This is a genomic window from Rhizorhabdus sp. P4_G5, from assembly GCF_056401065.1.
The window spans coordinates 1-57,671 of the sequence record NZ_JBFUKB010000011.1 but is presented as its reverse complement, the minus strand read 5'-3'; the positions used below and the strand labels follow the sequence as shown (position 1 = coordinate 57,671).

Genomic DNA, 57,671 nt, shown 5'->3' with positions numbered 1-57,671 from the left:
CTGGACCATGGCGATCTCCGACAGCCTGATCGCGCTCTCCTATTTCTCCATTCCGATCGCACTGGTCACCTTCCTGCGCCGGCGCCCGGACGTCGAGTTCAGTGGCATCTTCTGGCTTTTCGCGCTCTTCATAATGGCTTGCGGCCTGACTCACGTCGTCGCGTTGTGGAATCTGTGGAACGGCGCCTATCAGGTCGAGGCGATCGTCAAGCTGATCACCGCGACCTCGTCGGTACTGACCGCCGTCCTGCTATGGCCGTTGCTGCCCAAGGCGATCGCGCTGCCGTCGCCAACCCATCTGCGATTGGCCAACGAAAGGCTGCGCGCGGAGATCATCGAGCGGGAGAAGGCCGAAGCGGCGCTGCTCCAGGCCCGCAAGATGGAAGCGATAGGCCAGCTGACGGGCGGCATCGCGCATGATTTCAACAACCTGCTCCAGGCGGTGAGCAGCAGCCTCGACCTGATCGCGTCCCGCACCGCGAACGACGAGCGCGCCCGGCATCTGGTGGACATGGCCTTGTCCGCGGTCGATCGCGGACGACGGCTAACCAGCCAGCTGATGGCTTTCTCGCGCGTCCAGCGGATCGCGCTCAGGCCGGTCCGCGTCGCCGACCTGCTCGTCGACATCAAAGAGCTGCTTGCGCGCACGATCGATCCTTCGGTCGAGCTGAGCTTCGACATCGAAGAGGCTCCGCACGCCGTGCTGGCGGATAGCGTGCAGTTCGAGCTGGGGCTGCTCAACCTGGCGCTCAACGCACGCGACGCCATGCCGGGCGGCGGCAAACTGCACATCGCCGTGCGGAATCGCCATCTCGAAGGCCGCGACGATGTCGACGATGGCGACTATGTCGGCATCACCGTCACCGATACCGGCATCGGCATGACACCGGACGTGATCGCCCGCGCGTTCGAACCCTTCTTCACCACCAAGGCGGTCGGGCAGGGTTCCGGCCTGGGGCTGAGCATGGTGTTCGGGATGGCGCGCCAGAGCGGCGGTACCGTCACCATCGAGTCCGCGCCCGACAGGGGCAGTTCGATCACGGTCTTCCTGCAGCGAGCCGACGCCGCGCTCGCTTCCGCGACGACGCCGCGGCACGCATCGCCTCACGAGATCCAGCACCTTGCCGGACTCAAGATCCTCGTCGTCGACGACGAGCCCATGATACGTGAGGTCCTCGCGGAGATGCTCCGCGGCTTTGGCTGTACGGTCAGCACCGCGGAGAATGGCGGGCAGGCACTGGGCGAGATCGATGGGAACCCGCCCGAGGCCCTCCTGCTCGACTTTGCGATGCCCGGCATGAACGGCGCCGAAGTGGCGCGCGCCGCGCTCGCCCGGCGGCCCGACCTGAAGATCGTCTTCGCTACCGGCTTCGCGCAGTCCGACGCCATCGACGCGGCGGTCGGCGATGAGGCGATCATCCTGCGCAAGCCCTTCTCGCCGGGAGCGCTCTCGGAGGCCCTGCGGAAAGCTCTGTCGGCCTGAAACGGGGCGAACGCCGAGATCAATTCGGCAGAGGCCAGGGCCCTTTCCCGCCTTCCGCGATGAATCGGTCGGTCCGCGCCGTGATCACAGGCAGCGGCACCGAGCCGAGCGACAGGATCATGTCGTGGAAGGCCCGGATGTCGAACCTCTGCCCCAGCGCCTGCTCGGCCCGCGCGCGCTCCTTCTCGATCTGGAGCTCGCCGAGATAATAGGACAGCGCCTGTCCCGGCCAGCCGATATAGCGGTCGACCTCGGTCTCGATCTCATGCTCGGACAGCGCACTATTGTCCTTCAGGAAGGCGATCGCCCGGGCACGGCTCCAGCCCTGGGCGTGGATGCCGGTATCGATCACCAGCCGCGCCGCGCGCCACATCTGGTAGCTGAGCATGCCGAAGCGCTCATAGGGCGTCTCATACATACCCATTTCGACGCCGAGCTTCTCGCAATAGAGAGCCCAGCCCTCGCCATAGGCCGAGATATAGGTGTAGCGGCGATAGTCCGGACGGTCCTCATTTTCCGCCGCCATCGAGAGCTGCCAGCTGTGGCCGGGCGCGGATTCGTGCAGGGTCAGCGCGGTCAGCTGGAACAGCGGCCGCGAGGGCAGGTCATAGGTGTTGACCAGGTAGCGATCCTGCCCACCCCGTCCGGCCGTGTAGTAAGGCGCGATGTCTGGCGGCACCGGCACGATGCCGAAGCGGCCGCGCGGCATGCGTCCGAACCAGCGCGCCGCTCTGCCGTCGAACTGCTTGGCGATCCACGCCGCGCGATCGAGCAGCGCCTGCGGCGTGGTGACATAGAATTGCGGATCGGTGCGCAGGAAATGGAGAAAGGCGGGAAAGTCGCCCTGAAACTTCACCTCCTTCATCACCATGTCCATCTGCGCGCGGATCTTCGCCACCTCCGCCAGCCCGATGCGATGGATCTCTTCCGGCGGCAGGTCGAGGGTGGTGTAGGCGCGGACCTGGGCGCGGTAATAGGCCTTGCCGTCCGGCCAGCTTTCCGCGGCCAGTCCCTCGCGGAGATGCGGCAGATAATCGCTGCGCATGAAGGCGAGCAGCGATCCATAGGCCGGAATGATCCGGTCGCGGATCAACGCCTCCGCCTCGGCGCGCATTGCCGCTTGCCGCGCCGCCGGGATCGTCGCCGGCATCGTCTTGAACGGCTCGAACCAGAAAGTGTCGGTCGGCGATTTCGCGCCGGCGATCGCAGCGATCGACGCATCGCGCCCCGCCATGACGACCTTGGGCGGGGCGAAACCGCGCTTCAGGCCCGCGCGCATATTGGCGATATTCTGGGCGAAATAGCGCGGGATGTCGCGCATCAGCGACAGCAGGTGCGCGGCATCGGCCTCGCCCCGCAAGGGCTGGCGCGCATAATAGCCGATGTCGGCCCAGAAGGCGCTGTCGGAGTTCAGCGGCTTCTCGAAATCCCGAAAGCGCTGAGCGTCGAGCAGCGTGGCGATCTGCGCGCGATAGACACCATAATTCTCCTGCCGGGCCGGCGACAGTGCGCCGGGATCGATCGCATCGAGCTGCGCGAGCGTGTCGGTCCATGTCGCCAGGCGCGCCTGCTGGGTCTGTGGGCTCTCGTCCGGCAGGTGCGCCGGGATGCCGCCCTTGTTCGCCTCTTCGCTCTGCAGCATCTGCTGCCGCCACGCCCATTCCTGCGCTGCAAGCGCCTCGAAACGGTCGTCGGCAGGGTTCGCCGCGACGGGAGTCGCGAGGGACAGCAGAATCGCAGACAGACAAGCTATTTGAGCGCGCACGCCACTCCTCTCCTCGTCATCAACTCAATATGTGCTGCTGGCATATCGCAGTCGAGCGTTGGCGATGACGAAGATTTTGCGCATGATGGCGGTTTGGGGTTGAGCCTTGCGATACCATCGGGCCTAACCGGCCACAGATGCGCCGCTGCCTCCTCCCGCTCCTGCTCCTCCTCGCCGCATGCCATGGCGGCATCCGCGAGCCGTTGCCGAAGGATCGGCTGGTCCGGCTCGCCGACGACGAGGTCAAGAGCCTCGATCCGCAGAAGGCATCGGATCTTGCCAGCATCCGCGTCGCCCAGGACCAGTTCGAGGGCCTCACGCGCATGGATGGCAGCGGCAGGGCCGTGCCCGGCCTGGCGGCTGGCTGGTCGGTTTCCCCAGACGGCAGGCGCTGGCGTTTTCCACTGCAGCCCGGCCTCGTCTTTTCGGATGGGCGTCCGATCACGCCCGCCACATTCGTCGCCGTGTTCGCGCGGCTTCGGGATGCCCGGACAGCCTCGCCCAGCGCGAGCCTGTTCGCCGATATTGAGGAGATCACGACGGCAAGCGACAGCGTCGTCATCCGCCTGGGCGCGCCGATGCCCGCGCTGCCCGCGCTGCTGGCGCTGCCCGCGCTGGCGGCATTGCCGGTCCATCGCATCGCGGCACTCGGAGACGGCTGGACCGCCGAGCGGCCGCTCGTCACCTCCGGGCCGTATCGGCTGGAGCAGTGGCGGCTCAACGAGCGGATCCGGCTGATCCGCAATCCCCATTGGCATGGCGGGCGCGCGGCCATCGCGGAGGTGGAGTGGCGGCCGGTGACCGACCGGCTGACGGCGCTGCGCAGCTTTGCCGCGGGCGAGGCGGACACCAGCAATGATTTCCCCCCGACGCGCGCCGCCTGGATCGCGCAGCGCCTGCACGGCACGGCACACGTCGCGCCCTATAACGGCAGCTATTATTTCATCTTCAACACCACCGCCCCGCCGTTCGACGACGCCCGCGTCCGCCGCGCCCTGTCGATGACGGTCGAACGGCCATGGATAGCGGAGAAGCTGATCGGCCTGGGCACCCTGCCCGCCTGGGGCGTGGTGCCGCCGGCGGTGGCGGGCGCTCCCGGCGGTTATCGTCCGGCCTGGGCGGGCTGGAGCCGCGAGCGCCGACAGCTGGTTGCGCGCGGCCTGCTGGCGGCGGCGGGCTACGGCCCCGGCCGCAAGCTGATGTTCGACATGCGATTCAACAGCGACGCGGATCATCGTCGGGTGGCGGTGGCGATGGCGGCGATGTGGCGGCCGCTGGGCGTCGAGGCGTATCTTCTCAACAGCGAGGCGTCGCTGCATTTCGCCAGCCTCCGCCGCCGCGACTTTGCCTTCGCGCGGTCCGGCTGGATCGGCGATGTCCCCGCGCCGGAGAATTACCTCGCGATCCACCGCTCGGACGCCGGCCCGCTCAACTATGCGGGCTATGCCAGTCCCGCCTTCGACGCCGCGCTCCATCGGGCGATGGACACCGCCGACGCGGCGGGCCGCGCCAGGGCAATGCGCGCGGCCGAGGCAATCCTCGTCGAGGACGCCCCGCTGGTCCCGCTCTACCACTATGTCAGCCGTGCCCTGGTTGCCCCGCGCGTCGATGGCTGGCACGACAATGCACCTAACATGCACCCCAGCTGGACCCTGCGCTTGAGATGATGCGTAAAGCCCCGATCGCGCTCTTTGCCGCGCTGCTGCTCGCGAGCTGCGGCGGCGGCAACGAGGAGCAGGTTACGGTCAGCGTGATCGGCCGCGAGACACGCCTGCGCGATCCGGCCAATATACTGCCCCGGCAGGCCGACGCAGCGCTGCTCGGCGCCGTCGCCCAGGGGCTGGTGGGCATCGACGCCGGGGGGCAGGTCCAGCCGGGGCTGGCGATTCGCTGGGCGATTTCCGACGATGGGCTTTATTATACCTTCCGGCTCGACCGCGAGCTTGCGGATGCCGGGAGGGTCGCGAGCCAGCTTCGCACGCTGTTGCGGCGCTATGCCGATGGCGCGCTGGGCATCCGCGTCGATGGCGTCCGCGAAATCGTCGCGGTCACCCCCGAGGTCATCGAGATCCGGCTTGCCGCGCCGCGCCCCGAACTGATGTCGCTGCTCGCCAGTCCCGCCTTCGCGCTGCTGATCGACGGCAAGGGCACCGGCCCTCTGCTGATCGACGGCAAGGTAGGCCGGCTGACCAGCTTGCGGCCGAAGGGCGGCAAAGGCCCCGACGAGGATGGCAAGGCCGAGGCCGCCGCCCGGCGCCGAGTCCATCTGCGCGGGGAGCGGGTCGCGCTTGCCGTGTCGCGCTTCGCCAATGGCGAGGCGACGCTCGTCACCGGCGGCGGCTATGACGATTTCGTCTACACCCGGCTGGCCAATATCGCGCCGCGCAACGTCCAGGTCGATCCCGCAGTCGGGCTGTTCGGCTTCCGCGTGGCCCGCAGCTCGCCGCCGCTGATGGCGGTCGAAATGCGCCAGGCCCTGGCCATGGCGCTCGACCGCGATGCGATCGGCGCCGCGCTCGGCGTGCCGGGCTGGCGCCCGGTCCAGTCGATCCTGCCGCCGGGGCTGACCGACGTCGCCGAGCCGACACGGCCTTTCTGGGCCCAGGCTTTCGCCGATGTTCGCGGGTCCGACCGGCAGGCGCTTGCCGGCCGCGTGGATAGCGCGCGGCGGATCGTCGGAATCTGGCGCGCGCAGCATGGCGTGGACGGCGCGGTGCGGCTGAACCTGGCCATGCCCGAGGGGCCCGGGTCGGCGATATTATTTGCCGCCATCCAGCGGCAATGGCGCCGGATCGGCGTCGAGGCGAAACGGGTCGGCCCGCGCGATGCCGCAGAGCTTCGGCTGATCGACGAAGTCGGCCCAGCCGACCAGGCCGATTGGTTCCTGGCCCATTTCCTGTGCGACAGCGGCCGGCCCTGCAGCGAGGAGGCCGACCAGGCGTTCCGGGCCGCCCGCAGCGCCACCGAACCGGTGCTGCGCGCCCGGATGATCGCGGACACCGAGCGGCGCATGACGGCCGTCGCCCCGTTCATCCCGATCGCACAGCCGGTGCGCTGGTCGCTGGCCGCGCCCGACCTTCCGGGTTTTCGCCTGAACCCGCGCGCGGTCCACCCCCTCGCACCGCTGATCGGGAACCAAAGCAACCGTTGATGCGATCAGTCGACACCAACTGGAGAATGAGCATGAGACGCCCCACCCCGGCCGATTTCGACGGGCTATCCGATCGCATGCCCGGCCTGGGCCGCGACCCCGCAGCGGTTCGCCGCCGGGTCGAGGCGATGGAAGCATTGCTCGAACGAATGTTTGTAATCCCCGGCCTCAATCGACCGGTTGGGCTCGACGTGCTGCTCGACATGGTACCGGTCGTCGGACCGGCCATCGCAGCGGTGATGGGGAGCTGGCTGGCCTGGGAGGCGCGCAGTCTCGGCATGTCGAAATGGCAGCTGGCCCGCATGTTCGGCAATGTCGGCCTTGATCTGCTGCTCGGGGCCATCCCCTGGGTGGGTGCCATTCCCGACTTCTTCTTCCGCTCGAACAGCCGTAATCTGCGGATGATCAAACGCCACCTCGACCGCCATCATCCGGCGAGCGCGACCATCGAAGGCACGGTCGAGCCGGGGCGCTGACCCTCAGCCAAGCCACATGTCAGGTCCGGCGTCGCGCCTGGTCGATCGCCTGCTTCAGCGCATCGTAGCCGACAGCGCCTTTCAGCACCTGGCCGTTGATGACGAAGGTCGGCGTTGCCAGCGATTCATCGACCTTGCCAGCCAGTTCGAGATTCTTGCGGAGCTCGGTCTCCACCGCCGCGCTCGCGGCATCGCGCCGGAGCCTGCCGGCATCGAGTTTCAGTGAGCTCAGCACCGCGGTCACCTTCGCCGGATCGGGCCGCCCGGCGGCGAACATCCGCTGATGGAAGGCCCGGAACGCGCCCTGCTGCGCCGCTGCCAGGCTCGCCCTGGCAGCGATTTCGCTGCCAGGCCCCAGGATCGGTATTTCGCGCCAGACGACCTTGAGATGCGGGTCCGACGCCAGCAGCCGATCGACATCGGGCAGACTCGATCGGCAATAGCCGCAGGCATAATCGGTGAACATCACCAGCGTGACATCGCCATTCTGGTCGCCGGCCCAGGCGGACGCGAACGGCGTTTCGAGCGCAGCCTTGTTGCTGGCATAGGCGTCCTGGCCCTGCCTTGCGCGCAGCCTTTCCATGGCCTGAGGAATGATTTCGGGATGGGCGAGAATATAGTCGCGCACCACCATCTCGATCTCGGCCTTGCCGGCGGGCGCGTCGCTGCGTTGATGCGCCAGCCAAGCGGCGCCGCCACCGAGAAGGAGCGCGGCGCCGGCACCGATCGTCGCGGCCATGCGGCGGTTCCGGAGCATATGATCCTTGATCGTCATTTCTTGCGGTCGCTTGCTGCGGCGCGCGACGACAGGGCGATGTCCTCCGCGCGCAGATAATCGGGCGTGCCGCGCGGGATCCGCGCCATTGCGGCCTCGGCGCTGGCCATCGCCAGCCGGCTGTTGCCGATCAGCGCATAGCGTTCCGCGGTGGCGAGTTGCGCGCGAGGCTCGTCGCCGAGCTGCGCATAGGCCATGCCGAGCGTATACCATGCAAAGGGATTGTCACGGTCGCGCGCGACCGACACCTTGAGCACGTCGCGCGCCTCCTTGAGATTGGCGGGATCTTCGGTCGCGACCAGCGCATGGCCGAGCAGCGACGCGATGAGCGGTGCCCCGCGCGATCCCTGCACCGCGAGCCGCAAGGGTGCGAGCGCCTCCAGCGGCTTACCCGATTCCAGCAAGATCTGGCCCTGCAGTTCGCGATAATAGGGATCCTTCGGTGCCAGGGCGACCAGCTTGTTCACCTCTTCGACCGCCTTGTCGGGATAGGCGCCGCGGTGCCATGCATAGGCCCGCGCATAATGCGCCGGCGCGCTCTGGTCGGTCTCGGGATATTTGCGCAGCGCCGTGGTCGGATCGTCCATATAGCCGACCAGCTTGGCCTTGATCCGCTGAAACCGCGCGTCGAGCGCCGGATCGGTCTTGTGGTTATAGCTGGGCGATTTGATCACGTCGTTCGACAGCGCGGCCTCACGATCCCCCGACATCGGGTGGGTCTGCATGAACGGATCGATCTCGGCATAGGTGGAGGCGTAGCGGAACTCCTCCTTCTTCAGCTTCAGGAAGAAGCTGAGCATGCCCTTGCCCGACAAGCCCGCCTTGTTGAGGAAACCCACACCGGCAGCGTCGGCACTGGCTTCCTGCACCCGGTTGAAGGCGAGGAATTTGCCCATCGCGGCCTGCTGGCCGGCCATCATCACGCCCATGCCGGCGTCGCCCGCGCCTGCCGCCATCGCCGCGGCGCCCAGCAGCAGCGACAACAGGGTGATGCCGGTCGCCGCCTTCGCGCCTTCACCGAACCGAATGACGTGGCCGCCGGTGATATGGCCGAGTTCATGGGCGATCACGCCCTGAACTTCGCTGGTGTTGTCCGCGGCCTCGATCAGACCGCTATGGATATAGACCGCCTGCCCGCCGGCGACGAAGGCGTTGATCTCCTTGTCACCGACCAGGATGATGTCGACGTTGCCGGGCTGCAATCCGGCTGCCGCAACGAGAGGTGCGGCGATCTCCTTGAGATAGGCCTCGGTTTCGGCATCGCGCAGGATCGACTGCGCCATGAGCGGCTGCGCGCCGAGCGATATCGAAAGCCACAGGAGCAGCAGCATGCGCAGAGCTTGGCGCAGATGTCTCGATGATGCGGGAAAGCGGCCCATGCTCATCCGTCCTCGCGCAGCGCGGCTGAACCGCGCGTGAAGAACGACGGGCCAGCCGGAGCCGGCCCGTCGATCATCTTCAGGCGCCGAAGGTGCGCTGCCACCAGCCGCGGCGAGGCGATCCTGCCTCGCCCTCTTCATCCGATGCCGAATCATCGGCACCGATCGTCTCGGCTTCGGCCGGCGCGGCCACCACGTCGGCGGCTTCGCCAGGCGCGGCCTTGGCGCGGGCGCGGCTGCGGCGCTTGGGCGCCTCAGCAGCGACGGGCACCTCGACCGGAGCCGCTTCGGCTTCAACCTCGAGCGCGACCGCCGGCTCGCCGGCGTCCGGCTCGGCCGCCTCTACGGCCTCGACCTTCTTGCGGCGTCCGCGGCGCGGCTTGGGCTCCTCGGCAGCCGGTTCGGCCGGCGCAACGATCTCCTCGACCGCCGCCACCGGCGCTTCGACCGGAGCGGGAGCAGGAGCAGCTGCGACATCACCCTTGCGGGCGCGCGGCCGGCGACGGCCCTTGGGGGCGGCCTCCTCGGCTGGCGCAGCGTCCTGCGGCTCGAGCGCCGGAGCGGGCAGTTCCTCGGACATCACGGTCTCGATCTGCTCGGCCGGCGTGCCCTCGGCAGGCGCGCCTTCGCCACCGCGACGGCGGCCCGAGCGTCGGCCACGGCGACGGCCACGGCGCGGTTCGCCGCCGTCCTCGCCACCGGGCGCCTCGCCATTCTCTTCGGCGGCCTCGCGGGCGTCCTCGGCTTCGGTCACGTCCTCGCCATCGGCCTCGGCGCCCTCTTCGGCGACTTCAGCATGACCGTCCTGCTCGCGGCCACGGCCGCCCCGACGGCGACGACGGCGACGGCGACGTCCACGGCCATCGCCACGATCACCTTCCTCCTGGCCCTCGGCGTCGCCGCCTTCAGCCTCGGCCTCGAGTTCCTCTTCTTCCTCCTCGATCTCATCGTCGATGAGATCGTCGTCGGCTTCGATGAGCATCGGCGTCGGCAGACGCGGCGCATGGCTCGGCGGCGGGCCGCCGGCCTCGACGCTCATCCGCGCGCCTTCGAGCGTCCCGTCCGACAGGATTTCGATCATCACGCCATAGCGATCCTCGATCTCGGCGAGTTCGGCGCGCTTGCGGTTGAGGACGTAGAGGGCGGCTTCCTGGCTGGCGCGCAGCATCAGCCGCGAGCCGCGGCCGCGGGCGGCCTCGTCCTCGAGCATGCGCAGCGCCGACAGCCCCGCCGACGAGGCCGTGCGGATCAGGCCGGTGCCCTCGCAATGCGGGCACTGACGGGTCGATGCCTCGAGCACACCGGTGCGCAGGCGCTGGCGGCTCATCTCGAACAGGCCGAAGCTGGAGATACGGCCGACCTGGATGCGGGCGCGATCGTTCTTGAGCGCCTCCTTCATCGCCTTCTCGACCTTACGGATATTGGAGTTGTTCTCCATATCGATGAAGTCGATGACGACGAGCCCGGCCATGTCGCGCAGCCGCAGCTGGCGGGCGATCTCATGCGCGGCCTCGAGATTGGTCGCCGTGGCGGTCTGCTCGATATTATGCTCGCGGGTCGACCGGCCCGAGTTGATGTCGATCGACACCAGCGCCTCGGTCGGGTTGATCACCAGATAGCCGCCCGACTTGAGCTGGACCAAGGGCTGGTACATCGCCGCAAGCTGGTCCTCGACGCCGAAGCGCTGGAACAGCGGCACCGCGTCGGCATAGAGTTCCACCTTCTTGGCGTGGCTCGGCATCAGCAGCTTCATGAACTGGCGCGCCTGGCGGAAGCCTTCCTCGCCCTCGACGATCACCTGGTCGATGTCGCGATTATAGATGTCGCGGATCGCCCGCTTGATCAGGTCGCTGTCGCCATAGATCAGCGCCGGCGCGGACGAGCTCAGCGTGTTTTCGCGGATCTCGTCCCACAACCGGGCGAGATAGTCGAAGTCGCGCTTGATCTCGGTCTTGGTGCGCTGAAGGCCCGCGGTGCGGACGATGCAGCCCATCGTGCGGGGCAGGTCCAGCTCGGCCATGATCGTCTTCAGCCGCTTGCGATCGGCCGCGTTCGAGATCTTGCGGCTGATGCCGCCGCCATGGCTGGTGTTCGGCATCAGCACGCAATAGCGGCCGGCCAGCGAAAGATAGGTGGTGAGGGCAGCGCCCTTGTTGCCGCGCTCTTCCTTGACGACCTGGACCAGCAGCACCTGGCGCCGGCGGATCACGTCCTGGATCTTGTAGCGGCGGCGCAGGTTCATCCGCCGCTGGCGGAGATTCTCGACGGCACCGTCGTCGGAGCCGCCGCCTACCGATTCCCGGCGCGTCCGCGGCCGTTCCTCGCCACCCTCTTCGCCTTCCTCGCCATGGTCATGGCCGTCGTCCTGATCGTGATGATCATGGCCGTCGTCCTCGCCCTCGTCGAAGTCCTCGTCATGGTCGGAATCGCGGGCGCGCAGCGCCTCTTCCTCGGCGGCGTGCTCGGCCTCCTCGCGCAGCAGCGCTTCGCGATCCTCCTTGGGGATCTGGTAATAATCGGGGTGGATTTCCGAGAAGGCGAGGAAGCCATGGCGGTTGCCGCCATAATCCACGAATGCCGCCTGTAGCGACGGTTCGACCCTCGTTACCTTGGCGAGATAGATATTTCCCTTGAGCTGCTTGCGCTCGGCAGACTCAAAGTCAAATTCCTCGATGCGGTTCCCCTGGACGACGGCCACGCGGGTTTCCTCCCGGTGGCGTGCGTCGATTAGCATGCGGGTTGTCATTCAATATTCTCCAGGCGCGTGGGCCGGCGAAGACGCCGGGCCTGCACGCGCGATATGATGAAGAGGAGGCGCCGGGCGGTGCGGCAAGCCGCGTCGCATCCGAGCGCATCATCGATGGTGAAAGAAAGGTGTTCGCAGCCGCCGCGTGGTCATATCCGGCGCGCCGCGCCGGAAAGCAGGCGCCGTTCCACACGCCGCCAACAATCTGGCAGCGTTCGGAGCGGGGCGAAAAATGACTCATGCGATCGTCAACCTGTTGCGCCGTCGCGAAATCACGACGACAGGCCCGGCACGGCGCTCGCGATCCGCGCATTGGGTGCGCATCGGCCGAGATCCGGACAAGCGGTGCTAGCATCCGGCGCCGGTCGGGGCAAGCATCACCACACTGGACAAGAGCCGCCCAGCTTTGGTTAAGTGTCAGGGCTGTCGGCGTTTCAGGACCGGCCGTGTATCGCGGGGCCACTTTGCCAAGACCAAGTTCCAGCCGGCGCCTCGCCCTTTGCCTATGTGCGCTCCTGATGCTTTTCGCGCCCGCCGCGGCGCGGGCGGCGGCGGCGATCACCGCCATCGACATCGGCGAAATGGCCATCACGCTGCGCTTCGACAAGCCGGTCGCAACCGCTTCCGCCTTCATGCTGTCCGCACCGCAGCGCATAGCCGTCGATCTGCCGGGCACGCGGATGGGCCGGGTCGCGGCATCGGGCGGGCTGATCGCGTCCACCCGCCACGGCCAATATGATCTCGATACCGCGCGGGTGGTGTTCGAGCTCAACACGGCGGCGGTCGTTTCCGACGCCAGCTTTTCCGCCGATCATCTTTCGCTGACCCTGACACTGAAGCCGGTCAGCGAAAGCCTGTTCGGCCGGGCGGTGCGCAAGGGCCGCCAGCTGTTCGGCCTCGACCCACCGAAGCCGGTCGATGCACGGGCGCCGCAACGGGGCGGCATCACCGTGCCGCTCGATCCGCCGGCCCCGTTGCAGGTCCCGGCCGTCGTCGGCGCGAGGGGCAGCAAGCGGCCCCTGGTGGTGATCGACGCCGGCCATGGCGGCCACGATCCGGGATCGCAGTCGACCGACGGCGCGACCAAGGAGAAGGATATCGCGCTGGCCATCGCCAGGGCGATCCGCGACGAGCTTGCCGCCTCCGGCCGGGTCCGCGTCGCGCTGACCCGCAGCGACGACCGCTTCCTGGTGCTGGGGGAACGGCGCGAGATCGCGCGGCGGCTTAAGGCCGACCTGTTCATATCCGTCCACGCCGACAGCGCCGTCAACACGGCTGCGCGCGGCGCCAGCATCTACACTCTCTCCGAAGTGGCCTCGGATCGCGTCGCCGCGCAGCTCGCCGCGAAGGAAAATCGCGCCGACATTCTCAACGGCGTCGATCTGGGCGGCGAGAACAACGAAGTGTCGTCGATCCTGCTCGATCTTGCCCAGCGCGAGACGATGAACATATCCTCCCAGTTTGCGACGCTGCTCCAGCGCGAGATGGAGCCGACGATCCACTTCAAGGACGACGCCCACCGCTTCGCCGGGCTGATCGTGCTGAAGGCGCCCGACGTGCCGTCGGTGCTGCTGGAAACCGGCTATATCTCCAACCCCGACGATCTCGCGCTGCTGCTGTCCAAGGACTATCGCCGCAACATCGCGATCGGCGTGCGCAAGGCGATCGAAACGCACTTCGCGCGCAGGCTGACGGGCGAATGATGGAAGGTTTAGCCCGTCATCCTAGCGAAAGCTGGGATCTCACTGCCTTTCCGCGGCAAAAGCGAAAGGAGATTCCAGCTTTCGCTGGAATGACGATGAGGGGAGATCGATGGAGCTCTTCTCCTTCCAAACCCCATCAAAACTGCTAGAGCCCCGCCGTGGTCAGCATCCCCAAATTGCACAACCCCCTTCGCGGCTGGCGCGCCGAAGCGCGTCGGCTCTGGGCGTTCCGGAGCTGGCGCTGGACCGGCTATGTGCTGTGGTCGGCGGCGCTGTTCTGGCTGCTGATGTGGTTCTTCTTCGCGCGCGGCCTGCCCTCGGCGGATGCGCTGCTCGCCTATGAGCCACCGCTGCCGACCAATGTCCGCGGCTATGACGGCGAGCCGATCGCCGATTTCGCGCGCGAGCGGCGGGTCCAGCTGTCCTATGCCGAATATCCGCCGATGCTCGTCGACGCCTTCATCTCGGCCGAGGACAAGACCTTCTTCCATCATCCCGGCATCGATGTGGGCGGCCTCGCCGGCGCGGTATGGGACTATGCGACCAAGCTCGGCAGCGGCCGCCGCGCCAAGGGCGGCTCGACGATCACCCAGCAGGTCGCCAAGAACCTGATCGTCGGCGACGATTACTCGATCAAGCGCAAGGTGCGCGAGGCGATCCTCGCCTTCCGGATCGAGGATGCCCTGACCAAGCAGCAGATACTCGAACTATACCTCAACCAGATCTTCCTCGGCCGCAACGCCTATGGCATCCAGTCGGCGAGCCGCGCCTATTTCCGCAAGGATGTCGGCGACCTCACCCTGCCCGAGATCGCCTATCTGGCGATCCTGCCCAAGGCGCCGTCCAACTACACGGTCGAGCGCAACGCCGATCGCGCCATCGAGCGGCGCAACTATGTGCTCCTGAAGATGGTCGAGAACGGCTTCATCACCGAACGGCAGCGCGCCGCCGCCGCGGCCGCGCCGCTGGGCGTCGTCGAGCGCTATGCGCCGCGGCCGAGCGTCGGCGGCTATTTCATGGAAGAGGTCCGCCGCGAGCTGATCGACCGCTACGGCCAGAATGCATCGAACGGGCCCAACGGCATCTATTCAGGTGGGCTGTGGGTGCGCACCTCCTATGACGGCAAGGTGCAGGATGCGGCCGAAGGCGCGCTGCGCGACGGGCTCGTCCGCTTCGAGGCGGCGGCCGGCTGGCGCGGGCGCATCGCGAAAATCGACACCGACGGCAACTGGGCGCGCGCACTCGCGACGCTGAACGTCGGCGCCGGCTATGCCAACTGGTTCCCCGCCGTGGTGCTGTCGCGCGACGGCTCGGCGGCGGAAATCGGGTTCGAAAATGGATCGCGGGGCACTTTGCCGAGCTGGGGCGCAACGATGCCCAAGGCCGGAGTCGGCGGCCGTGCGTTCGATTTCCTGAAGCCCGGCGACGTGATCGTGGTACGGCGCGAAGGCGACGGCTGGACGCTGCGCAGCATCCCCAACATTTCGGGTGGGATGGTGATCCAGAACCCGCATACCGGCCAGGTGCTGGCGATGCAGGGCGGCTTCGACTCGCGCGGGTCGTCGTTCAACCGCGCAACCCAGGCGAGGCGCCAGCCGGGATCGACCTTCAAGCCGTTCGTCTATGCCGCCGCGCTCGACAACGGCATGACTCCCGCCTCGATCATTATCGACGGGCCTTTCTGCGTGTTCCAGTCGGCGCGGCTCGGCCAGAAGTGCTTCAAGAATTTCTCGGGCGCCAATGCCGGGCAGCAGACAATGCGCTGGGGCGTCGAGCAATCGCGCAACCTGATGACGGTGCGCACCGCGAGCCAGATCGGCATGGACAAGGTGGTGCACACCGCCAAGGTGATGGGAATCGGCGAATATCCGCCCTATCTCGCTTATGCGCTGGGCGCGGGCGAAACCACGGTGATGCGCATCGTCAACGCCTATTCGATCTTCGCCAACCAGGGCCGCGCGCTCGAGCCTACGCTGATCGACTATGTCCAGGATCGCAACGGCAAGATCATCTGGCGCGCCGACAAGCGCGCCTGCGAAGGCTGCAACATGCCGCAATGGGACGGCAGGCCGATGCCGCGGCCCAAGCTGCGCGCCAAGCAGGTGATCGATCCGATGACCGCCTACCAGATGCTCCACATCATGGAAGGCGTGGTCCAGCGCGGCACCGCCACGGTGCTGCGCGACCTCGGCCGGCCATTGTTCGGCAAGACCGGCACCTCGTCGGGCCCGACCAACGTCTGGTTCGTCGGCGGCTCGGCCGACATGGTCGGCGGCGTCTATCTGGGCTATGACAATCCCCGCTCGATGGGCGGCTATGCGCAGGGCGGCACGATCGCTGCGCCGATCTTCCACAGCTTTGCCGCCAAGGCGATGAAGGACATGCCGGTCGTCCCGTTCCAGGCGCCGGCCGGCATCCGCATGATCCGCATCGACCGCAAGACCGGCCGCCGCGTCTTCGGCGCCTGGCCCGACGGCAGCTATTACAGCCCGGTGATCTGGGAAGCGTTCAAGCCGGAGAGCGAGCCGCGGCGAACGATCCGCCGCGACGAACTCGCCAAGCGCACGGCGGCGGCGCCGCGCAAGACGACCTCGACCGACAGCGAATTCTTGCAAAGGCAGGACGGTATCTACTAGGTCAGCGGCAAGTTTCCGTCACGAAGCAGCGGCAGGAAATCATCGTCATGCTGAACTTGTTTCAGCATCCACTCTTCAACCCGAGAGCCGCGCTTGCGGCACGGTGGATGCTGAAACAAGTTCAGCATGACGGAATCAATGTGGGTTCATCCCCTATCCTATGCGAAGGAAATTGTCATGCGCGCCGAAGCGCAAGCCAGTGTCGATCAGATCAACCAGGCGATGGCGCTCGTCCGCCGTTTCCTGGATTGGGACCGTGCGCTTCGCCGGCTCGACGAGCTCAACAACCGCGTCGAGGACCCCAAGCTATGGGACGACGCCAAGGCCGCGCAGGAGGTCATGCGCGAGCGGCGCAGGCTCGACGAGGCGGTGCAGGCGGTCAAGGCCATCGAGCAGGAATGCGCCGACACCGTCGAGCTGATGGAAATGGCCGAAGCCGAGGGCGACAATGCGCTGATAGACGATGGCGTCAAGGCGCTGGCCGCGCTGGCGGAACGCGCCGAGAAGGACAAGATCTCAGCATTGCTCGCCGGCGAGGCCGATGCGAACAACAGCTATATCGAGGTCAATGCCGGGGCCGGCGGCACCGAAAGCCAGGATTGGGCCGGCATGCTCCAGCGCATGTACAGTCGCTGGGCCGAGCGCCGCGGGCTGAAGGTGGAACTGGTCGACTTCCACGCCGGCGAGCAGGCCGGGATCAAGTCCGCCACGCTGCTGATCAAGGGCGAGAATGCCTATGGCTATGCCAAGACCGAGAGCGGCGTCCACCGTCTGGTCCGCATCAGCCCCTATGATTCGGCTGCCCGGCGGCACACCAGCTTCGCCAGCGTCTGGGTCTATCCCGAAGTCGATGAGGACATCGACATCGAGGTGCTCGACAAGGACCTGAAGATCGACACCTACCGCTCGTCCGGCGCAGGCGGGCAGCACGTCAACACCACCGATTCCGCGGTGCGCATCACCCATATCCCGACCGGCATCATCGTCGCCTGCCAGAACCAGCGATCGCAGCATAAGAACAAGGCCGAGGCGATGAAGCAGCTGAAGGCCCGGCTTTACGAGCAGGAACTCCAGCGCCGGGAGGCCGAGACCATGGCCGGCTATGCCGCCAAGACGGAGATCGGCTGGGGGCACCAGATACGCTCCTACGTCCTGCAGCCCTATCAGATGGTCAAGGATCTGCGCACCGGCGTGACGTCGACCGCGCCTTCGGACGTGCTCGACGGCGATCTCGACCGATTCATGGCGGCGGCGCTGTCGCAGCGCGTGTCTGGCGAAACCGTCGAAGTCGAGGATGTCGACTGATCCGGGCGCGTCCGCCCTTGGCGGCACGCTCACCGGAATCCTTTCGCTTCGATGAAGCGAGCGTTCAGCTAAGCTACTGCATTGCAGGCGTAGTTCTTCTCCTACCGCGGGGCCGGTAGAGAGAGGAGACTGCGATGACCTTCACGAAGATATTTGCCGCCATCGGCCTGACCGTCGCGGCGCTGGGCATGAGCGGCGCCGCCAATGCGCATGACCGCTGGGACGACCGCCGCTGGGACCATGACCGCCGATGGGATGGTGACCGCCGCTGGGATGGTGACCGTCGCTGGAGCAGTGAGCGGCATTGGCGGGAGGAACGGCGCTGGGACCGCCGCCATGGCTATCATCGTGCCCGATGCTGGACGGAGTGGTATCGCCACCATCGCGTCCGCGTCTGCCGCTGATCGGATTTCGCTGCACTGCACATCGCCGATCCCCTCCCCAAGGAGGGGGGAGACGGTGATGTAACGGTTCCGACACCTCAGAATTTTGCAACTGCACAACGCAACGATTGTTTAACCCGATCGGTACCGGTAGCAGGGTGACATGCCCGGCGTTCGCGAAGGTTGCACGATGAAGAACCCTGTGGCGGGCCGTCGCGATTGGCTCGTTATCGCCGCCTGCGGATTACTGCTCAGCTGTTCCACGGACAAGCCTGCGCCTCCCGCCCCCGAGGCGGGCTATGTGGTCATGAAGGCCGAGACCGTCCCGCTGTTCGTAGAGCTGGCGGGGCGCACCTCCGCCTATGAAATGTCGGAAGTTCGCCCGCAGGTGTCGGGCATCGTCAAGGCGCGGCTGTTCACCGAAGGCAGCATCGTGCGCGCCGGCCAGACGCTCTACCAGATCGATCCCAGCCTCTATCGCAGCTCGCTCAACCAGGCCGCTGCCAATCTCGAAAATTCTCGCGCCCAGCGCGAAGCCGCCGCAGCCCGGGCCGAACGGCTCAAGCCGCTTGCCCAGATCGAGGCCGTCAGCAAGCAGGATTACACCGACGCGGTCGCCGCCGCACGCCAGGCCGCGGCGCTGGTCTCGCAGAGCGCCGCCCAGGTCGAGACCGCGCGGATCAACCTGCGCTTCACCAATGTACCGGCGCCAATCGGCGGCCGGATCGGCCGCTCGCTCGTCACCACCGGCGCACTGGTTTCCGCGGCGCAGACGGATCCGCTGACCACGATTCAGCGGCTCGATCCGATCTATGTCGACATCCAGCAATCGAGCGCCGAGCTGCTTTCGTTGCGTCGCCAGATGGCCAGCGGCGGGGCGGCGCGCTCATCCGCAGCGGTCAGGCTGAAGCTCGAGGACGGCAGCATCTACGATCAAGCCGGCCGGCTTGAGTTCGCCGAAGCGATGGTGGATCCCAACACCGGCACCGTCACGCTGCGCGCCCGATTCCCCAATCCCGCCGGCGTGCTGCTGCCGGGCATGTATGTTCGCGCCACCCTGTCACAGGCGACCGCGCGCAACGCGATCCTGGTGCCGCAGGCCGGCGTCAGCCGCAACCCCAGGGGCGAGGCGACGGTGATGCTGGTCGGCTCCGACAACAAGGCGATCCTGCGGTCGATCGCCGCCGATCGAACCGTCGGCGACAAATGGCTCGTCACCGCTGGGCTGAAGCCCGGCGACAAGGTCATTGTCGAAGGCCTCGGCCGAATCAAGCCAGACCAGACGGTCCGCGCGGTCCCGGCCGGCTCGCCGCCGCAGCCCCAGGGCAATGGCGGCCAGGGCAAAGCCGGCTGACCCAGCATGATTTCGCGCATCTTCATCGATCGACCCATCTTTGCGTGGGTCATCGCCATCGTGATCATGCTGGTCGGGCTTGGCGGGATGTTCAGCCTGCCGGTCTCGCAATATCCCGACGTCGCGCCGCCGACGATCAATATCCGCGCCAACTATCCTGGCGCGTCGGCCGAGACGATCGAATCGAGCATCACCCAGATCATCGAGCAGCAGCTCACCGGCATCGAGGGGCTGCTCTATTTCTCTGCCACGTCGAGCTCGGCGGGTTCCGCCAATCTGTCCGTCACGTTCGAGAAGGGCGTCGACCCCGACATCGCCCAGGTCCAGGTCCAGAACAAGGTTCAGCAGGCGCTGCCGCGGCTCCCGCAGCAGGTGCAGCAGCAGGGCATCGTCGTCACCAAGTCCAACGCCGACTTCCTGATGGTCGTCGCCCTCTCTGACGAGAGCGACCGAGCGAGCAGCCGCGATCTCGCCGACTTCATCGTGTCGAACCTGCAGGACGAGATCGGCCGTTTGCCCGGTGTCGGCGACTTCAACGTGTTCGGCTCGCAATATGCGATGCGGATCTGGCTCGACCCGTTCAAGCTGTCGGCCGTCGGGCTGACGCCGGCCGACGTCACCGCCGCCATTCAGGCACAAAATGCGCAAGTCGCGGCCGGCCAGATCGGCGGGTTGCCATCGCCCGGTACGCAGATGCTCAATGCCATCGTGAACGCGCGATCGCGGCTCACTTCGGCCGACCAGTTCGAGAAGATCCTCGTCAAGACCCAGACCGATGGCTCGAAGGTATTGCTGCGTGACGTTGCCCGCGTCGAACTCGGCAGCGAGAATTACTCGGTCAGCGGCCGGATCAACGGCCATCCCGGCGCCGGCATCGCCATCCTGCTCGCACCGGGCGCCGACTCGCTGAAAACCTCGGCGGCGGTACGCGCGTTCGTCGCCGACGCCGCGAAACAGTTCCCTCCTGGCTACACCTACCAGATCGTCAACGATTCCACGGCCTTCGTGAAACTGTCGATCGAGGAGGTGGTGAAGACTCTGACCGAGGCGATCATCCTGGTCGTCATCGTCATGTTCCTGTTCCTGCAGAGCTGGCGGGCGACGCTGATCCCCGCCATCGCGGTGCCGGTCGTCATCCTCGGCACCTTCGGCGTGCTTGCCGCAGCCGGATTCTCGATCAACACGCTGACGCTGTTCGGACTGGTGCTGTCGATCGGCCTGCTGGTCGACGATGCGATCGTGGTCGTCGAAAATGTCGAGCGCGTGCTGGAGGAGGAGCCCGACATCACGCCGCGCGAGGCAACGATCAAGTCGATGGCCGAGATCAACACCGCGCTGATCGCGATCGCAATGGTGCTCTCCGCGGTGTTCCTGCCGATGGCGTTCTTCGGCGGATCAACCGGCGTGATCTACAAGCAATTCTCGATCACCATCGTATCGTCGATGGTGCTGTCGGTGCTGGTCGCGCTGATCTTGTCGCCGGCCCTGGCGGCAACCCTGCTCAAACGGACCGACAGCCAGGCCAGGGCGGCGCGCGGCGGGCTGATCGGACGGGCCTATGGCTATGGCGACCGGTTCAACGCCTGGTTCGGGCGCACCTCGCACCGCTATCGCAACCAGTTGTCCAGGCTGTTCGGTCACGCCCGCACGGCGATGGTCGTCTTCATTGTCCTGGTCGCCGCACTTGCCTTCCTGTTCTTCCGCCTGCCGACGAGTTTCGTGCCGAGTGAAGATCAGGGCTACGCCCAGCTGCAATTTACCCTCGCGCCGGGCGCGACATTGTCGCGCACCGATGCGGTCGTCCGGCAGATCGAGGCATATTTTGCCGAGTATCAGCCGAAGAATGTCGCCGGCGTCTTCACGGTCAGCGGCGCCGGCCCCGGCGGCCAGGCCCAGAATGTCGGCCGCGGCTTCCTGTCGCTCGCTCCGTGGGACGAGCGCAAAGGAGCGGAGAACAACGCCGATACGATAACGCGCAATGCCACCATGAAGCTGTCCTCGGTGCGGGATGCCCAGATCTTCGTCGTGACCCCGCCTCCGCTCCGCGGCCTCGGCCAGTCTTCCGGCTTCACCATGGAGCTGCTCAACAGCGGCGGTCTCAGTCGTAAGGAGTTCAAGGCGCGGCGCGACCAGCTGCTCAAGGACGCCGCCGCCGATCCCGATCTGCAGGCGGTGCGGCAGAACGGCCTCGAGGATGCGCCCACGCTGGCGGTCGACATCGACCAAGAAAAGGTCGGCGCGCTCGGCATCAGCCAGTCCGCGGTCGACCAGACCCTGTCGATTGCCTGGGGAGGCACCTACGTCAACGACTTCATCGATCGCGGCCGCGTGAAGCGGGTCTATGTCCAGGGCGATGCGCCCTATCGCAGCCGGCCCGAGGATCTCGCCAGCTGGTACGTGCGCTCGACCACCGGACAGATGGTGCCTTTCTCGGCCTTTGCCACGGTACACTGGACGCAGACGCCCAACACGCTGTTCCGGTTCAATGGCTCGCCGGCCTATGAGATCAATGGTCAGGCCGCGCCCGGTCAGAGTTCGGGACAGGCGATGGCGAAGATCAGCGCGATCGCTGAAAAACTGCCGGGCACCGCGGTCGCCTGGTCCGGCCTGAGCTTCCAGGAACGGCTCTCGGGCGGGCAGGCGCCGCTGCTCTATGGACTTTCGCTGCTCGTCGTCTTCCTGTGCCTGGCAGCGCTCTATGAAAGCTGGTCGATTCCGATGGCCGTGATGCTCGTCATCCCGCTCGGTTTGATCGGCGCCACCCTGGCGGTGCTGCTGCGCGGCCTCGAGAACGACATCTATTTCCAGGTCGGCCTGCTCACCACGATGGGGCTGTCGGCGAAGAACGCCATCCTGATCGTGGAATTCGCCGAAATGGCCGAGCGGCAGGGCAAGACCCCGGTCGAGGCGGCGCTGGAGGCGGCGCGCATTCGCCTGCGGCCGATCCTGATGACCAGCTTCGCCTTCATGGCGGGCGTGCTTCCCCTTGCCATCTCGACGGGCGCCGGCGCCAAGAGCCGGGTCGCCATCGGCACGGCGGTGCTCGGCGGGATGTTTACGGCGACGGCCTTGGCGATCTTCTTCGTGCCGCTGTTCTTCGTGCTCGTCCGCACCCTGTTCCCCGGCAGACCCAGATATGATGAGGAGGCGGGCGCGTGAACCGCGGACTTGCCGCCCTGGCCGCCTGCACCGCGTTGACGGCCTGTAGCCTCGAGCCCGCCTATCATCGGCCGGTGCCTGCGATTCCCACAGCGCTGCCGGCGATCGGCCAGAGCGAGGCCGCCCCGGGGGCGCTCAGCTATCGCGACATCTTCCGCGACCCCAAGCTGGTCGCGCTGATCGACAGGGCGCTGGCCGGCAACCAGGACCTGAAGGCCGCGCTGGCCAATGTCCAGTCGGCGCGCGCCCTGGTGACGGTGGCCCGGGCCGACATCCTTCCCACCCTCGACGCCTCGGCAGGCGTGACGACCGGCGAGAATTCCACCGCCTCCCGCTCGGCCAGCGGTCAATCCAATTCAGGCGGGCGACGCACGACCTACAGCGCCGATCTCGGGGTGAGCTGGGAGATCGACCTTTTCGGTAGGCTGCGCAGCTTGAGCAACGCCGCGTTCAACCAATATCTCGGCAGCGAGGCCGCGCAGCGCGGCACCCGGCTGAGCGTAGTGGCCGGCGTCGCCAATGCCTATCTGACCCTCGCCGCCGATCGCAGCCTGCTTGCGATTGCCGGGGAGACCCGCACCAGCGCTGCGAGGGGCGTCGAACTGACGCGCTCGCTGCTGCAGGGTGGCATCGCGCCGCGCACCGACCTGCGCCAGGCCGAAACGATATTGTCGGAGGCCGAAGCCGACCAGGCGAGCCTCGAGACCGCCGTCGCGCAGGATCGCAACGCCCTGGAGCTGCTGGTCGGGGGTCGCGTCGGCGACGAGCTCCTGCCCAGCTCGATCGAGAGCGTCGACGGTTTGCTGGCAGAGGCGCCCGCAGGGCTCGATTCGTCGATCCTGCTGCGCCGGCCCGACGTCGTCGAAACCGAATATGGCCTGCGCGCAGCAAACGCACGGATCGGGGCCGCTCGCGCAGCCTTCTTCCCCCGTATCGGCCTGACCGCGCTGGCGGGCTTCGCCAGCAGCGCGCTTTCGAGCCTTTTCACGGGCGACGCCTTCACCTGGAGTGTAGCGCCTTCCGCCACGCTGCCGATCTTCGACGGCGGCGCGAATCTCGGCAATCTTCGCTATTCCAGGGCACAGCGCGACCTGGCCGTCGCGAATTACCAGCGCGCGATCCAGGCGTCGTTCCGCGACGTCGCCGATGCGCTGGCCCGGCGCGCCACGATCGATCGCCAGCTTGCCGCCGCCGCCCGCCTCGACGCCGCCGCCCGTGACTCGCTGTTCCTGGCCAATGCGCGTTATCGGGGCGGGGTGGACCCCTATCTCAGCCTGCTCGATGCCCAACGCACCGCCTATGGTGCCGCTCGCACGCTGACGTCGACACGACTGGCCAAGGCGCAGAACCTTGTGACCTTGTACCAGTCGCTCGGCGGCGATCAGTTGATCGATACGCTTCCCTCGCCCCGCGGCGGCAACCGCGCGAAAGCCGAAGACGTCCGATAGGCAAGCTGTTCAGGCCATCGTCAGCTGTTTCGGCATAGCGATGGGCTTTGGCAATGGGATCGACCGATGAACAGGACGATATTCGCCGTGATCGCGATCGCGGCTGCCGCACCGGTGCAGGCGGGCCTCCAGCTCGGCGAGCGCCCGATCTCGCGCAGCGAGGTCCTCGCCACCGTCAAACAGCAATTCGCCGAAATGGACCTCAACCATGACGGCGCGATCGGCCCTGAGGAGTTCGAGCGATATCGCGAGCGGCAGGAGGCGATGCCCGACCAAGGCCGCGGACTCACCCATATCGGCCGCAGCTGGTTCGATCGCAGTGATGTCGACGCAAACGGCCGGATAAGCCTGAACGAGGCTGAAGCCCGGCCGCTGGAGCTGTTCGACCTGGCCGACGCGAACCGCGACGGCATGGCCAGCGTCGCCGAGCAGTCTGTGGCCAGCCTGTTCGTCAAATAAGTCGCGCGCCGCAGGGCGCTGCGCTTATTCGCCCTTCACCCGACGCCGAAAGCGATGCAGCAGCGGCTCGGTATAGCCGTTGGGCTGCTCGACACCCTCGAACACCAGTGCGCGGGCAGCCTGGAAGGCCAGGCTAACATCCTCGTTGCCGCCCATCGGCCGGTAGAGCGGATCGCCCGCATTCTGCGCGTCGACCTTCACCGCCATGCGCTTGAGCGCAGCGTCCGCCTCGGCGCCCGAACAGACGCCGTGCAGCAGCCAGTTCGCCATATGCTGCGCCGAGATGCGGAGCGTCGCGCGATCCTCCATCAGGCCGACATCATGGATGTCGGGCACCTTCGAACAGCCGACGCCCTGGTCGATCCAGCGTACCACATAGCCGAGGATGCCCTGGGCATTGTTGTCGAGTTCGGCGCGGATGTCGTCCGGCGTCCAGTTCTGGCCCCGCGCGACGGGGATGGTCAGCAACCGGTCGAGGCTGGCGGCCGGCTCGGCTTTTCGTTCCGCCTGGCGTGCGAACACGTCGACCTCATGATAATGGGTCGCGTGCAAGGTCGCCGCGGTCGGAGATGGTACCCAGGCGGTGTTGGCACCGGTCTTCGGATGGCCGATCTTCTGGGCCAGCATGTCGCCCATCTTATCGGGTGCGGCCCACATGCCCTTGCCGATCTGCGCCTTGCCCGAAAGCCCGCAGGCGAGACCGATCTGGACGTTGCGGTCCTCATAGGCCGCGATCCAGTCGCTGGTCTTCATGTCGCCCTTGCGGATCATCGGGCCGGCCCGCATCGACGTGTGCATCTCGTCGCCGGTGCGGTCGAGGAAGCCGGTGTTGATGAACATGATGCGGTCCTTCACCGCATGAATGCAGGCGGCGAGATTCGCCGAGGTGCGGCGCTCCTCGTCCATCACCCCGACCTTTATCGTGTGGCGCGCCAGACCGAGCATATCCTCGACCGCGTCGAACAGGCGGTTGGTGAGCGCCGCTTCGTCGGGTCCATGCATCTTCGGCTTGACGATATAGACCGAGCCGGCCGCACTGTTGCGGAACTGCCCGGTGCCCTTGAGGTCGTGCATGGCGATCATGACGGTGACGATCGCATCGAGAATCCCCTCGGGCGCCTCGCTACCGTCGGCGAGCTGCACCGCGGGCGTCGTCATCAGGTGGCCGACATTGCGGACGAACAACAGGCTGCGGCCTGGCAGCGTCAAGGTAGAGCCATCGGGCGCGGTGTAGCTGCGGTCTGCGTCGAGGCTCCGGGTGACGGTCTTGCCGCCCTTGTCGAAGCTGGCCTCGAGATCGCCCTTCATCAGGCCGAGCCAGTTGGCATAGGCCGCGACCTTGTCCTCGGCGTCGACCGCCGCGACCGAATCCTCGAGGTCGCAGATCGTCGTCAACGCCGATTCGAGCACCATGTCGGCGATACCGGCTGGGTCGTCCTTGCCGATCATGTGGCTTCGATCGATCACCAATTCGATGTGCAGGCCGTTATGCTTGAACAGCAGGTTGTCACCCGCGCGGCCGACCAGCTGCGAAGGATCGGCCAGCTGCGGCTCGCCGCCCTGCCAGTTGATCCAGCTGCCCGATGCGAGCGGCACCGTCTTGTCGAGGAAGGATTTCGCCCAGGCGATCACCTGTGCTCCGCGTGCCACGTCATAGCCCTTGCCGGCCGCCGCGCCGGGAATGGCGTCGGTGCCGTACAGCGCATCATAGAGGCTGCCCCAGCGCGCATTCGCCGCATTGAGCAGGAAACGCGCGTTGAGGATCGGCACGACCAACTGCGGGCCGGCAGTGGTCGCGACCTCGGCATCGACATTGGCCGATCCGACAGAGAAGGGAGCAGGTTCCGGGACGAGATAGCCGATCCCCTTCAGGAATGCCTTGTAGGCGGCCATGTCGATCGGCTTTCCGGCCTGCTCGACATGCCAGGCGTCGATCTTTTGCTGGATCGCATCGCGCTGCGCGAGCAGGGCGCGATTTTCCGGCGAGAAGCGGGCGTAGATGTCCGCCATGCCGGCCCAGAATGCATCCGGCGACAGGCCGGTACCGGGCAGAGCCTTGTCCTCGATGAAGCGGACGAGCACCTCCGCAACCTTCAGCCCCGCCTTGTCGATCATCGCCGTCATCGCCGCCTCGCTTTAAATGAAGGTGGTCCGCTTAGCGCACCCTGCGATTTGACACTATGGGGATAATATTCAAAGCATCTGTTCCGTGGCAGAACAAATGCAGCGGTCTATTTGAACAGGCCACCGAGAATCCCCCGCACCAGCTGGCCGGCAATGCCGCTCGATCCCCGCCGGCTGCCGCCAAACACCGCGCGGCCGAGTTCGTTGGCGACCTGGCGCCCTACCGACGACGCCGCCGCACGCGTCGCCGACTGGATGGCGCGATCCACCCCCGAAGGCTTCGCCGCTTCGCGCGCGGCAATGGCGTCCAGCCGTGCCTGCTCCTTCAGCGCCTGTTCCTGCTGCTTCGCTTCCACCTTCGCCTGGACCGCCGCAGCCTTGTCGGATTCCGCCTGCGCCTTGGCAGCCTGCGCGGCGGCCGCCGCCGCACTGCCCCGCGCCGCCAGGATTTCCTGCGCCGACTCCCGGTTGATGCCCTCGTCATATTTACCGGCAACCGGGGAGATCGACTGGATGACAGCGCGTTCCTTCGCGTCCAGCGGCCCCAGCCGCGAGCGCGGCGGCGCGATCAGGGTGCGCTGGACGATGCTGGGCGATCCATCCTCCTGCAGCACCGACACCAGCGCCTCGCCGACCTTGAGTTCGATGATCGCCTTGGCGACGTCGAGGTCGGGATTGATCCGGAAGGTCTGTGCGGCGGCCTCGATCGCCTTCTGATCGCGCGGCGTGAAGGCGCGCAGCGCGTGCTGGACGCGGTTGCCGAGCTGGGCGGCGACGTCCTCGGGCACGTCGATGGGGTTCTGCGTGATGAAATAGACGCCGACGCCTTTCGAGCGGATCAGCCTGACGACCTGCTCGATCTTGTCGGTCAGCGCCTTGGGCGCATCCTCGAACAGCAGGTGCGCCTCGTCGAAGAAGAAGACGAGCTTCGGCTTGTCCGGATCGCCGACCTCGGGAAGCGTCTCGAACAGCTCGCTCAGCAACCAGAGCAGGAAGGTCGCATAAAGCTTCGGGCTCTGCATCAGCTTGTCGGCGGCCAGGATATTGACATAGCCGCGGCCCTGATCGTCGAGCCCGAGAAAGTCATGGATGTCGAGCGCCGGTTCGCCGAAGAAATGCGCGCCACCCTGGCTGTCGAGTTGGAGCAGCTGGCGCTGGATCGAACCGACGCTGGCCTTGGTGACATTGCCATAGCGCGCCGAGAGCGCGTCCGCATTTTCGGCGCAATGTGCCAGCATCGCCTGGAGATCGCCAAGATCGAGCAGCAGCAGCCCTTCCTCGTCGGCATAGCGAAAGGCGACGTTGAGCACGCCTTCCTGGACTTCGTTGAGGTTCATGAGCCGGGCGAGCAGCAGCGGCCCCATTTCCGACACGGTGGTGCGGATCGGATGGCCCTGCTCGCCATAGAGATCCCAGAACACCGCCGGATTGTCGCCCCATGTGAAATTTTGCAGCCCGATCTCGGCCGCGCGCGCGACCAGCTTGTCGGAATTTTTCGCGGTCGGCGACCCTGCCATCGCGATCCCCGCGAGATCGCCCTTCACGTCGGCAAGAAACACCGCAACGCCGGCGGCGGAGAAATTCTCCGCGATACCCTGCAAGGTGACGGTCTTGCCGGTGCCGGTAGCGCCAGCGATGAGCCCGTGGCGGTTGGCGCGGCGGAGATTGAGATGCTGCGGCTGGGGCCCCGCAGGGCTGGGGCTGGCACCGAGGAAGATCCCTTGCTCATCGATCATGCCGCTCTCCTGTGATGCCGAAGCTGCAGGTTTAGCGGGCAACATCGGCAAGCGGAAGGCGGCAACGCGCGGGATATCACCCTCTCCTGAGGCGTTTACGCTCTCAACCCCAGCAGAGGAGGCGGACATGCCGCGCGGAGACAAGGATGCTTATACCAACAAGCAGAAGCGCAAGGCCGAGCATATCGAGGAAGGCTATGAAGATCGCGGCGTCCCGAAGAAGGAGGCCGAGCGCCGGGCGTGGGCGACGGTGAACAAGGAGTCGGGCGGCGGCAACAAGTCGGGCTCCGGCCGCGGCAAGCCCGACACCCATGTGTCGTCCTCACGAGGTGGCAAGGCGCATAAATCGGGCTCAGCCGAGCAGCGGTCGGCGGCAGCGCGGAAGGGATGGGTCACGCGGCGCAAGAACGCAGCGGCTTGACCAGCGGCCTGACCAGACTGCCCGACAATCGGCTCAGCCCCTTTTCGGTTTGTCCTTGCCCTTGGCCTCGGCGCTCTTTTCGGCCTTGGCCGGGCCGTTCCCGTTGGCGATGCGCACCGACAGGAGGTTGCTGAGCTTCGCCTTGAAATTGGCGAGGTCCCGGCCGCCCAGCTGTTGGACGGTGGTGAACTTCATCGAGGCGGGGTTTATCGCCTGGCCATTGCGGAACACCTCATAATGGAGGTGCGGCCCGGTCGAGAGGCCGGTCGAGCCAACATAGCCGATCAACTGGCCCTGACGCACCCGCTCGCCGGGCTTGGCGATGATCCGGCTCATATGGGCGTAGCCGGTCGAGATGCCGCCGGCATGGTTGAGCCGGACATAATTGCCATGTCCGCCGTGACGGCCGGCGAAGCTGACCACGCCATCAGTCGCCGCCACGATCGGCGCGCCCATCGGGGCGCCGAAATCCATGCCCTGGTGCATGCGCGAGAAGCCGAGGATCGGATGGAAGCGCATGCCGAAGCTCGAGGTCAGGTGCCCGAGCACTGGCTGGCGCATGACGCCCTTGGTCTCACCGACGCCATTGGCTTCATACCATTGATCGCGGCCGCCGCTGCTCCACTTGAGCATCTGGACCTTCTTGCGGCCCTCGGTGATGCCGGCGAACAGCAGGCTGCCGATCTTGACCTCGCCGGTCTCGGCGCGGGCATGCTCGATGATGGCGTCGAAGCGTGCGTCCGAGCCGATGCCGCGCAGCGACAGCTTCTGCGACACCGCCTTGATGAAGGCCTCGATAGCATCGCCGGGCACGCCGGCGGCGCGGGCCGATTGATAAAGGCTCGAGCCGACCCGGCCCTGGATGCGCAGCGGCGTGTTGTCGACCGCGATCGGAATGCGCTTGAGACGGAGCTGCCCATCGATCCGCTCGAGCGCGAGCTTCAGGTCGAAGCGGGCGCGAAAGCCGAGCATTTCAAGCGGGCGCGGATCGGTCTTGACCGCGCGGCGGCCGAGCACGAGATCGATCCGGGTCCCCGCCTTGATATCGTCCAGCGATACCGCATCGGACACCAGCGTCGAGACGGTCCTGGCCTCTTCACGCGAGACGCCCGCCCGCTCGAGCACCCGGCCGAAGCCGTCGCCCTGGCCGATGGTCGCCGAGAGGTCGACCCGCGGCCGTTCCGGCGTATCGGTGAGCGGCTCGACCGCGCTGGTGGCGGCCAGTCGGCGGCCGGTATCGGCGCCGAGACCGAGCGGCGCGATCGAATATGCGCGAGCTTGCTCGTACTGGCCGGCGCTCATCGGCGCTTCCGCGGCAAAGCGGATCGGTTTGAACGTCGGCGTCATCATCCCGGCGGCAGTGCACAGGCCGAGACAGGTGAATAGGCCGCGATACCATTCGCGCGAGCCGATGCGCGCGCCGAGGTCGACGACCAGATCCGCGCCGGCCAGCCGGTCGATCGGCCCGTCGATGAGGCGGCCGATGCCCTGCAGGCGCCCGGGCGTGACAAGTGTCAGCGCGCGCCCGCCGCCCGAAGCATAGCCCTCCGTTGGGAATCCCTGGCCGCTGCTTTGGAACAAAGCCCCCGCCCCTTCTCAAAAAACGCTTATCTATTTGCCCTGGCGAGACATTTTCGCATTAGGCAGGATCAGTCTGCCTCGTCATGGTTAATGTCAAACTAATGCCGCGCGCCTGCGTGGCGTTATGCGACGAGTCGAGTCTTTTATACCCATGAGTCGAGTCGCGGCCGTTTCGAGCTTGCGTTCGTATCATCGGCTGCCAATCTTGCCTTCATGTCCAACTTCGCCACGCAGCCGGTTGTCGCCGTGCTGGGGCCGACCAACACCGGCAAGACCCATCTCGCGATCGAGCGGATGTGCGGCCATTCGAGCGGCATGATAGGCTTCCCGCTGCGATTGCTGGCGCGCGAGGTCTATGACCGGGTCGTTGCGATCAAGGGAAAGGATCGGGTGGCGTTGATCACCGGCGAGGAGAAGCTGCTTCCGCCGCATGCGCAATATTATCTGACGACCGCGGAATCGATGCCGCTGGATCGCGAATTCGCGTTCGTCGCGCTCGATGAGGCGCAACTCGCCACCGATCCCGAGCGCGGCCATGTCTTCACCGATCGGCTGCTGCGCGCGCGCGGCCGCGAGGAGACGATGATCCTCGGATCCGAAGCGCTGCGCCCGATGGTCCGCGCGCTGGTTCCGAAGGCCGAGATCATCGGCCGGCCGCGCTTCTCGACGCTCAGCTATGCCGGCGCGACCAAGCTGTCGCGGCTGCCGCCACGCTCCGCGATCGTCGCCTTCTCGGCGGAGGAGGTCTACGCCGTCGCCGAGATGCTGCGTCGCCTGCGTGGCGGCGCCGCCGTCGTCATGGGTGCGCTGAGCCCACGCACCCGGAACGCGCAGGTCGCGATGTTCCAGGCTGGCGAAGTCGATTATCTGGTGGCGACCGATGCGATCGGCATGGGGCTGAACATGGACGTCGCGCATGTCGCCTTCGCCTCGCTGCGCAAGTTCGACGGGCGACGGGCGCGACGGCTGACCATCTCGGAAATGGCGCAGATCGCCGGCCGCGCCGGCCGCCACCAGCGCGACGGCACCTTCGGCACGCTCGCGCTCGAAGGCAACAGCAACGCGCGCTTCGAGGATGAGGAAGTCGACGCGATCGAAGCACATGTCTTCCCGCCGATCGACCATCTCTACTGGCGCGAGGGCCAGCCTTCACTCGCCAGCCTGGATGCGCTGATCACCGACCTCGAGCGGCGCCCCGACCGGCAGGTGCTGCGCGCTGCGCCACAGGCGATCGACCTGGCCGTGCTCAAGCGGCTCGCCGAGGAAGATTGGGTGCGGGAGCGGGCATGCGGCCAGGCGATGATCGCCCGGCTATGGGCGGCGTGCGGCCTGCCCGACTTCCGCAAGACGGGCCCCGAACCCCACAGCCGGCTGGTCGCGCGCGTCTTCCGCCATCTCAGCGAAGGCGATGGACATCTGCCGGTGGCCTGGTTCGCCGACGAGCTCGCCCGCCTGGACAGCGTGCAGGGGGACGTCGAGACATTGGCCGATCGCATCGCCGGGGTCCGCACCTGGGCCTATATCGCGCACCGCGTCGGCTGGCTCGCCGATGCCGAAACCTGGGCGGAGCGGACTCGCACGCTCGAGGAAAAGCTGTCCGACGCGCTGCACCAGCGACTGACCCAGCGTTTCGTCGACCGGCGGACGTCGGTGCTGATGCGCGATCTGGGGGCGAAGGGCGGCGAACTCATGCTGCCGGTCAAGGTCGACGACGAAGGCACTGTCACCGTCGATGGCGAACCGATCGGCCGGCTGATCGGCTTCCGCTTCAAGGCCGATCACCTCGCCCGCCATGGCGACATGAAACGGCTGATGGCGGCGGCGGAACGCCGTCTCGGCGTCGAGCTCGCATCGCGCGCGCGGCAGCTCGCCGCCGACCATGACAGCCAGTTCAGCCTGGCCACCGATATCGGCAGGCCGGTGGCGATCTTCTGGCGGGGCGACGTGGTGGCACGGCTGGAGAAGGGCCGCACGCTGTTGACCCCGCGCATCCGCCTGCACCGCGCGCTCGACCCGCTGGCAGCCGCCGATCGCGCGGGCGTGGAACAGCGGCTCGCGGCATGGCTCGAAAGCCGCATCCAGCGGGAATTGAAAGCGCTCTCCCGCTATTTCGAGGCGGCGCGCGATCCCGCCTGCCCAGCATCGCTTCGCGCGCTCCTATCGCCGCTGGCCGAAGCGGGGGGGATCATCTCCCGCACGGCCGTGGCGTCGGCAATCGAGCATCTCGATCGCGACGGCCGGTCGCGGGCCGAGCGGCTCGACGTCAAGATCGGTACGCTCGACGTCCATTCCCCAACCTTGCTGAAGCCCGAGCCGACACGCTGGCGGATCGCCCTGTTCGCAGCCGCCGAAGACCAGGTGATGCCTGAATTGCCCGTGCCCGGCGCAGTCTCCATGGCCACGCCGGCCGAGGCAGCCGCCTGCGAGGCGATGGTGCGCGCCGGCTATCGCGCACTGGGGGCGCAGATGCTCCGCGTCGACCTGGTCGAGCGGCTGGCGCGGATCGCGCACGACTCCCGCTCCGGCCGGGCGCCGTTCACGCCCGATCCCGGCCTCGCCACGTCGCTCGGGCTGCGCCATGCGAGCTTCGCGCAACTGATGCTGGCCCTGGGCTTTCGCGCGACGCCGCCCGGCCAGCCGGAAGCCTGGGTGTGGAAGGGCAAGCGCGAGCCGCGCAAGGAGAATGGGCGCCGGCCGGGCAATGCCTTCGGTGCGCTGGCCGACCTCTATCCCAATGGCGGCACTGGAAATGCGGCTCGATAAGTTCCTCTGGTTCGCGCGGTTGACCAAGACGCGGCGGCTGGCCCAGGAGATCGTGGCGGCGGGCCATCTGCGGATCGACGGACGGGTGGTCGATCGCCCGCATGCCATGGTGGCGGCAGGCAATGTGTTGAGCTTTCCGCTGCACGGCCGGGTGCGGGTGATCCGCATCGAAGCGCTGCCCGCGCGGCGCGGCCCCGCTCCGGAGGCGCGCCTGTGCTACACCGATCTGTCGCCGCCGCCTGTTGACGAGGGGCCGGCTGCAACCTAACGGAGACCCGTTCATCACGACTTCGATCCCGCCGCATCGAGCAGCCTGGGATCGATCGCGATATTTTTGCAAGGCTGATCGACGTTAGTGGCCGAAGCGCAATGCGCTCCCACTAAGGTGTTCGGCCCAAGGGAGTAGCAATGACCTACGTCGTCACCGATGCCTGCATACGCTGCAAGTATATGGACTGTGTGGAGGTTTGCCCGGTCGACTGCTTCTATGAAGGCGACAATATGCTCGTCATCAACCCGAGCGAGTGCATCGACTGTGGCGTCTGCGAACCCGAGTGCCCCGCCGAAGCGATCCTTCCCGATACCGAATCGGGGCTGGAACAGTGGCTCGAAATCAACACCTCATTCTCGGCGCAATGGCCGAACATTACACGCAAGCGCGAAGCTCCCGCCGACGCCGACGAGTTCAAGGGCCTCGAAGGCAAATATGACAAATATTTCTCGCCGGAGCCCGGCCAGGGCGACTGACGCCCATATTATGGCGAGATAAATCGCCTGAAATCGCACTCCGCGTTGGCGAAATGCCCAAGATGCTGGCTTTTCGCATATAAATGTGTTACAGGATTCGTACTCGGGCGCGATCCAACCGCGCCCGCAACAAGGAACCTGTGATCCGCTGTGTCAGGATCGCCGTCGGCCGCCGCGGGGAAGGCGAGTCTGGCGGACCTGTACGGCATCCCAACGAAAGGTCTGCTAAATGGCTGCCAAGGCGCTGAGCTTCGTCGTCGGCGATTATGTCGTTTACCCCAAACATGGTGTCGGCCGCGTGGTCGAACTGCAAAGCCAGGAAATTGCCGGAGCCAAGCTCGAACTCTACGTGCTGCGCTTCGAGAAAGAGCGCATGACGCTGCGCGTTCCGACCAACAAGGCGGAAGCCGTCGGCATGCGCAAGCTGTCGTCGAGCGTGACGATGGGCGAGGCCCTCACCACGCTCAAGGGCAAGCCCAAGGTCAAGCGCACCATGTGGTCGCGCCGTGCCCAGGAATATGAAGCGAAGATCAACTCCGGCGACCTGGTGTCGATCTCCGAAGTGGTGCGCGACCTGTTCCGGGCCGACGACCAGCCCGAGCAGAGCTATTCCGAGCGCCAGATCTTCGAAGCGGCGACCAGCCGCCTCGCCCGCGAACTCGCCGCGATGGAAGCTGTCGATGAGCCCTCCGCACAGGAGAAGATCCTGGACATCCTCCGCAAGGCAGCGGCGATCCACAACAAATAAGCTTTCCGGCCTGCCGGAAGCACGCAAGGGGCGGTCCTTCGGGGCCGCCTTTTTCGTTTTGGCGGCAAGCGCTTGCGATCGAAGCTCCTCTTCCGTATTATATTAGCAATACAGTATGGAAAGAACCGCCATGCGCTTATCGATCGCCAGCCTCGCCGCCCTGTCCCTCGTCACCGCCGCCTGTCCAGCGGCCGCCGCCACACGCCCCTTTCCGGTACCGGGCTTCTCGAAGCTCCGCGTGGAAGGCCCTTATACGGTTCGCGTCCACACGGGCACCAAGCCATCGGTCATCGCGCGCGGGCCACAGGCGCAGATCGACAAGCTGACCGTCGAATCGCGCGGCGATATGCTGGTCATCTCCACCGAGAAAAGCTGGAACTGGCGCAACATGGGATGGGGCAAGAGCGAGACGGTGTCTATCGACATCGGCGTGCCGATGCTCGACGCCGCCACGCTGGCCGGATCAGGCGAAATGAATGTCGACATGATCCGAGGCAGCGACTTCATGGCCGCCCTGACCGGATCGGGCAACCTGTCGATCGCGCGGCTCGAAACCAGCCGGTTGAAGGCGGTCGTCGCCGGATCGGGCGAGCTGAGCATCAACGGCCGCACCGGCCGTGCCGAGACGTCCGTTCAGGGGTCGGGCGACCTGCGCGCGGGAGCGCTCACCGTCGGCCTGCTCAATGCGTCGGTCACGGGGTCCGGCGATATCGCGGTGGGCCCGACCAAGGTTGCCAGAGCGAATGTCGTGGGCTCCGGCAACATCATGATCGCCGGTCGGCCGAGCTGCACGAAGAACAAGGTCGGTTCAGGCGATATTATCTGCGGCGACGGGGTCAGATAAGGCCGAGCGTCGCCAGCTCGGCGTGCAAGCCCGCCGGAATGCGGGTGCCCGCATCGTCGCCCGCCGCCAGGTCGCGGGGTATGTCCGCGGCGGTGATGTAGCGCCAGCCCTGATGCGCGCGGCGCGGGCGCGGTTCCACCTCGATCAACGTCGGCGCCAGGACGATCCCGCAGCGGCCGCCCTCGATTTCCTCGAAACCGAGCAGCGGCTGACGCAGGCCGAAGCGATGCTGCGATATCCAGAACAGCGATCCGCCCACAAGCTCTTCGGCCCGCTTCGGCCGGTAGCGGGTCGACAACAGGATGTTCTCGCCGCGCTCGATCCGGTCCGCCAGACGCGCCCGCAGCACATCGAAACTGTCGCAACCAAAGGCGATCTTGGTCAGATGAAGTTCGCTCATCCCGGCAATATCGGCATCGCCCCCAAACGGATCAACCGTGCAATCCCCACAAGGCCGCCAGGCCGAGGAACGAGAAGAAGCCCATGACGTCGGTTGCAGTCGTGACGAATACGGCGGAAGACACCGCCGGATCGGCGCCGGCTTTGTCCAGGCCCACCGGCACCAGGATTCCGGCCAGGCCTGCTGTGATGTTGTTGATCACCATCGCCAGGCAGATGACGATGCCGAGGTCGCGATTGCCGTAGAGCAAGCCGACGGCAAGTCCGATCATGGCGCCAAGGCACAGCCCGTTCATGACCGCAATACGCAGCTCCCGAAAGATCATGCGTTGCGTATTCGACGAGGTGAGCTGGTTCAGGGCCAGCGCGCGCACCGCCACCGCCATGGTCTGGGTTCCGGCATTGCCACCCATGCCGGACACGATCGGCATCAGGACGGCGAGCACCACCAGGCGCGAGATCGTGCCCTGGAACAGGCCGACCACCGATGCCGCTATGATGGCCGTGCCCAGATTCACCACCAGCCAGGACAGCCGCACCTTCACGGTCTCGAACACGGGCTCGTTGATGTCGCCATCGCCGGCGCCCGACAGCTTGAGGATATCTTCGCCGGCCTCTTCCTGAATGATGTGCACCACATCATCGACAGTGATCATGCCCACCAGCCGACCAGCCGGATCGACCACGGCCGCCGAGATCAGCGCATATTTCTGGAAGCGCAGCGCGACTTCCTCCTGGTCCATATCGACCGGGATCAACGTCTGCTCGCGCTGCATCACATCGCTGATCAGGATCTTGCGCGGCGTGCGCATCACCCAGCTCAGCTTGCAGGTGCCGATCGGATGATGCGCCGCATCGACAACGAATATTTCCCAGAAGTCGGTGGTGAGATCCTCGTTGCGGCGCAGATAATCGAGCACGTCGCCGACCGACCAATGTTCGGGCACCGCGATCAGATCGCGCTGCATCAGCCGGCCTGCCGATTCCTCCGGATAGGACAGCGCCTCTTCGATCGCGGCGCGATCGTCGGGCTCCATCGCGCGCAGCACCGCGCGCTGATCCTCCTCCTCGAGCTCCTCGATGATCGCGACCGCGTCGTCGGTTTCGAGCTGGGTGGCGATCTCCGCGACCTCATGCGGCGCCAGCGCCTCGATCAGCTCTTCGCGGACCCACTCGTTCATCTCGGACAGGACGTCGCCATCGAGCAGCTCGGCGATCGCGGCTGCGATCGGCTGGCGCATATCCTGGGGCGCCAGTTCGAACAGGTCGGCGATATCGGCGGGGTGAAGCGGCCTGACAAGCGCACGTGCGCCTTCGGCATCGCCTTCCTCCACGCACGCGATCACGGCATCGACGAAGCTCGATTTCAGCCGGTCGTCAGCATCGTGAAGCGCCTCCGCCGGCGCGGGATCGGCGGACTCAATGTCGGTTTCGCTCATGCCGTCCTCCGCGCTTCGGGCCGGGTACTCGGCTGGCTCTAGGAGGAGAATCCGCGGCGGGCAATGCCCGGGGGCGCTATTGTGCGGTCCAATATCTCAGCCGATCACTCGAAGCCGGCAGGCTCCGCCTTTGCGCCCTTCGCCACTATCGGCTTCATCAGCAGCAGAACGGGCAGCAGGCAGACCACCGTCCACATCATCGCCCAGAAATCGTTGATGTAAGCCACCATCATCGCCTGCCGCGTAACCTCGGCATTGGCGATGGTGGCAGCTTTCTCTGCTAAGTTCACGCCGCCAAGCGTCTTCAGCATGGCGAGCGGCGTCCCATTCGATCCCAGCAGCGCCCCGATCTCGGCGTGATTGATCTGGACATTGCGCGCCAGCAGCGCGGTGAACAGCGCGATGGTCAATGATGTGCCGACATTGCGGAACAGCGCGGACAGTGCGGCCGCCTCGGTTCGCAACGCCGCAGGAACGCTGGCGACGACCGCGAAGTTGAGCACCATCATCATCAGGCCCATTCCCAAGCCCTGCAGCACGCCGGACCAGAGGACTGCCGAGGAATCCATCTGCACGGTAAACCCCGTCTGAACCGCCAGCGAGGCGATCACCAGCAGCATGCCGATGGCGAGCTGGTAGCGTCCGTCCATCCGCCGCATCATCTGCCCTCCGATCAGGATCGCCACCGCGACGGCAATTCCGCGGGGAATCAGGGCGACGCCGGCGAGATAGACGGGATAGCCGAGCAAGGTCACCAGCAGCGATGGCAGCAGCGCATTTGCTGCGATGATGATCGGCATGACTATGGCGCTGACGACGATGGCGCTGGTGAAGGTGCGATTGGCAAACAGGCCGACCGAGATGATCGGGCTCGGCGCCTTGCGCAAATGAAAGATCAGCATCCAGAAGGCGGATATGCTGACGCCGAACTCGATCAGGATCTCGGGCGATTCGAACCAATCCTGCTGCGTGCCGCGATCGAGCGCGAGCTGGAGACCGCACAGAGCGATGACGATCATCGCAAAGCCAATATGATCGAACGTCCGCCGCGCGGACGGAAAATCGGGGAGGGCTATGAACGTGCCGACCAGCGCAGCCACCCCGATCGGCACGTTCAGGAAAAATACCCAGCGCCAGTTGAAGGTGTCGGTAAGCCAGCCGCCGATCACCGGCCCTAGGATCGGGGCCACCATCGTGGCGAATCCCCACATCGTGATGGCGCGCACCTGCCTTGATGGCGGATTCATATCGTAGAGGAAGGCCTGGGCCATCGGTATCAGAAAGGCGCCGAAAAACCCTTGGGCGAGCCGCGCCGCCACCATCATCGGCAGAGTGATCGCGACGCCGCACAGCATCGAGGCCAGTGTGAACCCCAGGACGCATGCGCCGAACATGCGGCGGCGCCCGAACCGGCCGGCCAGCCACGCCGTCATCGGAGCGCCGATCGCCGTCGCGACGATGTAGGAGGTGAGCACCCAGTTTATGCTCTCGGGCGTGGCCCCAAGCGCAGCCTGCATATGGGGGAGCGCAACCGTGGCGATCGTTTGATCCAGCGCAACCAGGATGGTCGCGCCGATCATGATAATCGTCGCTATAGCCTTCGGCAGCGGGGCGATCGGGACGAGCGCCCGGTCCTCCTCCGCCGCGCCGGCATGAGCCCGGCCAGCCGCCGAGGGCCGGCCGGCCGGCATTGCGTCGCTGTCGATCTTGCTCATGCCGCTCCGCGTAACCCTTCCAGGACGCTGTATAAGCTGGTGCGGCGCGGTGGAAGCGCTTTACGCGATGGAGTTGCGCGGCTGCAATCAGCACTCGCCTCGCCGGGCATCTCTCGATAGGGACGGCGCGAGATTCGCTCGTCGAGAAGGAGAATATGATGGCCGCCGATCCCGAAAACACGCTCATCATGACGCTGGAGGGCGGCGATGTCGTCATCAACCTGCGCCCCGACCTGGCTCCCGGCCATGTCGACCACATCAAGGGACTCGTTCGCGAGGGCTTCTACGACGGGGTTGTGTTCCACCGCGTCATCCCCGGCTTCATGGCGCAGGGCGGCGATCCGACCGGCACCGGCATGGGCGGCTCGGACAAGCCCAACCTGAAAGCCGAATTCAACCGCGAACCGCACGTTCGCGGCGTCTGCTCGATGGCGCGCAGCGCCAGCCCGAACAGCGCCAACAGCCAGTTCTTCATCTGCTTCGACGACGCGCGCTTCCTCGATGGCCAGTACACCGTATGGGGCATCGTCGAGTCGGGCATGGAACATGTCGACGCGCTGCCGAAGGGCGAGCCGCCGCGCGAACCCGGCAAGATCGTCAAGGCGAAGATCGCCGCCGACGCATGACGGACCAGGGATCGTCTCGATCTGCGATCGGGACGATCTTCCTAGACCTTGATCGGATCAAGCTGGATCAGCCTGATCCGTGAATCAAGGTCTAAACCATTGACAGAGCATGATTCACGCTTTCGGCGGAAGCGCGACACGCTTCCACCTCCAACGATCATGCTCTAGGCCATGGCCATAAGTCCCCTGGCCATGGGTCACTGCGTCGACACCGTGCTGAACAGCCAGTCGTGGAAGATTCGTACCGCGCGGGTCGTGAGCGCCGGACGGCGGCACGCAAACCAATAGCCGTAGGGGCTGTCGATGCTGTAGTCGAACAGGCTGGTCAGCCTGTCATCGTGCGCATCGTCGAGGTGGCTCTGCAGCATGAAGGCGACTCCGAGCCCCTGCGCGGCGGCATCCAGCATGAGCTGGCCCGAATCGAATAGGTCGACGGCAGCAGGTTCCACGTCCGGGCGGCCCAGCGCTTCCCGCCAGATATTGAACAACTCTGACATGTCCCTGTGGAGGAAGATCGTCAGGCGGGCGATATCGTCGAACCGGTTCACCGGAAAGCGACCGCCGGTCAGCGACCGGCTGACGATGGCCACGGTCGTGTCGCGGTCGATCCGCCGCGAATAGAGGCTCGAGTCGATGTCGCGCGCGAGCACGATCGCAGCGTCGACCCCCTCGCCGAGTCGCGCCAGAGCATGACTGCCGGTATCGATATCGATGTGAAGTTCAGGGTGGCGCTGGCGCAGTTCCGGAAGGCGGCCCATCAGTCGCTGCGACGCGAAGAGCGGCATGACGCCGAGCCGCAGCCGAACGAGTTCGGTGTCTCCCGACGTGGCGTCGATGGCGAGGGTCAGCGCATCGAGCGCGGGAGCGATGCGGGACAACAACATCTCTCCGTCCGATGACAGCATCATTGCCTGGTGCCGGCGTTCGAACAGGCTGCGGCCCATGAATCGTTCCAGCGCCTGCACGCGTCGGCTGAGCGCAGGTGAAGACAGCGCCAATTCCTCGGCCGCAGCCTTCACCGACCCCAGCCGCGCCACCTGCACGAACGCTTCGATGGCGGTAAGGGGAGGCAATCTACGCATGTCAGCATCCCATCAGAACGCGCGGCTCGTTGCAACGCAAAACGGGGCAAGTCGCAAGAGGCGCGAGCCATGCGCCCTTTAACTCTATCTATATCGCGGTTTCAAGGTTGCATTTTTTGCAACTCGCTCAGCAGTCTAAGCATTTGCGACAATCGATGCCGCACCGCAATAAGGACAGGCCTTTCAGGCATCCTCTCCTAAAACTTTACGGCCGGCCCTCATGGGGTCGGCCTTTTTTTTGGGCCGCCGCGCAACCCTGCGCGGTTCGGGCGGTTGATCATCTCCCTGCCGTATCCGAAACGGGTGGTGCTTGCCTTTGCCGGCATCATTTGCGACGGGGGCGGAGCAAGATCAAAAGCCGACAGGAACATCATGGGTGAGTTTTCGGCCGAACAGGCGCTGGGAAGCGGCGTGAAGGCCCGCTCGGCATCCACCGCGACCAACCCTCTGGCGTTGTTCTTCCGCGAGTTCCTCCGCCACCCCGTGATGATCGGATCGGTCATCCCGTCGTCGAAGCGCACGATCGAATCGATGCTGTCGCGGGTGGACTGGGCAAATACGAAGCTGTTCGTCGAATATGGGCCGGGCGTGGGCACCTTCTGCGGCACCATCCTCGAACGGCTCGCCCCCGATGCCACCTTGCTCGTCATCGACACCAACCCTGTATTCGTCGATTTCCTGCGCCGCAAATTCGCCGACACCCGCTTCGTTGCGGTTCACGGCTCCGCCGAGGACGTCAACGAGATCGTCGCCGCGCATGGCTTCGACAAGGCCGATTATGTGCTCTCGGGCCTCCCCTTCTCGACATTGCCCCAAGGCGTCGGTGCTGCGATCGCGGATGCGACCCACCGCGTTCTCGAGCCAGGCGGCGCTTTCCTCATCTATCAATATTCGCCCTATGTGCTGAAATTGCTCGAACCGCTGTTCGACCGCATCGACCGCGATCTGGAATGGTGGAACATACCGCCGTGCGGTCTCTTCTGGGCGTACAAGGCGGCCGCGTGAGCTTTATCGGCGAAATGGACGGGACGGTCGGGTGTGGCATCCCCGTCATCGAGCGAGCCTCCATTTTCCTTTACATTTTCGCATAGCCCTGTTAGCCGCGCCCTCTTTCCGAATTCAGCTATAGCGGAGCGTTTTATGGCGCGCGTCACGGTCGAGGATTGCGTCGACAAGATTTCTAACCGGTTCGACCTTGTTCTGATGGCCGCCCAGCGCGCTCGCCAGATCTCGGGTGGCGCCGAACTGACGATCGATCGCGATCGCGACAAAAATCCGGTGGTCGCGCTGCGCGAAATCGCCGACGAGACCGTCATTCCCGACGAGCTGCACGAGGCGCTCGTCTCGTCGCTGCAGCGCGTCCGCGTCGACGACGATGATGCGCCCGATGAGATCGGCTCGCTGGCGGCTTCGGCCGAGGCGCTTCGCCTCACCGCCGCCGCTCCGCCGCGCAACCAGAATATCGGCGGCGACTACGAGTAAACCTTGGCGGGCGAGATCTCACGATCTTCGCTTAGCGTTTGACAGACATGCCGGCTCGCCTCCCGGGAGGCGGGCCGGTGTTGCTTTTGGGGAACGCGGCGTCCGGCTTTTGGCATAAACCCAGCCAGTGCCGACATTTGCTTGTTGCATCCACAGCGGCGCCACCCCCACATAAGCATGTGCTAAGACAATATGAACTTGTGGATCGGGTGCTGGCCTACGACCCGGACGCCGACGAGGCGTTGCTGAATCGCGCCTATGTCTTTTCGATGCAGGCGCATGGCAGCCAGAAGCGTGCCAGCGGCGATCCCTATTTCAGCCACCCGATCGAGGTTGCCGGCATCCTGACCGACCTCCAGCTCGACGACGAGACGATCGCAACCGCCATCCTCCACGACACCATCGAGGATACGGTCGCGACCGCAGAGCAGATCGAGAAGAGCTTCGGCCCGTCGGTGGCGCGGCTTGTCGATGGCGTGACCAAGCTATCAAAGATCGAAGCCCAGACCGAGAATGAACGCGCGGCGGAGAATCTGCGGAAATTCCTGCTCGCCATGTCGAGCGATATCCGCGTGCTGCTGGTCAAGCTGGCCGATCGGCTGCACAATATGCGGACGCTTCATCACATCGGCTCCGAAGTGAAGCGGCGGCGCATCGCCCGCGAGACGATGGACATCTACGCCCCCCTCGCCGAGCGCATCGGCATGTACGAGTTCATGCGCGAGATGCAGACGCTGGCGTTCCAGCAACTCGAGCCGGATGCCTATGCCTCTATCACCAAGCGGCTTCATCAGCTGCATGAAGGTGGCGGCGATATTATCTCGCGCATCAGTTCGGGAGTGCGGTTGCAATTGAGCCGGGCCGGTATCCAGGCCGAGATCCAGGGCCGGGAAAAGCATCCTTATTCGATCTGGAAGAAGATGGCCGAGCGGCACATCAGCTTCGAGCAGCTGTCCGACGTGATGGCATTCCGCGTGGTCGTCGACGACATCGATGACTGCTATAAGGCGCTGGGTGTTCTGCACCGACGCTGGCCCATGGTTCCCGGCCGGTTCAAGGACTATGTCTCCACCCCCAAGCGCAATGGCTATCGGTCGCTCCACACCTCCGTGATCCACTCGGAGAAGATGCGGATCGAGGTGCAGATCCGTACCCGCGAAATGCACGCCCAGGCCGAATATGGTCTCGCAGCCCACTGGGCCTACAAACAGGGCAAGCCTTCGCGCGAAGCCAGCAGCCATAGCTGGATCCGCGACCTCGTCGACATTCTGGAGCACGCCGACAATCCCGAGGAGCTGCTCGAGCACACCAAGATGGCGATGTACCAGGATCGCATCTTCGCCTTCAGCCCGACCGGCGAGCTGATCCAGCTGCCCAAGGGATCGACCGCGATCGACTTCGCCTATGCCGTCCATACCGATGTCGGCGACACGACAGTTGGCGCGAAGGTCAATGGCCGGGTGGTGCCGCTCAGGACACCGATCGAGAATGGCGATCAGGTCCAGATATTGCGCTCGAAGGCGCAGGAGCCGCAGGTCGAATGGCTGACCTTCGCCTTCACCGGCAAGGCGCGCTCTTCGATCCGCCGTTCGGTACGGCAGAAGGAGCGCGAGGAAACGATCGCGCTCGGCCGCAAGTTCTACGACGAGATCGTCAAGCGCATCCCCGCCCAGCTGGGGCCGGAAGCGCAGCCCGAAGCGCTCAAGCGCCTCAAGCTGCCGGACGAGGATGCGCTGATGGAGGCGATCGCCCGCAAGCTGGTCGATGACGCCACGGTGATGGATGCGCTGATGCCCGGGAGCGCCGAAAAAGCGGGTGTCAAGCGCAAGGAAGGCGCGCAGAGCGAGGCGATCTCGATGAAGGGACTCACGCCGGGTGTCGCGTTCCAGCTCGCCGCTTGCTGCAATCCGGTGCCGGGCGACCGGATCATCGGCATCCGCCGGCCGGACGAGCCGGTCGAGGTCCATACCATCGACTGCCGCAAGCTGGTCGAGAACCAGGACGCCGATTGGGTCGATCTTGCCTGGGGAGACGGCTCCGATGGCGGCACTGCGAAGCTTACCGTTATCGTCAGGAACGAGCCGGGTGCGCTTGGAATCATGTCAGGCATATTGGGCGCGCACCAGGCAAACATCGTCAATCTTTCCCTCTCGCACCGCGACGCCGCCTTCCACACCTATGACGTCACGATCGAAGTGCATGACGTCCAGCATCTGATGAAGATTGTCGCGGCGCTACGCGCGGCGGATGCGGTATCGCAGGCCGAGCGAACGCCAGCAGGCTGACCGGCCTGCTATCTACAATCCGAGTTGGGCGAGGCTGCCAGGCACGACCGCGCGCAGCTCGATCAGGCTGGGGATAGCCAGAACCAGCCCTAGAATGATGTCGAAGGTGCGGATCGGCCGCAGCCGGTTTCCCCGCGCGGGCCGTCGTCCCAGGTCCTGGACGGTTATCCACAGCATCGCGCAGCCGCATGCCGCGGCCGCGGCCAGTAATATGATGAAGGGCAGCGCGGCGATTTCGGGCCACACGGCATAGATCGGCCACAGGACGAGGGCAGCAAGCCCCGCGGCGCTGCCTGTACCGGCGATCTGGTGGATTTTCCATGATGTCGGACGGATCATGCCGGGTGTTGCGCCTTGTGCGAGCCGGGCGTCAAGGCGCGATACACGTCCTGCGGCAATCCGGAATGCCGGAAAGCCCCGACGCATGCGCGAGGGGGCTGAAACCGAAGCTTGTATGGCTATGTGGACGCACGCCGATCATGATCGGCGAAAAAGCCGCCGACATGATCCTCGCGGCGGCCTGACGCTCCCGCCGTCAGGCGTTGAAGTTGAGCCGCAGCCCGGGTCGCGGCCAGCGGCATTTGAACAGCTTGCCGGTGCCCGACGCGGTGATCCAAGCATCACGCATGTCCGCGCCCCCAAAACAGATGTTGGTCACAACCGGATCGGGGAAGCCGACGTGCTCAACACCGCCCGCCGGATCGAAGATCGAAATGCCGCCGTTCATGATCGTTGCCACGCAGACCTTTCCGTCTGCCTCTATCGCGAGGCTGTCTAATGGCTGGTAGCCCGGCAGCGGCCCGAGCACGACTGGAGCTTGTCCCGGTTCTTTCTCCTGGGCCAGCACGCCCGGCGCCTCGATCGCGAACGACCACACACGGCTCGTGTAGCTCTCGGCGGTATAGACGCGCGCTTCGTCGGGCGAGAGCCCGATGCCGTTGGGACCAAATAGTCCACTCCGCATTCGTCGGATCGATGATCCGTCGGGCTTGGCGTAGAGGATATGGCCGATGTCGAGCTGTTCCTGGCCGATCTTGCCCAGGTCGCTGAACCAGAAGCCGCCGCTCTTGTCGAACACGATATCGTTCGGCCCGCGTAATTGCTTGCCCTCGCAGGATTCATAGAGCGTCGTGCTAGCGCCGGTTGCGAGATCGACTCGCTGGATAGACCCCGTGCGATAGTCATCCGCCTCGCCCGACGGCATGCTGAAGCCTCCCTCGTCGGACCAGCAGAACCCGCCATTGTTCGTGACGTATACCGCGCCATCGGGGCCGATCGCCGCGCCGTTGGGTCCGCCACCGAGCTCCGCGACGACCTCGATACGGCCATCTGGCCACACTCGCGACAGCGTCTGGCGCCGCATCTCGACCAATATGATCGATCCGTCCGCCATCGCGATCGGGCCCTCGGGGAATTGCAGGCCTTCCGTTACGATTTCGAATTCCATGGCGTTGTTCCTCTCAGTTGTGCGCCCTCACCGAACGTCCGGCGGCAGCGCCCTTTCGACACGATCGAGTTCAGCGGTCCTGTCCGACGCGAGCAGATAGCCTGTCCGAATGAGGTGGTCCGCTCGCCTCGCCACGAGTGAGCGATAAGTTTGCCTGCTGCCGTAGCGCGCGCCGATTTCGGCCGTGGACCAAGGCTCCCATCCCGAAAAATTACCGCAGACGTCGTTGATCGAACGGACACCGACTGGCGATAAAGCCGGTGGAGCGGGCCGCCCGACGGGTGCGGTGGCTTCGATCAGCCCTATCCCGCCCAAGGGCACGCCGTCCACGTCGGCCGCCGGAATCCAAAGCGGTGCGCTGCCGAGCCGGTTGATACCAGCGAGTTTTGCCGGCGCGGGCGCGAGCATGAACGGCGCGTCGGGCGGCAGCCGGTGTCGCGTCGCCGTCCGGATGCCAATCGCGTCGGCCAGCCCCAGCAGCAGCGCGCGGACCGCCGTCGCATCACTGACCGCGTTGAGCGCGACAGGCTGTCCGCCATTGCAGCCCATCGCCCCGAACAGTTGCGCGAGCGGCGCGTTCGTGCCGGGCGCGTGCGCCGCCATCGTGGCAAAGCGATGAAGCCGCGCGGGACCCGGCGCACGCGCAAAAAGCCCGGCGCGCAACCGATAAAAGTCGGTAAGCGCGGCGAGATCCACCAGGACAGGGTCGCTGCGCGGCCGCCTGAGCAACTCCGATGGCATGAGCGGCGCGAGGTCGGGCGGCACGTAGGGAAATTGTGCGCCGCCCGCGGCGAAACGATTGATCGCCAGTACCACGCCAACGCCGTTACGCGTAAACACCCCTTGATAAACACCGCGACCGTTTGCCGGATCGACGTTGAAGCCTTCGGCCACGACGCTGTTGACCAGCCACGCACTCTGGCTAACGCCGGCAAGGATCAAGCGATGGAAGACGGGGATTGGCGTCGATCCGTCGCGGAAACGGCCGCTGAGCCAACGACCGAAATCGCGCACGATCACCTCGCCGACGCCTTGGGCATCCGGCGGTACGCCCGAGGCGATCCCGACCTGCCACTGGATGAGTGCAAGCGAGAGGTGCTGTCCGAGTAGGAACCGTTCGCCATCCGCGCGCTGAGCGGCAGGGTTCGCGACTCCTGCATCGCGGGCGGGCAAGGCGGCCAGGGTAGACAGCGCCCCCATGCCGCGGTTCGCGGCCTCCACGATGATGCCGTCCGCATTCGCTGCCCGTTGTGGCACGAGCAGCTCGAACGCAGCGGAATAGCGCAGCGCGGAAGCGCGCATATGCGCCGATATACCCGCCACCCCCTCCTCCGGCGAGACTTGCCCGTGAATCTCGCCACGAAGCCGGCGAAAGGCTATTCCCCCGAACACGCCTGCCGGAATATTCTCGCCAATCTCGACGGACGTCACCGCGGAAACCGGATGAGCGGCTGCGGGCGCGACTGCGATCACCAGCAGCAGCCAGAGCTGCGCAGCCCACGCCATGGCGTCCTTCGGCCTAGTCAAAGACGGCTCACGCCGCTGCCGGACGCGCGCGCTCCAGCGAGCAGTTCGAGCGCTTCGAACGGGGTGCCGCTGTGCTCCGTTTCCCAACCGGTTTGCCCGGTTGCGCGTTCGGCTCCGCGGCTCAGTTCCCGCGCACTCGGAAACAGCATGGCCTCTCTCCAATGGCCAAGCGGCTGCTCATTCGTAGTCTGACCCCGGCGCCGGCACGAGGCGAGCCCTCCGGTTCAGAAGGGGGCGCAGATAGGACGGATCGGATCGCGTCTGGCTCGGCAATCCGCTTGCATAGGGATCTGGCGCATTAGCGAAAGGCAGGGGCGCGCCCTCGACAAGACACATCGCCTCGATGATCGCATAGCGAAAGGCAATCTTCCAGTGACCGTCCCGCCTCTCGAGCCGATCAAGATAGCGGCCCCAACTTATGCTGTTTTTGCCGTCGACGTTCGAACCGGAAAATATCCAGTATGTCTCGGTGTGGGCAGTGTCGCCGTCGATGTCGCAGCTTTGGTTGGTGAGATGGTGCAGCGTCGTCTTGTGGAAGCGCTTATGAGTATCGTAGATCCAGTCAAAGAATTCGTCGGGTGTGCCATTGAAACCCTTGTGGTCGTCTGTCCCGTCAGGGTGGAAGACGGTGAGGAACAGTTCCCTGTCGAGCCGATCGTCTCCGCGCGCAAGGCGAACTACGCAGTCTCTGATCGCCTGGCGATCCTCAAGATTCTGCAACCGCGCTTCGAGCGCCGCCAACCTGCTTTCGTCTGACATCTTCCTCTCCCCAAGCTTTCAGCCGGCGTCCAGCGGGTTTCCGGTCGCCAGATTGCCCCAGCGGAGCGCCGCGACCATGCCTCCGTCGATCAACAGGTCGGTGCCGGTGACGTAGGCCGCGTCGCGGCTAGCCAGCCACTCGACGCAAGTGGCGATTTCCTCCGATAGCCCAAGCCGCCGGATGGGCTGCGCTGCGATAGCATCATCGACGGGTGAGCCCGCGTTACGCTCGAAGGCAATGCCTGGTGTCGCGATGATGCCGGGGCTCACCGAAAGAATCCGGCCGCCGCGCATACCCCAGGCAGGCGCCAGCGCTTGCACGCGGAGCTGATTGCAACGCTTTGCAAGCCAATAAGCGCCCATTCCGGTCTCCCAGCCTTCGACCCGCTTGGCGATCGCAATCAGCTCAGAGGCCGGCGCCACCGCGAAGGCGCGCTCGACCTCGGTCGGCACGGGCGTGTAATATGCGGCATTGCTGGCGATGAAGATACCGACCGAGCCATTGCCGACGAGTGGAAGAAATGCGTCCATCACCCGGATCGTGCCGAGCATGTTAACGTCCAAGATGCGCTCGGCATCTGCCATGCGGGGCGTTAGGCCGGCGGTATTCAACAGGCAATCCAGATTGCCCAAGCCGCTTGCGCGATCGGCAAAGGCTTCGACCGAAGCTGGGTCCGACACATCGATCAGGCTGGAATCGACATCATAGCCGTCTGCTGCAAGCTCGGAAGCCTTCGCTTTCAGAACCGCAGCGTCAAAATCGCCGATCAGCAGCCGCCGCGCCCGTCCGAGCCGGCGCGCGCAGTTGATGCCGAAACCTCGTACGCCGATGACGACCGCTAGTCCGCCCAATTCCAATCTCCTCGTCCCGGCCACCCCGCTAATTCCTCGAAGCGGCGCCCGCCACGTCCTAACAGGTTAGAGTTCAAAGCAGCGCGGCGTCAGCTGCTCTTCGTTGCCGACGGTACCGCGCGAATCCTGTGTCAGCTTGGCGGCAATCGAACGGGCTCGCGATAGACTGCGACGGCTGCTTCTGGCCGGCGGGGGCAGGGCCAATCACTGGTGCGCGTTTCACCGAACCCCCGGTTACTGGCGCGTATCGACCATGGCGGCACGCGCGCCGTCCTCTTCCCCAATGACGTCGCGCTGGGGCCCGATCGCATGCTCTACATGGCAGATTCGGGCGTCCCGCCTAAGAAAATGTCGATTCCACCATCGATGATCGTCTGCGCGCAAGCCTTGTAAACGGGTGGGTGGGCTGATCGACGGGACACCCGTGCCGGTAAATGATCCGACAGACAGAATGAGTGTTATTGCGCAATATCCCGACCTATGTTGCTGCCCTCCTATCAGATCATGCCCCGCTGTTCCGATAGTGAGCCAGAAGGTCGGCGAAAAAGGGATATGGCTTGGGCGACCAGGGGTAGCGATGCCGGGAGCAGGCCATCGGGCCGCGCCGTCGCGCTTCATCCGTCCGGCCACAAGCAGGGAGGAGCACGTGAGGGATTTCTTTTTCGAGCACGATTGCCTGGACGTCGCCCGCATGGTGAAAAGCGGCGAAGTATCCGCTACCGAAATGCTCGAGCTGTCGATCGAGATCGCGGAAACGCTCAACCCCACATATAACTTCATCGCCCAGCGCCATTACGAGGCCGCCCGCGCCGACATCGCTCGCGGTCTTCCGGACGGGCCGCTGACCGGTGTGCCGTGGCTGCTGAAGGACCTCAACATCTACATTGGCGGCCAGATCACCGAGGAAGGCAGCGCGTTCTTCCGCGACAATCGCGCCACTGTGACTTCCGAACTGGCGCGGCGATACAGTGCCGCCGGGCTGGTGACTTTCGGGCGCACCACCACCCCCGAACTGGGCATGACCCCCAGCACGGTGACGGCGCTGCATGGCGCCACCCGCAACCCGTGGAATCCGGACCACATTGCCGGCGGCTCCAGCGGAGGATCCGCGGCGGCAGTCGCGGCGGGCGTGCTGCCCGCTGCCCATGCGACCGACGGCGGCGGATCGATCCGCATCCCGGCATCCTGCTGCGGACTGTTCGGCCTGAAGCCCAGCCGCGGGCGCATCCCGCTCGGCCCGCCGCGGACCGAGGGCTGGATCGGAGCGAAATGCTCGCACGTCGTCTCGCGTAGCGTGCGCGACAGCGCGGCGCTGCTCGACGCCACCCACGGCATCGAATCAGGCGCACGTTATGACGCGCCCGCACCGGCGCGGGCCTTTCTCGCCGAAGTCGGCCGCGACCCCGGCCGGCTGCGCATCGCGCTGCAGGTGAGGCCGCTGGCAGGCGAGAGAGCCCATCCGGACATTGAGGCCGCCGTCCTGGAGACAGCGCGGCTGTGCGAGGAATTGGGCCACCAGGTGACCGAGGCAGCGCCGGCAGTCGACGGCGATGCGTTCAACCAGGCGTTTTTCGCGATCATGGCCGCCTCGACCGCCGCGAACCTGACCGAGCGCGCGAAGCAGACCGGGATTGCGGTCGGACCGGAAATTGTCGAGCCGCGCACCCTGTTCATCTACGATATCGGCATGCAGGTGTCAGGCTGGGAGGTGATCCGCGCCAACCAGACGATGCAGGAGGCGGCGGTGGCTGTCGCCGAGCTGCTCCGTGATTTCGACGTCATCCTCTCGCCGACCTTGGCAACGCTGCCACTGCGTCAGGGACTGCTTGATCCGCTGTCCAACGATCAGGAGACCTACAACCGCCATGTCATGCCCTTCGGCGCCTACACTTCGCTTTACAGCGGCACCGGGCTGCCAAGCATGTCCGTGCCGCTGGCGTGGTCGTCCGCCGGGCTTCCGATCGGCATGATGTTCTCCGGCGGCTATGGCGCCGAGGGTCTGCTGTTAAGCCTTGCAGGGCAACTTGAGCAGGCACGGCCCTGGGCCGGACGACGCCCGCCGCTGGCACGATGAGCTCGGGATGATTCCGTGCCAGCGGCGCTAAACCGGGATCTGAGAACAGGACCGGTAATTGAACTGAAATTGACCGGCCTGCATGGAGCAAGGCCGACTTATGGGGCTTGGCGAGGCCTCACGGATCATCACAATTTTTGGTGGATCGCTTCCCGGTGGGGTTTGCCCCAAACCGCTATCGTGCATCGTAGTCGCCGCCGTCCGTGGTCTGCCTTGTGAAAACTGGTCCTCCATGCGATTTGCTCCGCAGGGCGCCCTGCTTGTCACTTGCGTGGTCTTTGTTCCACGCGCCCTCGCCTGAAGGGGTACCCACATCGACGGCTGGCATCATCCGCCAGCAGGAGCGCAGCTGATAGTCCTTTCGGACGAAGGCCAAACCAGGCACAGCTTGCAGATAGCTTCGCGCGAAAAATCGCGGAAAATGCTTTGTCGCAATATAGCGTATCGCATCAATATACGGCGCCTCACATCTGCGCTGAATCCAGACGGGGAGGATTCCATGAAACATATTCAGATACTCACGACAGCATCGGCACTCGCTGTCGCCATGAGCGGTTCAGCCGCGATTGCGCAAGACGCCGGGCAGACGCCGACTGCCGTAGATAGCGGTGGCATCCAAGAAATTGTGGTCACGGCACGCCGGGTCGAGGAGAATTTGCAGCGCGTGCCGGTCGCTGTTACCGTGCTGCCGGCGGAGGCGCTCCAGCGCCGCAATGTCACTGCCACGAACGACCTGCAGTTCAGCGTCCCCAACCTGCAGATCAAGCCGAGCAATACATTCCCGTCACAGCCCGAGTTTATTATCCGTGGCCAGCGTCAGGTGCTGAACACCGACGAGAACGTGGTCACCTACGTGAATGGCGTGCCGCAGAGTACGCGCGGCCTCACCTTATATGACCTGGAGAGCGTGCAGGCGCTGAAGGGCCCACAGGGCACCTTGTTCGGCCGTAATTCGATGGGCGGCGCCATGTTGTTTACCACGAGCCGGCCCAAGTTTGTCCCGGAGGCAAAGTTCGAGGTGGAAGTCGGCAATTACGGCCGGGTCCAGGGCACGGTCATGGGCAACGTGCCGTTGGTAGACGAAAAGGTCGCTCTGCGCATCGCCGGGCGGATCGAGCGTCAGGACGGCTTCTTCAAGAATCTGAGCCCAGGACAAAAGAACCTCAACGACCGCCGCAACGAGAGCGGGCGGGCGACGCTGCTGGTGAAGCCAACCGACGTTTTCGAGAACATAACCACCATCGACTATATCCATCGCGACGAGGTCCCAACGCCGTCGCTGATCGAGGCAGCGCCGCTAGCCGGCAACTTTTTTCGCGGCATCACGCAGCAGGCGGTGACGCAGCAAAGCGCGTTGGGCGGCGGAACACCTCTGATCGACACCGCTAACGGCCTGCTCATTCGACAAGGCAATCCGTTCCGGTCGGTTGCGAATACTCACTTCGGCGACGTCCTGACAAAGGCCGTTTATCCCGCACTCAGCCATTTTGCCGCGCGATCCAATGTTTACGGCCTGGCGAACACGACCAGCTTCGATGTGAGCGACTCAATCACGCTCAAGAACATATTCGGCTATCGCTACGAGAGGGCATACGATCATCAGGATCCGTCGGGCCTGTCGGGCATGACCTTCGACGTCGGCCCGCTGCTCGGCGCTCCTGCCGGCGTGATTAGCGGACAGGCCACAAATAACGATACTTACTATTTTAATAAGTATAGATATTTTTCGGACGAGTTTCAGCTTATCGCAAAGATGGAGAATTTCGACTTCATCGCAGGCGCCTTCTACTCGCATCGCAAGCACCTGCTGTCGGTCAACTCGACCTTTGTCGTTGGTCCGGCGTCCTTCTATGGGCCGCGGCCGGTCCGCCATCAGCAGCTGGACGATACGGGCAAGTCGGCCGCTGTGTTCGCACAGGGGACGTACGACTTCAGCGGGATTGGCCTTGAAGGCGTGCGGCTGACCGCTGGCCTGCGCTATACGCGTGAGAAGAAGTCGTACATCACTGAAAACTTCTTCAGCACAAGCAACAATCAGCTGCAGAAGTTCGGGCCGAGCATTCCGCAATCCTCCTGTAACGAGCTCAATAGTACGCTTGGCAACGCCGTCGCGGTCAATAACGGCACGCGGTGTGATCTCAGCTCCCACCGGACCTACAAGGCGCTCACCTGGACCGGCTCGCTCGAATATCAGGCCGCACGCGACACGTTGCTCTACTTTGCCACCCGCCGCGGCTTCAAAGCGGGCAGCCCCAACCCGACGACGCGCCTGCTGGAGTTCGGCCTGTTCGGCGCCGAGAAGATCACCGACTTCGAACTTGGCCTCAAGCGGCAGGGCGAGCTCGGCTCGATCCCCTACCGCCTGAACATTGCAGGCTTCATCGGCAAGTATAAGGATATCCAGACGCAGGACATCCTTCAGTTCTGTTCGAATACGGCCGCCAATCCAGCGATTCCTGCTGCTTGCGGCACCTTCACTGACCTGCTGGTCCTCAACGTCGGCAAGGCGACGATCAAGGGTGTCGAGGTGGAGGGCACGATCAAGCCGTTCCCCCAGCTCCAGCTCGACTTCGGCTATTCCTATCAGGTCGGGCGCTACGGCAAGGGATCGGTCGTTCCGCAGCCGACGAACCCCGCGCTTCCGGTAGCTAACTCCAACCCGATCAACTTCGCGGGTGGTGTTAATCTGCAGGGTGTGGAATTCGCTGGCGTGCCCCGTACGAACCTCACAGCATCGGCCACACTCAACGCGGATTTCATCCCCGAGAGCTTCGCTAAGACGCAGCTCAGCGCGAACTATTATTATCGCAGCAAGACCAAGGGGCTTGCAGTGCAGGGGATCTACCAGACGCCCAGTTTCGGTACGTTCGGTGCGCGACTGTCCTTCAATGAACTGTTCGGATCCGACTTCTCGCTTGCAGTGTGGTCGTCCAACATCACCAACAAAAGATACAAGCTCTTTTGCTCGAACAATCTCAACAGCATCGGCTATGCCGCCTGCAAATGGGGTGATCCGCGCACTTATGGCATGACTGTTTCCGTTAAGTTCTAGATAGAACCCTCAAGCCAGAAACTCTGCCCGTCTCGCCGGGCAGGGTTTCTTTCTTTCTTTCTGGAGGAACGACATCGGGGGAAAGGAGCATGAGATGCAAGGAATGGGATAAGCCCGCCCCCCTCCGAGTAAGGGAGGCTCAAAAAAGTGATATCGTCAGCTATGCGTGACGGGGAGCCTGGCAGGCTTTCCGTTTGTCGGAACCCCTCCGGAGGTCCATGCTGATTATGTGGCCATAAACGCAGGTCCCGGAGACCCAAAGGGTCGGATGCGCGGTCACATACGACTTCTACCCGATCGCAGGCGCCGCGCTCGGTCCGGCGATGACATTCGGTATACTGGCTGCGGAACATGTCGCGCGGCCCAGCAGCAACAGGGAGATCCTTTAAGATGGCAACTGCCGCCCATGCGACCTTCGGACCGGAACTCGCCGAACTACGCGACGCAGCGTCAAGCAAGATCGAAAGCCCCCTGCAGGCCAGCGCAATCGACAGATGGCATGCGGAATATGACGTCGTCGTCGTGGGCTTCGGCCTCGCCGGGGCCAGCGCCGCCCTGGAAGCGGCGGAACACGGTCTGAAGGTTCTGCTGCTTGAACGCTTTCAGGGCGGCGGATCCAGCCAAGTGAGCGGCGGCATCGTCTATGCCGGCGGTGGAACGCATGTTCAGCAGGAATGCGGCGTGTCGGACAATCCGGAGGCGATGGCGGACTATCTACGCAAGGAGGTGGACGGCCTGGTCACCGACGATACCGTGCGGCAATTTGCGGAAGACAGCATTGAAACGCTGGCCTTTCTCGAGCGCTGCGGGGTCCACTTCAGCGGCCCGAAGGCCCCCAAGAAGACGTCGCACCCGACCGCCGAATATTATCTCTATTATTCCGACAACGGCACCGTCCCTGCTTATATCGGCAAGCATCCTCCGGCCGAACGCGGTCACCGAACCAAGAATCCCGCACTTGTCCCGGATGCGCCCCCCCTGCGCGGGAAGAAGCCGCATGGCGGTTTCGTCGAAGGCGCGGACAATGGCTGGTACCTGATGGAGGCCGTCAAGCAGACGGTCAGGGCGCATCCCAACGTGACGGTTCTTGAACAGACGCGCGCGAAGCGTCTGGTGATGGACGGAAATCGCGTCGTCGGCATCCAGGCCAGCGTGCTGGGTGGTCTCGCCGCGGCAATCCACAAGCGCTCGGTCACCTTGGCGTCGAAGCTGGCGCTTCAGGTCATCGGCCTCGACCGACCGTTCGCCAAGGCGTTCCGGGCGGCCGAAGGAAGCGGCAGCAGCCGCAACTTCCGCGCGCGCCAAGGGGTGGTGATCGCAGCCGGCGGCTTCATCCGCAACCGCGGGATGATGTCGCGATATGCCCCGCGCTATCTAAAGTCTCTGCCGATCGGCTCCTTCGGCGACGACGGCGCGGGGATTCGGCTCGGCGCTTCGGCAGGCGGCGTCGCCGCGCACCTCGACAAGATCTCCGCCTGGCGGTTTATAAATCCGCCCTATGATTGGACGAAGGGCGTCGTCATCGGCTACTCCGGCGACCGGATCACCAACGAGGAAGAATATGGCGCGCACCTATCGCGCGCGATCTACGAGATTTCGGACGGGCGGGCCTGGCTCGTCGTGGATCAAGCGATCTGGGATGCGGCCTTGGCCGAGGTGAATTCGGGCAAGTTGTTCGCCTTTCAGCAGTTTCCCGTCAAGCAGGCGCAACGCAGCGCAAAGAAGGCGGACACGATCGACGGTCTCGCGCGAAAATTGGGCGTACCGCCCGCGAACATGGCTCGCGCGGTTGCAGAGTACAGCGAAGCGGCGCGGACCGGTGCGCCAGATCCGATGGGGAAGAGCGACGGTTGTCGCCAAGCGTTCGGCGATGGGCCGTTCTACGCGATAAACCTCGCACATGAAATGCCGGTCAGCCCGATCACGTCGTTGACGACCGGAGGATTGAGCGTCGACGAGAAGACCGGTGGTGTTCTTGGGCGCGACGGCAAATCGATCCCCGGCCTTTATGCCGCCGGCCGATCGGCGGTTGGCATACCATCGAACAACTATGTCAGCGGACTTTCACTCGCAGATTGCGTGTGGTCGGGACGACGAGCAGGTCGTGCCATGGCGGATGGCAAGTGAGGAGCCGCTTGCTGCCGGAACACGAGCAGCGGCCAGGGCTCGCATGACGATACCGATCGCTCAGGTCATCGAGGAGAGCGATTTGCCAAACCGAGCGTCTGCAATGGAGGACGAGGATCGGGCGTTGAGCCGCGCGAAAGTCGCTACCATGACGCTGGTGGTCGCGAGTTCGACGTTCAACGCCATTACCGCCGACGCCATGGTCTCGGCGATGCCGCAAATGACGCGGGAATTCGGATCAGGCGTCAACGCCGCGTTCATGGCGCAGATGATCTTGGTCACGCCGTCGCTCTCGATCATCGTAGCCGCGCCGCTCGCTGGCCTGCTCGTGCATCGGTTCGGGTTCAAGACTTTGATGATCGCGTCGCTACTGCTCTACGCGCTGACTGGTGGTTTCGGCTTCGTGGCACCCGGAAGCGCCAGCCTGATCGCTTCGCGTGTCGTGCTGGGCTTCGCCAGCGGACTTCTGAGCGCCTTGGCACTCTCGCGCGCGGCGGATTTCGACCTGCGCTCGGGCGCGAGGCTGCTCGGTTTCGCCAATGCGATGGCGGCCACGACGGCGATCGCAAGCTTTGTGCTGGGCGGGTGGCTGGCACGTGAATTCGGGTGGCGTACCGCTAGCCTGACTTATCTCTGGACGCTTGTCCTGGTTCCTGTCGTCCTCATGAGTAGCTCGATGGGTGAGCGGAAAGTGCCGCTCGATGGCGCCGCTCCAGCGGTGCGCTTTCCGTGGCTCGCCACCCTGCCGACATATCTGTTGGTGCTCGGGATTTTCATGGTCGTCTACGGGTCGTCGATCGAGGGACCCTTCGTCCTCTCCCGACTGGGGATGAGCGATCCGGCGCAGGTTGGCGTGGCAATCTCTGCATCTGCTTTTCTCTGTGCCGTGACCGCCTTCGGCTATGGCTGGATAGCAAGACTGCTCGACGACCGCCTTCAGTTCGTGCTGGTGTTTTTGGCGTTCGCAGCGTCGACGGTGATTACGTCCCTCGCCGCCAGTTCGGCGGTCGCTATAGTCGGACTGTCGATCACGGGCGTGGGATCGGGCATACTTTCGCCGCTGCTCGTCTCCCGATTGATCCGCAAGGTCCCACCCGCGCACGTGGCCACCGCGACCGGCCTGTTCGGGAGTGCGACCTTCGTGAGCGTGTTTCTGACACCCGTCGCCTACAAGCTCATCGTCGATGTGGGCGGGGTTCACGTCTATACGGGCTTGGCCGCTTTCATGGGCATCGCGCTGCTGGCGACGATCTGCATGGTCATGACCGGGCGTCTCGCTCGCTGAACGCGGTCGCCGTGCGAGATGCGATTTCATAGATGGCGCGAGGTGGCAGCGCCTGATTGGCGGCCAGGCCACCTGCAAGAACGATTAGAGTGATTTCGAGGCAGATGGAGGTCATCTGCCGGCTCGGAAATCACGAAAAACGGACAAAATCTAGACTTGATCCGGTTCAATCTGAACTGGATCGAGTCTAGGCTGAATCGACATTCAGCACCAGAAGCTGAGGGCAGCGAGGCATAGGCTAGCGAGATAGTTTTGCGGGATGCGATCGTATCGTGTGGCGATACGGCGTAGCTGCTTGAGTTTACCGATGGTCCGTTCGATGCGATTGCGCAGC

General features: G+C 65.2%; 44 protein-coding genes and 1 pseudogene (1 of these 45 running past the window's edge). 26 read left to right on the top strand and 19 right to left on the bottom strand.

All coding sequences use genetic code 11. The features are described 5' to 3' along the window. Positions 1-1,483: the 3' portion of an ATP-binding protein gene (locus tag AC1DQK_RS17005; RefSeq protein WP_477872669.1), read on the top strand. 80 nt of this gene lie to the left of the window's left edge; 1,483 of the gene's 1,563 nt are visible here — the last part of the coding sequence; its start codon lies beyond the left edge, outside the window; the stop codon is at positions 1,481-1,483. Positions 1,484-1,502: 19 nt separating this feature from the next. Here AC1DQK_RS17005 and AC1DQK_RS17000 read toward each other — a convergent pair whose 3' ends face one another. Next, a complete protein-coding gene (locus AC1DQK_RS17000) occupies positions 1,503-3,125 on the bottom strand; it encodes a DUF885 domain-containing protein (protein WP_477872917.1) in 1,623 nt (540 codons plus the stop codon). Between the two features lie 260 nt (positions 3,126-3,385). Here AC1DQK_RS17000 and AC1DQK_RS16995 point away from each other — a divergent pair, with 260 nt between their 5' ends. The 3 genes from AC1DQK_RS16995 to AC1DQK_RS16985 are packed head-to-tail and all read left to right on the top strand — an operon-like array spanning position 3,386 to position 6,875. Beyond that, positions 3,386-4,915 (top strand): peptide ABC transporter substrate-binding protein, encoded by a 1,530-nt coding sequence (locus tag AC1DQK_RS16995; RefSeq protein ID WP_477872667.1) that lies wholly within the window; start codon positions 3,386-3,388, stop codon positions 4,913-4,915. Beyond that, positions 4,912-6,399 carry an ABC transporter substrate-binding protein gene (locus AC1DQK_RS16990; RefSeq protein ID WP_477872665.1) on the top strand — a complete coding sequence of 496 codons (1,488 nt, stop codon included), beginning with the start codon at positions 4,912-4,914 and terminating at the stop codon, positions 6,397-6,399. Before AC1DQK_RS16995 ends, AC1DQK_RS16990 begins: the two co-directional genes overlap by 4 nt. A 32-nt stretch (positions 6,400-6,431) precedes the next feature. Beyond that, positions 6,432-6,875 (top strand): DUF4112 domain-containing protein, encoded by a 444-nt coding sequence (locus AC1DQK_RS16985; protein WP_477872663.1) that lies wholly within the window; start codon positions 6,432-6,434, stop codon positions 6,873-6,875. 19 nt (positions 6,876-6,894) lie between these two features. Here AC1DQK_RS16985 and AC1DQK_RS16980 read toward each other — a convergent pair whose 3' ends face one another. The 3 genes from AC1DQK_RS16980 to AC1DQK_RS16970 form a co-directional block, all read right to left on the bottom strand. Beyond that, entirely contained in the window at positions 6,895-7,614 is a 720-nt protein-coding gene (locus AC1DQK_RS16980) for a DsbA family protein (protein ID WP_477872661.1), read from the bottom strand. 32 nt (positions 7,615-7,646) lie between these two features. Beyond that, positions 7,647-8,981, bottom strand: coding sequence for a M48 family metalloprotease (locus AC1DQK_RS16975; protein WP_477872659.1), 1,335 nt, complete (start codon positions 8,979-8,981; stop codon positions 7,647-7,649). Positions 8,982-9,108: 127 nt separating this feature from the next. Then, the gene (locus AC1DQK_RS16970) at positions 9,109-11,763 is read right to left on the bottom strand and encodes an Rne/Rng family ribonuclease (protein ID WP_477872657.1); all 2,655 of its coding nucleotides are present in this window, start codon (positions 11,761-11,763) and stop codon (positions 9,109-9,111) included. Positions 11,764-12,293: 530 nt separating this feature from the next. Here AC1DQK_RS16970 and AC1DQK_RS16965 point away from each other — a divergent pair. Both AC1DQK_RS16965 and AC1DQK_RS16960 read left to right on the top strand, forming a co-directional pair. Continuing rightward, positions 12,294-13,478, top strand: a complete 1,185-nt coding sequence (locus AC1DQK_RS16965) for an N-acetylmuramoyl-L-alanine amidase (protein WP_477872655.1) — start codon at positions 12,294-12,296, stop codon at positions 13,476-13,478. 158 nt (positions 13,479-13,636) lie between these two features. Then, positions 13,637-16,114, top strand: a complete 2,478-nt coding sequence (locus AC1DQK_RS16960; protein ID WP_477872653.1) for a penicillin-binding protein 1A — start codon at positions 13,637-13,639, stop codon at positions 16,112-16,114. On the opposite strand, the gene AC1DQK_RS16955 is transcribed toward AC1DQK_RS16960, so the two are convergent. Continuing rightward, positions 16,111-16,242, bottom strand: a complete 132-nt coding sequence (locus tag AC1DQK_RS16955; protein WP_477872651.1) for a hypothetical protein — start codon at positions 16,240-16,242, stop codon at positions 16,111-16,113. The genes AC1DQK_RS16960 and AC1DQK_RS16955 overlap by 4 nt on opposite strands. 49 nt (positions 16,243-16,291) lie before the next feature. Between AC1DQK_RS16955 and prfB the strand changes: the two genes are divergently transcribed. The 6 genes from prfB to AC1DQK_RS16925 all read left to right on the top strand — a co-directional run bounded on the left by prfB (position 16,292) and on the right by AC1DQK_RS16925 (position 24,222). Then, positions 16,292-17,419, top strand: a complete 1,128-nt coding sequence (gene prfB / locus AC1DQK_RS16950; RefSeq protein WP_477872649.1) for a peptide chain release factor 2 — start codon at positions 16,292-16,294, stop codon at positions 17,417-17,419. A gap of 134 nt (positions 17,420-17,553) precedes the next feature. Continuing rightward, on the top strand, positions 17,554-17,823 hold the full coding sequence (locus tag AC1DQK_RS16945) for a hypothetical protein (RefSeq protein ID WP_477872647.1): 270 nt from the start codon (positions 17,554-17,556) through the stop codon (positions 17,821-17,823). A gap of 169 nt (positions 17,824-17,992) precedes the next feature. After that, positions 17,993-19,156, top strand: a complete 1,164-nt coding sequence (locus tag AC1DQK_RS16940; protein ID WP_477872645.1) for an efflux RND transporter periplasmic adaptor subunit — start codon at positions 17,993-17,995, stop codon at positions 19,154-19,156. A 6-nt stretch (positions 19,157-19,162) separates the two neighbouring features. Further along, positions 19,163-22,315 (top strand): efflux RND transporter permease subunit, encoded by a 3,153-nt coding sequence (locus AC1DQK_RS16935; protein ID WP_477872643.1) that lies wholly within the window; start codon positions 19,163-19,165, stop codon positions 22,313-22,315. Beyond that, positions 22,312-23,763 carry an efflux transporter outer membrane subunit gene (locus tag AC1DQK_RS16930; RefSeq protein WP_477872641.1) on the top strand — a complete coding sequence of 484 codons (1,452 nt, stop codon included), beginning with the start codon at positions 22,312-22,314 and terminating at the stop codon, positions 23,761-23,763. Before AC1DQK_RS16935 ends, AC1DQK_RS16930 begins: the two co-directional genes overlap by 4 nt. 66 nt (positions 23,764-23,829) lie before the next feature. After that, positions 23,830-24,222: an EF-hand domain-containing protein gene (locus AC1DQK_RS16925; protein WP_477872639.1), complete on the top strand. Its 393-nt coding sequence runs from the start codon at positions 23,830-23,832 to the stop codon at positions 24,220-24,222. A gap of 24 nt (positions 24,223-24,246) precedes the next feature. Here the strand turns inward: AC1DQK_RS16925 and AC1DQK_RS16920 are convergent, their stop codons facing one another. Together AC1DQK_RS16920 and AC1DQK_RS16915 are read right to left on the bottom strand one after the other, a co-directional pair. Continuing rightward, complete coding sequence (locus tag AC1DQK_RS16920; protein ID WP_477872915.1) at positions 24,247-26,337, bottom strand: malate synthase G; 2,091 nt, start codon at positions 26,335-26,337, stop codon at positions 24,247-24,249. A 116-nt stretch (positions 26,338-26,453) separates the two neighbouring features. After that, a complete protein-coding gene (locus AC1DQK_RS16915; protein ID WP_477872637.1) occupies positions 26,454-28,082 on the bottom strand; it encodes a helicase HerA-like domain-containing protein in 1,629 nt (542 codons plus the stop codon). 127 nt (positions 28,083-28,209) lie between these two features. On the opposite strand from AC1DQK_RS16915, the gene AC1DQK_RS16910 reads away from it, so the two are divergent. After that, a complete protein-coding gene (locus AC1DQK_RS16910; RefSeq protein ID WP_477872635.1) occupies positions 28,210-28,503 on the top strand; it encodes a plasmid stabilization protein in 294 nt (97 codons plus the stop codon). 33 nt (positions 28,504-28,536) lie between these two features. On the opposite strand, the gene AC1DQK_RS16905 is transcribed toward AC1DQK_RS16910, so the two are convergent. Next, a complete protein-coding gene (locus AC1DQK_RS16905) occupies positions 28,537-30,084 on the bottom strand; it encodes a peptidoglycan DD-metalloendopeptidase family protein (RefSeq protein ID WP_477872633.1) in 1,548 nt (515 codons plus the stop codon). A 213-nt stretch (positions 30,085-30,297) separates the two neighbouring features. Here AC1DQK_RS16905 and AC1DQK_RS16900 point away from each other — a divergent pair, with 213 nt between their 5' ends. From AC1DQK_RS16900 to AC1DQK_RS16880, 5 genes are all read left to right on the top strand, one after another. Beyond that, entirely contained in the window at positions 30,298-32,847 is a 2,550-nt protein-coding gene (locus tag AC1DQK_RS16900; protein ID WP_477872631.1) for a helicase-related protein, read from the top strand. Further along, positions 32,819-33,115 carry an RNA-binding S4 domain-containing protein gene (locus AC1DQK_RS16895; RefSeq protein WP_477872629.1) on the top strand — a complete coding sequence of 99 codons (297 nt, stop codon included), beginning with the start codon at positions 32,819-32,821 and terminating at the stop codon, positions 33,113-33,115. Before AC1DQK_RS16900 ends, AC1DQK_RS16895 begins: the two co-directional genes overlap by 29 nt. 140 nt (positions 33,116-33,255) lie before the next feature. After that, positions 33,256-33,594, top strand: coding sequence for a ferredoxin FdxA (fdxA, locus tag AC1DQK_RS16890; protein ID WP_477872627.1), 339 nt, complete (start codon positions 33,256-33,258; stop codon positions 33,592-33,594). A gap of 229 nt (positions 33,595-33,823) precedes the next feature. Next, positions 33,824-34,342, top strand: a complete 519-nt coding sequence (locus AC1DQK_RS16885; RefSeq protein WP_340314861.1) for a CarD family transcriptional regulator — start codon at positions 33,824-33,826, stop codon at positions 34,340-34,342. A 130-nt stretch (positions 34,343-34,472) separates the two neighbouring features. After that, positions 34,473-35,186 carry a head GIN domain-containing protein gene (locus AC1DQK_RS16880; RefSeq protein WP_477872625.1) on the top strand — a complete coding sequence of 238 codons (714 nt, stop codon included), beginning with the start codon at positions 34,473-34,475 and terminating at the stop codon, positions 35,184-35,186. On the opposite strand, the gene AC1DQK_RS16875 is transcribed toward AC1DQK_RS16880, so the two are convergent. The 3 genes from AC1DQK_RS16875 to AC1DQK_RS16865 form a co-directional block, all read right to left on the bottom strand. Then, complete coding sequence (locus AC1DQK_RS16875) at positions 35,179-35,586, bottom strand: DUF1489 domain-containing protein (protein ID WP_477872623.1); 408 nt, start codon at positions 35,584-35,586, stop codon at positions 35,179-35,181. The genes AC1DQK_RS16880 and AC1DQK_RS16875 overlap by 8 nt on opposite strands. A 31-nt stretch (positions 35,587-35,617) precedes the next feature. Next, entirely contained in the window at positions 35,618-37,024 is a 1,407-nt protein-coding gene (mgtE, locus tag AC1DQK_RS16870; RefSeq protein WP_477872621.1) for a magnesium transporter, read from the bottom strand. A 104-nt stretch (positions 37,025-37,128) separates the two neighbouring features. Beyond that, on the bottom strand, positions 37,129-38,739 hold the full coding sequence (locus tag AC1DQK_RS16865) for a DHA2 family efflux MFS transporter permease subunit (RefSeq protein WP_477872619.1): 1,611 nt from the start codon (positions 38,737-38,739) through the stop codon (positions 37,129-37,131). Between the two features lie 158 nt (positions 38,740-38,897). Here AC1DQK_RS16865 and AC1DQK_RS16860 point away from each other — a divergent pair, with 158 nt between their 5' ends. After that, positions 38,898-39,365 carry a peptidylprolyl isomerase gene (locus AC1DQK_RS16860; protein WP_477872617.1) on the top strand — a complete coding sequence of 156 codons (468 nt, stop codon included), beginning with the start codon at positions 38,898-38,900 and terminating at the stop codon, positions 39,363-39,365. A 197-nt stretch (positions 39,366-39,562) separates the two neighbouring features. Here AC1DQK_RS16860 and AC1DQK_RS16855 read toward each other — a convergent pair whose 3' ends face one another. Beyond that, complete coding sequence (locus AC1DQK_RS16855; RefSeq protein ID WP_477872615.1) at positions 39,563-40,447, bottom strand: LysR substrate-binding domain-containing protein; 885 nt, start codon at positions 40,445-40,447, stop codon at positions 39,563-39,565. A gap of 372 nt (positions 40,448-40,819) precedes the next feature. Between AC1DQK_RS16855 and AC1DQK_RS16850 the strand changes: the two genes are divergently transcribed. From AC1DQK_RS16850 to AC1DQK_RS16840, 3 genes are all read left to right on the top strand, one after another. Next, a complete protein-coding gene (locus AC1DQK_RS16850; RefSeq protein WP_477872613.1) occupies positions 40,820-41,452 on the top strand; it encodes a class I SAM-dependent methyltransferase in 633 nt (210 codons plus the stop codon). Positions 41,453-41,587: 135 nt separating this feature from the next. Further along, entirely contained in the window at positions 41,588-41,929 is a 342-nt protein-coding gene (gene rpoZ, locus AC1DQK_RS16845) for a DNA-directed RNA polymerase subunit omega (protein WP_477872611.1), read from the top strand. Between the two features lie 179 nt (positions 41,930-42,108). Next, positions 42,109-44,214, top strand: a complete 2,106-nt coding sequence (locus tag AC1DQK_RS16840) for a RelA/SpoT family protein (RefSeq protein WP_477872609.1) — start codon at positions 42,109-42,111, stop codon at positions 44,212-44,214. A 12-nt stretch (positions 44,215-44,226) separates the two neighbouring features. Here AC1DQK_RS16840 and AC1DQK_RS16835 read toward each other — a convergent pair whose 3' ends face one another. From AC1DQK_RS16835 to AC1DQK_RS16810, 6 genes are all read right to left on the bottom strand, one after another. Beyond that, entirely contained in the window at positions 44,227-44,553 is a 327-nt protein-coding gene (locus AC1DQK_RS16835) for a hypothetical protein (RefSeq protein ID WP_477872607.1), read from the bottom strand. Positions 44,554-44,749: 196 nt separating this feature from the next. Beyond that, positions 44,750-45,661 (bottom strand): SMP-30/gluconolactonase/LRE family protein, encoded by a 912-nt coding sequence (locus AC1DQK_RS16830; RefSeq protein WP_477872605.1) that lies wholly within the window; start codon positions 45,659-45,661, stop codon positions 44,750-44,752. A 27-nt stretch (positions 45,662-45,688) separates the two neighbouring features. Then, positions 45,689-46,963 (bottom strand): alpha/beta hydrolase domain-containing protein, encoded by a 1,275-nt coding sequence (locus tag AC1DQK_RS16825; protein ID WP_477872603.1) that lies wholly within the window; start codon positions 46,961-46,963, stop codon positions 45,689-45,691. 221 nt (positions 46,964-47,184) lie between these two features. Then, positions 47,185-47,337 carry a hypothetical protein gene (locus AC1DQK_RS16820; RefSeq protein ID WP_477872601.1) on the bottom strand — a complete coding sequence of 51 codons (153 nt, stop codon included), beginning with the start codon at positions 47,335-47,337 and terminating at the stop codon, positions 47,185-47,187. 28 nt (positions 47,338-47,365) lie between these two features. Continuing rightward, a complete protein-coding gene (locus AC1DQK_RS16815) occupies positions 47,366-47,947 on the bottom strand; it encodes a nuclear transport factor 2 family protein (protein WP_477872599.1) in 582 nt (193 codons plus the stop codon). An 18-nt stretch (positions 47,948-47,965) separates the two neighbouring features. Beyond that, entirely contained in the window at positions 47,966-48,799 is an 834-nt protein-coding gene (locus AC1DQK_RS16810; RefSeq protein ID WP_477872597.1) for an SDR family oxidoreductase, read from the bottom strand. Positions 48,800-49,445: 646 nt separating this feature from the next. Here AC1DQK_RS16810 and AC1DQK_RS16805 point away from each other — a divergent pair. The 4 genes from AC1DQK_RS16805 (at position 49,446) to AC1DQK_RS16790 (ending at position 57,337) form a co-directional block, all read left to right on the top strand. Next, entirely contained in the window at positions 49,446-50,873 is a 1,428-nt protein-coding gene (locus tag AC1DQK_RS16805) for an amidase (RefSeq protein ID WP_477872595.1), read from the top strand. A 499-nt stretch (positions 50,874-51,372) separates the two neighbouring features. Then, positions 51,373-53,925, top strand: coding sequence for a TonB-dependent receptor (locus AC1DQK_RS16800; protein WP_477872593.1), 2,553 nt, complete (start codon positions 51,373-51,375; stop codon positions 53,923-53,925). A 390-nt stretch (positions 53,926-54,315) separates the two neighbouring features. Continuing rightward, positions 54,316-56,052, top strand: coding sequence for an FAD-binding protein (locus AC1DQK_RS16795; RefSeq protein ID WP_477872591.1), 1,737 nt, complete (start codon positions 54,316-54,318; stop codon positions 56,050-56,052). Between the two features lie 43 nt (positions 56,053-56,095). Next, entirely contained in the window at positions 56,096-57,337 is a 1,242-nt protein-coding gene (locus AC1DQK_RS16790; RefSeq protein WP_477872589.1) for an MFS transporter, read from the top strand. Between the two features lie 204 nt (positions 57,338-57,541). Here the strand turns inward: AC1DQK_RS16790 and AC1DQK_RS16785 are convergent. Then, a pseudogene (locus AC1DQK_RS16785) lies at positions 57,542-57,671 on the bottom strand (IS5/IS1182 family transposase); the annotation flags it as partial.

Coding starts and splice junctions, on each gene's coding strand:
- AC1DQK_RS17000 (WP_477872917.1), bottom strand. CDS start 3,125: ATGCTGCAGAGCGAAGAGGCGAACAAGGGCGGCATCCCGGCGCACCTG.
- AC1DQK_RS16995 (WP_477872667.1), top strand. CDS start 3,386: ATGCGCCGCTGCCTCCTCCCGCTCCTGCTCCTCCTCGCCGCATGCCAT.
- AC1DQK_RS16990 (WP_477872665.1), top strand. CDS start 4,912: ATGATGCGTAAAGCCCCGATCGCGCTCTTTGCCGCGCTGCTGCTCGCG.
- AC1DQK_RS16985 (WP_477872663.1), top strand. CDS start 6,432: ATGAGACGCCCCACCCCGGCCGATTTCGACGGGCTATCCGATCGCATG.
- AC1DQK_RS16980 (WP_477872661.1), bottom strand. CDS start 7,614: ATGGCCGCGACGATCGGTGCCGGCGCCGCGCTCCTTCTCGGTGGCGGC.
- AC1DQK_RS16975 (WP_477872659.1), bottom strand. CDS start 8,981: ATGCTGCTGCTCCTGTGGCTTTCGATATCGCTCGGCGCGCAGCCGCTC.
- AC1DQK_RS16970 (WP_477872657.1), bottom strand. CDS start 11,763: ATGCTAATCGACGCACGCCACCGGGAGGAAACCCGCGTGGCCGTCGTC.
- AC1DQK_RS16965 (WP_477872655.1), top strand. CDS start 12,294: ATGCTTTTCGCGCCCGCCGCGGCGCGGGCGGCGGCGGCGATCACCGCC.
- AC1DQK_RS16955 (WP_477872651.1), bottom strand. CDS start 16,242: ATGCTGAACTTGTTTCAGCATCCACCGTGCCGCAAGCGCGGCTCTCGG.
- prfB (WP_477872649.1), top strand. CDS start 16,292: ATGCGCGCCGAAGCGCAAGCCAGTGTCGATCAGATCAACCAGGCGATG.
- AC1DQK_RS16945 (WP_477872647.1), top strand. CDS start 17,554: ATGACCTTCACGAAGATATTTGCCGCCATCGGCCTGACCGTCGCGGCG.
- AC1DQK_RS16940 (WP_477872645.1), top strand. CDS start 17,993: ATGAAGAACCCTGTGGCGGGCCGTCGCGATTGGCTCGTTATCGCCGCC.
- AC1DQK_RS16935 (WP_477872643.1), top strand. CDS start 19,163: ATGATTTCGCGCATCTTCATCGATCGACCCATCTTTGCGTGGGTCATC.
- AC1DQK_RS16925 (WP_477872639.1), top strand. CDS start 23,830: ATGAACAGGACGATATTCGCCGTGATCGCGATCGCGGCTGCCGCACCG.
- AC1DQK_RS16920 (WP_477872915.1), bottom strand. CDS start 26,337: ATGATCGACAAGGCGGGGCTGAAGGTTGCGGAGGTGCTCGTCCGCTTC.
- AC1DQK_RS16915 (WP_477872637.1), bottom strand. CDS start 28,082: ATGATCGATGAGCAAGGGATCTTCCTCGGTGCCAGCCCCAGCCCTGCG.
- AC1DQK_RS16910 (WP_477872635.1), top strand. CDS start 28,210: ATGCCGCGCGGAGACAAGGATGCTTATACCAACAAGCAGAAGCGCAAG.
- AC1DQK_RS16900 (WP_477872631.1), top strand. CDS start 30,298: ATGTCCAACTTCGCCACGCAGCCGGTTGTCGCCGTGCTGGGGCCGACC.
- AC1DQK_RS16895 (WP_477872629.1), top strand. CDS start 32,819: ATGGCGGCACTGGAAATGCGGCTCGATAAGTTCCTCTGGTTCGCGCGG.
- fdxA (WP_477872627.1), top strand. CDS start 33,256: ATGACCTACGTCGTCACCGATGCCTGCATACGCTGCAAGTATATGGAC.
- AC1DQK_RS16885 (WP_340314861.1), top strand. CDS start 33,824: ATGGCTGCCAAGGCGCTGAGCTTCGTCGTCGGCGATTATGTCGTTTAC.
- AC1DQK_RS16880 (WP_477872625.1), top strand. CDS start 34,473: ATGCGCTTATCGATCGCCAGCCTCGCCGCCCTGTCCCTCGTCACCGCC.
- AC1DQK_RS16875 (WP_477872623.1), bottom strand. CDS start 35,586: ATGAGCGAACTTCATCTGACCAAGATCGCCTTTGGTTGCGACAGTTTC.
- mgtE (WP_477872621.1), bottom strand. CDS start 37,024: ATGAGCGAAACCGACATTGAGTCCGCCGATCCCGCGCCGGCGGAGGCG.
- AC1DQK_RS16865 (WP_477872619.1), bottom strand. CDS start 38,739: ATGAGCAAGATCGACAGCGACGCAATGCCGGCCGGCCGGCCCTCGGCG.
- AC1DQK_RS16860 (WP_477872617.1), top strand. CDS start 38,898: ATGGCCGCCGATCCCGAAAACACGCTCATCATGACGCTGGAGGGCGGC.
- AC1DQK_RS16855 (WP_477872615.1), bottom strand. CDS start 40,447: ATGCGTAGATTGCCTCCCCTTACCGCCATCGAAGCGTTCGTGCAGGTG.
- AC1DQK_RS16850 (WP_477872613.1), top strand. CDS start 40,820: ATGGGTGAGTTTTCGGCCGAACAGGCGCTGGGAAGCGGCGTGAAGGCC.
- rpoZ (WP_477872611.1), top strand. CDS start 41,588: ATGGCGCGCGTCACGGTCGAGGATTGCGTCGACAAGATTTCTAACCGG.
- AC1DQK_RS16835 (WP_477872607.1), bottom strand. CDS start 44,553: ATGATCCGTCCGACATCATGGAAAATCCACCAGATCGCCGGTACAGGC.
- AC1DQK_RS16830 (WP_477872605.1), bottom strand. CDS start 45,661: ATGGAATTCGAAATCGTAACGGAAGGCCTGCAATTCCCCGAGGGCCCG.
- AC1DQK_RS16825 (WP_477872603.1), bottom strand. CDS start 46,963: ATGCGCGCTTCCGCGCTGCGCTATTCCGCTGCGTTCGAGCTGCTCGTG.
- AC1DQK_RS16820 (WP_477872601.1), bottom strand. CDS start 47,337: ATGCTGTTTCCGAGTGCGCGGGAACTGAGCCGCGGAGCCGAACGCGCA.
- AC1DQK_RS16815 (WP_477872599.1), bottom strand. CDS start 47,947: ATGTCAGACGAAAGCAGGTTGGCGGCGCTCGAAGCGCGGTTGCAGAAT.
- AC1DQK_RS16800 (WP_477872593.1), top strand. CDS start 51,373: ATGAAACATATTCAGATACTCACGACAGCATCGGCACTCGCTGTCGCC.
- AC1DQK_RS16795 (WP_477872591.1), top strand. CDS start 54,316: ATGGCAACTGCCGCCCATGCGACCTTCGGACCGGAACTCGCCGAACTA.
- AC1DQK_RS16790 (WP_477872589.1), top strand. CDS start 56,096: ATGACGATACCGATCGCTCAGGTCATCGAGGAGAGCGATTTGCCAAAC.